Raw genomic sequence first — 55969 nt, 5'->3', positions numbered from 1 at the left:
CGGTTCTGACGGAATGCGTGGAGATCCACACCCGCGACGATGCGGCGGCGCGGCAGGCGCGACGCCTCGGCGCGCCGCCACAGCGCGTGAAGGTCACTGGAATCTTGCGTGCGGGGGCGTTGTCGCTGCCCTATAACCTCAAGGATCGCGAGGAACTGGCGCAGATCCTGCGCGGGCGTCCGCTCTGGCTTGCGGCGATGGTGCAGCGCGAGGAACTGGAGACGGTTCTCGTCGCGCATCGCGAAGTGAGCCGGATCGCGCATCGCGCACTCCTGATCGTGGTGCCGGATGAGGTCGAGGACAGCGCCGCCATGGCCAGGGACATCGACGCGGGGGGCTGGCGGCAGATCGCGTGGTCCAGCGGTGCGCTGCCCGACGAGGCGACACAGGTGATCCTTGCCGATACGCGGGGCGAGATGGGTCTCTGGTATCGGCTTGCGCCGGTGACATTCATGGGCTCGTCGCTGGTGTCGGGCCAGCACGGGCGCGACCCGAACGAGCCGGCGGCGCATGGTTCGGCGATTCTTTATGGTCCGAACGTGGCGCGCTATCTGACACGCTATTCGCGCTATGCCGAGGCGGGCGCGGCGCGGATCGTGCGCGACACGGCGACGCTGGCGGCGGCTGTTCAGGGGCTCTTGCCGCCCGACCGGGCCGCGGCGATGGCGCATGCGGCCTGGGATGTGGCCTCGCGCGGGGCCGAAGTGATGGATCGGGTGGTGGACATGGTGCTTGATCGGCTCGACCGGGAGGAGGCGGCGCGGTGAGGCCACCACGCTTCTGGTTCGCGCAGCCCGGTCTGCGGGCGCATCTGTTGGCTCCGCTGGGATGGTGGCGCGCGCGGGCCATGGCCCGGCGGATGGCGCGACCCGGCTGGCGCGCGCCGGTGCCGGTGATCGCCGTGGACAGCCTTTTGGGGGGGGATGTCCTGCCTGCCGTGCTGGCGCTGGCCGGGCAACTGGAGGGCAGGGGCCTTGCGCCCGTGATCCTGATGCCGGGCAAGGGCGCGGCGCGGCGGGTGCAGGAGGGCAGCCATGGCGCTGCCGATGTCGGCGCGGATGGTCTTCTTGCGGCGGCCTTTGCCCCGACCTGGGTGGCCGGCGATCTGGCGGCGGGGGCGCGGGCCATCGCCGGGGATGGCGCTGCCCCCGGCTGTATCCTGCTGGTGGGCGGGTTCCACGATCCCGCCCTGTTCAAGGCTCTGTCGGTTATTGTGGTCGATGCCGCGCAGGGTTTCGGCAACGGATTCTGCCGCCCCGCCGGACCATTGCAAGAGCCGCTGTCACAAAGCCTGCGGCGGGCTGATCTGCTGCTCTCGGTCGGGCCGCCGGCGCTTCAGTCTCGGTTTGCCGCCGAATGGGGGCGCGGCCTGGGCATGCCGCTGATCATGGGCCGCATGGAGGCGATGCCGACCGGCATGGACTGGTCCGGCCTGCGCGCGCTGGCGCTTTCGGGGGCGGGAGAGCCGGGCCATTTCCTGGCCGCGTTACGCGGCCTTGGCGCAGAGGTCACGCGCGCCGTGACGCTGCCCGAGGACCAGGCGCTGACACCCGCCCTTGTGACGAGGCTCATGCGCGAGGCGGCACTTCGTGGCGCGCAGATTGTCACCACCGAAGCCAGTGCGGTGCTCCTGCCCGTCGCGCTGCGGCGGGAGGTTCTGGTGCTGCCGATGCGCCTTCGGGTTGCGGAGTGGAGCGCGCTTGACGAGGCGCTGACGCGCCTCGGGGCATGACGCGGGCCGGGGCAGGTGCCCGGCCCACCCATCCCCGCGCAGCAGGGATTATTTCGCCAGCTGTTCTTCGATGATCGCCTTGAGATCGGCATAGGCCATGTTGCCGTATTTCTTCTCGTTGATGATCAGCGTGGGGGTGGAGTTCACGTCATGCGCGGTGGCGTTTTCCTGATACCACGCGACCAGGGCCTGTGCCTTGTCGCGGTCATTCAGGCAGGCCTCGATCGCATCCGGCTCGATCCCCGCGAGTTTGCCGATACGGCGCAGGTTGTCTGCGATGGCGGCGGGTTCGCCCTGCGTCCAGTCGCGCTGCTGCTCATAGAGCATGTCCGTGATGCCGAAGAATTTGTCCTCTCCGCCGCAGCGCGCCACCATCGAGGCCCAGAGACCGTAGCGGTCGAAGAACACGTCGCGATAGACGAAGCGCACCTTGCCCTCGTCGATATACTCGGACATGAGCTGCTTGAACGGCCCCTTGTGGAAATTCGCGCAATGCGGGCAGGTGAACGAGGCATATTCGACGATCGTCACCTTTGCGTCCTCGGGGCCGAGCGCCATTTCGGTGATTGTCGTGTCCTGCGCGGCGACGGGCGCGGCAAGCGAGGCGAGCGCCAGCGCGCCGGCGGCGATGAGGTGTTTCATCCGGGTCATCCTTTGTCCTTGGTCGATCTGGTCAATACGTTCTGCGCGAGCCGTTCCAGCGCAGCGCGCAGGCTGTCATCGGTGACGGGGGCGACGATCGCGCCCGCGCGGGCGAGGGTCTCGGGGGTGGGGGGCGGTGTTGCGGTCCGCCGCTTGTGGGTGAAATCCGCCTGTCCGTCGGCAAAGCCGACAGGAGCGGTCTGGGTCAGCCGGATGCGCGCGATGGCGTTATAGCCGTAAACGGCGTTGATCTTCTCGCGCAGTCCCTCTTTCTGCATTTCAAGCATGGGGGCCTGTGCGCCTGTGGTCAAAAGTGTCAGCGTCGCGCCCATGCCCTGCCGCCCGTAGGAGATGTCGATCGGGCGCGCGACGGCGGCGATGGCCTCGCCCGCGATTTCGGGCCAATGGGTCAGAAGGCGCGTCTGCGCGAAACCGCGTGATTCGGACACACGCCTGATGCTCGGCTGCAACAGCGCCGAAGTGCGTTTGAACCCCCTTCGTCCGGTCTGGCGCGTGGCCATGCTTGGCACCCTCCCTCTTGGCGCTAATCTATGGCATGTGGCCGGGGATGAAAGGCCCGATTGCAGTCGAGGAGATAAACTATGCGTCAGACCGCCGATCCGGAGGGGCTGCTTGAGTGGTATGACACCCATGCGCGCGATCTGCCGTGGCGGGTGGGTCCCGGCGCGCGGGCGCGTGGCGTGCGGCCCGATCCCTATCGCGTGTGGCTCTCGGAGGTGATGCTGCAACAGACGACCGTGGCGGCAGTCAAGGCGTATTACGAGCGGTTCACGGCGCTCTGGCCCGATGTGGCGGCGCTGGCGGTGGCGGAGGATGCCGTGGTCATGGGGGAATGGGCCGGACTTGGCTATTATGCGCGGGCGCGCAACTTGCTGAAATGCGCGCGGGTGGTGGCAGGGGCGCATGGCGGGCGCTTTCCCGATACGCGCGAAGGGCTGATGGCCCTGCCGGGGATCGGCGCCTACACGGGTGCTGCGATCGCGGCGATCGCCTTTGATCGGCCCGAGGTGGTGGTTGATGGCAATGTCGAGCGGGTGATGGCGCGGCTGCATGACATCCGAACGCCCTTGCCCCGTGCCAAGCCCGCGCTGATCGAGGCCGCCGCGCGGCTCACGCCCGAGGCGCGGCCCGGTGATTACGCGCAGGCGGTGATGGATCTGGGCGCGACCATCTGCACGCCGCGCTCGCCCGCCTGCGGGATCTGTCCGTGGCGCGGGCCATGCGCTGCGCGGGCGGCGGGGGTGGCCGGGACGCTGCCCGCGCGCCTGCCGAAGACGCCCAAGCCGGTGCGGTTTGGCCATGCCTATGTGGCGCGGCGCGACGATGGGGCGTGGTTGCTGGAGCGGCGCCCCGATGCCGGGCTTCTGGGCGGGATGCTGGGCTGGCCCGGCAGCGATTGGGGCGAGGCCTCCGACCCCGCGCCGCCGGTGGCGGCGGCGTGGCGCGATGTCGGCGTGGAGGCACGCCACACCTTCACCCATTTCCATCTGCGCCTGCGGGTGCATGTGGCCACGGTCGGCCTGGGCGCGGTGCCCGAGCGTGGGACGTTCACACCACATGACGCCTTTCGCCCCGCCGCGTTGCCCACCGTCATGCGAAAGGTATTTGACCTTGCGCAAGGCGCGTTCGAAATTTCGCGCCAAGGATAGCCGAAACCCCGCAAGGAGAGTGCCATGGTCCCCGCCGCTCAGGTTGCGCGCCTGCAAAGCGCCCTGCCGTTCTGGATGTCCTTCCTGCTGGTGCCGGTGGCGGTCCTCGGCGCGTTGCATGGCGGCTGGACCGTGATCCTTTTGCCGGTGATGACGTGGTATTTCTTTTCCATCCTCGACGCCTTTCTCGGGACTTATACCGAGAACGGCGATCCGGAGACGCGCGAGGATCAGCTTTTCTGGTATCGCGCGATCACGCTGCTTTGGGCACCGGTGCAGTTCGCGCTGCTTTACTGGATGATCTGGTATGTGACCGGGCCGGGTGACGCGCATCTGAACCCGCTGGAAACCATCGTGTTGTTTTTCGGGGTGGGGGTGATCACCGGCACGGTGGGGATCAATTACAGCCATGAATTGATGCACCAGAAAGACCGGGGCGAGCGGTTTCTGGGCGATGTGCTGCTGGCGATGGTGCTTTACTCGCATTTCCGGTCCGAGCATCTGCAGGTGCATCACCGCCATGTCGGCACGCCGCGCGACCCGGTGACGGCGCGCTATAACGAGGGGTTCCATCGGTTCTTTCCGCGCGTTGTGCGGGACTGCTGGCACTCGGCGTTCAGGGCCGAGCGCGAGATGCTGGCGCGCAAGGGGCGGCCTTGGCATGACCTCAAGAACCCGTTCTGGCGCTACTGGGCGCTTCAGGGCTACATGATCGTGCTGGCGGGGCTGATCGGCGGCTGGGTCGGGCTGGGGCTGTTTTTCTGGCAGGCCATCGTTGCCATCTGGCAGTTGGAACTTGTCAATTACATCGAGCATTACGGCCTGACGCGCAAACATCTGGGCGAGGGCAAGTATGAGCATGTCAAGCCGCGCCATAGCTGGAATGCGGCGCATCGGGCGTCAAACTGGTTGCTGATCAATCTGCAACGGCATTCGGACCATCATCACAAGCCCGACCGCCGCTTTCCGCTGTTGCAGAACCATGATGAGGCAGTGGCCCCGCAACTTCCCTATGGTTATCCGATCATGACCATGGCGGCGATGGTGCCGCCCCTGTGGCGGCGGGTGATGAACCCGCGCGTGCGGCGCTGGCGGGCGATGTATTACCCTGAGATCAGTGATTGGCGGCCCTACAACACGGCCACGAACCCGATGCCAAGATAAGAAAAAACCCCCGCGCGCCGTGGCGTGCGGGGGCGGGTGATGTCAGGCCGGGAGATTGCCGGTCTCAGCTGTCCTTGCGATGCTTGACCGGGGCCCAGAGGCGCTTGTTCGTCAGATAGAGCAGCACCGACAGCACGGTAAGGAAGATCACGCCTGTCAGGCCCGCCTGCTTGCGTGCCATCATCTTGGGTTCCGCGGCCCACATCAGGAAGGCGGCGACATCCTCGGACTGCTGTTCCAGCGTGGCCTCGGTGCCGTCGTCATATTCGACATCGTCGCCCCAGAGGGGCTGGCCCATGGCGATCCAGCTTCCCGGCACGGTCGGGTGGCCCTGCTCGTCCCTGCACTCTTCGGGATAGCCGCCGGCGGTAAAGGCGACGTTGTAGGCGCCATCGAAATCGTCCGGCGCGCAATCGGGCGCGTCATGATAGCCGACCATCAGCGAATAGATGTACTCCGCCCCGCCCATGCCCTTGAAGAACTGGGCCAAACCGGTGCCGTAGGGGCCATGAAAGCCCGCGCGTTTCTTGGCCATGAGCGACAGGTCCGGCGCGGTCTCAAGCTGCGAGCCGGGGAAGTGATCCGTCGGCGTGGCTGCGCGGAAATCGTCGAGATCGGCGTCATAGATCTCGAACTGCTGTGAAAAGGCAAAGACCTGATCCTCGGGGAGGTGCGGCCCGCCCTCGTCGCCAAGCGTGCGCAGGGGCACATATTGCATCCCGTGGCAGGCCGCGCAGACCTGGGTATAGACCTTGAGGCCGCGCTGAAGCTGGATCTCATCGAACTTGCCGAACGGGCCCTCGAAGGAAAAGGCGACATCCTCGATGATGCCTTCGCCTCCGGCGGCAAGCGCCCCCCCTGCCGAGATCGACAGGGCCGCAAGCGCCGCAATGCCTGTTTTCTTGAACATTGTCGTCAGTCCTTTCTTACTCGGCGGGCGTCTGGGCTTGGCCGTAATGCGCCTCGAAATCCTCTTCGATGGTCTCGGGCTGCGCCTCGGGCTTCTCGATCACGCCCAGAAGCGGCAGGATCACGAGGAAATAGCCGAACCAGTAGGCCGAACCGATGAGGGCGATATAGGGATAGATACCCTCGGCCGGCATTGCGCCAACCCAGGTCAGCACCACGAAGTTGACCGCGAAGAGCCAGAACCACCACTTGAACATCGGGCGATACCGGCCCGAGCGCACCGAGGAGGTGTCAAGCCAGGGTGCCAGTGCCATCACGATGATCGCGCCGAACATGGCGATCACGCCGAAGAACTTGGCGTCGATGATTCCGCCGGTGATCCAGCTTGTGAACATCACCACCCACACATCGCCGGTAAAGGCGCGCAGGATCGCGTAGAAGGGCAGGAAATACCATTCCGGCACGATGTGAGCGGGGGTCACAAGGGCATCGGCCTCGATATAGTTGTCAGGATGGCCAAGGTAGTTGGGCATGAAGCCCACCACCGCGAAGAACACCACCATGATCACGGCAAGCGCGAACAGATCCTTGATCACGAAATAGGGCCAGAACGGCACGGTGTCCTTTTCCGCTTCGGCCTTGGAGTTGCGGCGCACGTCAACCCCGGTGGGGTTGTTGTTGCCGGTGGTGTGGAAGGCCCAGATATGCAGCGCCACCAGTGCCGCGATCACGAAGGGCAGCAGGTAGTGCAGCGAGAAGAAACGGTTGAGCGTGGCATTGTCCACCGCCGGTCCGCCCAGAAGCCAGGTCTGGATGGCATCGCCGACGAAGGGGATCGCGCCGAAAAGGCCGGTGATCACCGTGGCCCCCCAGAATGACATCTGACCCCAGGGCAGCACGTAGCCCATGAAGGCCGTGCCCATCATCAGCACATAGATCAGCATTCCGATAATCCACGTCACCTCGCGCGGGGCCTTGTAAGAGCCATAATAGAGACCGCGGAAGATGTGCAGATAGACGGCGACAAAGAACAGCGACGCGCCGTTCATGTGCAGGTAGCGGATGAAATGGCCACCGTTCACGTTGCGCATGATGTGCTCGACCGAGGCGAAGGCCAGGTCCACATGCGGGGTGTAGTGCATTGCGAGGATGATGCCGGTGACGATCTGAAGCGCAAGGCAGAAGGTCAGGACGATCCCCCAGATCCACATCCAGTTGAGGTTCTTGGGGGTGGGAATCATCAGCGTGTCATAGAGAAGCCCGACGATGGGAAGGCGCGAGTGGAGCCATTTTGCCCCGCCGCTCGTCGGCTCGTAATGGTCGTGCGGAATACCGGACATGCGCGCGTCTCCTTATCCGAGCTGAATCGTGGTGTCGTCGAGGAACTGCGCTACCGGAATCCAGAGATTCTCGGGCGCGGGTCCGCGGCGGATGCGGCCCGACGTGTCGTAATGCGACCCGTGGCAGGGGCAGAACCAGCCGCCGAAATCGCCCGCGCCATCCCCGATGGGCACGCAGCCCAGATGGGTGCAGACGCCGATCATAACCAGCCATTCGCCCGCCTCGTCAAGCGTGCGGTTCTGATCGGAGGCGTCCAGCGACGGGTCGTTGTGGTTCTGCGCGTTGCGGTCGGGCAGTTGCGACAGATCGACCGCGCGGGCGGCCTCGATCTCGCGCTCGGTGCGGCGGCGGATGAACACCGGCTTACCAAGGAACTTGACGCTGAGCTGTGTGCCCGGCTGCACATCCGACACGTCCACGCGGATCGAACTGAGCGCCTGAACGTCGGCCGAGGGGTTCATCTGGTTCACAAGCGGCCAGATGGCCGCGCCAGCGGTGACCGCACCCGCCCCTGCGGTGGCGTAGTAGAGGAAATCCCTCCGGGTGCCTTCGTGATCTTCTGCGTGGGACACGAGGTTTGCTCCATGTTGTCAGTGCCGATATGCCGATAACGGCGTATGTCGCGCCGGAGACGGATCTCCGACGATAATGCGCGTCTATCTAGCCGGGGATTGCCAAGCCGTCCAGCCTGCAATCCCTCATGGACCATGCAAAGCGCGCTTGTGTCGCGCCCGTATCAGGCGGCGGGGGCGGTCGCGGTCATGCTGTCGCGCGCGGCAAAGCCGTCGTACCATGCGGCGAGCGCCGGGCGCCCCTGCCGCCAGCCGCGCGCGTCGTGGCGGAAATCGAGATAACCGAGCGCGCAGGCCACCGCGATCTGGCCCATATCAAGCGGCCCGGAAAGGTGGCTCATCCAGCGCTGCTCGAGCGCGTCGAGCGCGCGCGCGATCTTGGCCCATTGCGCCTCGACCCATGCCTCCGAGCGCGCGCCCTCGGGGCGCAACCGCGTCTCATAGACCATGAGCACGCCCGATTCCATGATCCCGTCGGCGGTCGCCTCCAGCGTCAGCACTTCCCACAGTTGCGCTTCTGGATAAAGTCCCGCGCCCGCCTTTGCGTCGAGATAGCGGCAGATCACCCGGCTGTCATAGATCGCAGGGCCATCGTTGCGCATCAGCGCGGGGATCTTGCCCAGCGGATTGGCGGCCATCGCCTCGGGCGCGGTGGCAAGCGCGGTGGTGGCCACAGGGATCTCTGTTACCTGATCGGCAAGGCCGGTTTCGTGCAAGAGCACGCGCACCTTGCGGACGAAAGGCGAGAGGGGAGAGGAAATGAGTTGCATTGGCCGGGGCTCCTGTCTGGCGTTGCGCAGACGCTAGGCGCGGGCAGGGCGGGTGTAAAGCGGGCTTAGCCGGGCGGGTCGCGCATCAGTGCGGCCAGCGCTGCGCGGTCGGAGCGGAGCCCGTCGCGCTCCATGTGCCCGGCGGCGCGCAGACGCACCGCATCCTCCTTGTTCTGGTTGAGCTTCCATGTGCCCGCGATTTCCTCGATTTCGAGAACGCAGGGCACAATCTGGCGCATCATTCGCTCCATCGCCCCGGACGTCATCTTGTCCGAATGCCATTCGGGCTTGGGCAGGAGCCGCGCCTCGAAATGCGCCGATTCCCGGTTTGCAAGGTCGCGGAGCCGCTCTTGCGGCAGCGGATGCAGCGCGCCCACCAGATGCACGGCGACATAGTTCCACGTCGGCACCTGATCGACCACGCCATACCAGTCGGGCGAGACATAGCCATGCGGCCCGACGAGCGCGAGCCGCGCGCGCAAGGGCGCGGAGAGCAGCCGGGCGATGGGGTTGGAGCGCACGAGGTGCAATTCGGCGCGGGTGCCGTCCTCGTCGAGAAGGAAGGGAATATGGCTCAGAAGCGGGCCGTCTGGGCCGCAGACGGCCAGCACGCCAAAGCCTTCTTCGCGGGCGAAGGCGAGGTTGCGCGCGGTTTCTGTCTGGCGATAGACGGGGTTCGGGTGCATCGTTCAGGCCGCCAGAAGCTGCGACGCGGTGTGACCGGTGACTGTGGCCGGGATGATCGCGCCCTCGGGGCGGTCGCTGTCGAAAAGCACTTCGGTGAATTGCTCGGTGCGGCCCATGCGGGGGGTTTCCATCAACACGGCGTGTATGCGCCCCTGCTGCGCCGCCAGATGCGCCGCGACCCGCGCGGCCCCAGCCGCGCGCAGCCGCGCCGCACGTTCCCTGATCGCAAGCCCGTGCACCTGCGGCATCTTTGCTGCGGGGGTGCCGGGCCGGGGCGAGTAGGGAAAGACGTGCAGCCATGTCAACTGGCACTCCTCCACCAGCCGCAGCGAATTGGCGAAATGCGCCTCGGTCTCGGTGGGAAAACCCGCGATGATGTCCGCCCCAAAGGTCATGTCGGGGCGCAGGCGCAACACCTCCTCGGCAAAGCGAATCGCGTCGTCGCGCAAATGCCGCCGCTTCATCCGTTTGAGAATGAGGTCATCGCCATGTTGCAGGCTCAGGTGCAGATGCGGCATCAGGCGCGGCTCGGTGGCGATGGCGAGCATCAGGTTGCCGTCGGCCTCGATCGAATCGATCGAGGAGATGCGCAGACGCGGCAGATCGGGCACCAGCCGCAAAAGGCGCATGACCAGATCGCCCAGACGTGGCGCGCCGGGCAGGTCCGCACCCCAGCTTGTCAGGTCTACGCCGGTCAGGACCACCTCGTTATATCCCCTGTCCACCAGCCGCTTGACCTGATCCACCACGACGCCCGCGGGGACCGAGCGCGAATTGCCCCGGCCATAGGGGATGATGCAGAAGGTGCAGCGGTGATCGCAGCCGTTCTGCACCTGGACATAGGCGCGGCTGCGGGTGCCGAACCCGTCGATCAGGTGCCCCGCCGTTTCGGTCACCGACATGATGTCATCGACCTGCACGCGCTCGGTCTGCCCGATGAAATCGGCGGCAAGGCGGGCCCATGTTGTGCCCTGCATCTTCTCGGTATTGCCGATGACCGCATCGACCTCTTCCATGGCGGCAAAGGTCTCTGGTTCGGTCTGTGCCGCGCAACCGGTGACGATGAGGCGCGCCTGCGGGTTCTCGCGGCGCAGGCGGCGGATTTCCTGCCGCGCCTTGCGCACGGCCTCGGATGTCACGGCGCAAGTATTGACCACCACCGCGTCCGAAAGCCCCGCCTCGGCGGCAAGCGCCTTCATCGCCTCGGTCTCGTAGGTGTTGAGGCGACAGCCAAGCGTGGTGAACCTGGGCGCGCTCATGCGTTTGTCCTCAGAAAATCGGGCGTCAGCACGCCGCTGGCCACATGCGCCGTCTCGCCGGTCATCCAGACGCCATCTTCGCGCCACGCCACTTCCAGAGTGCCACCATCAAGCGTGATCTTGACCCGCCGCCCCGTAAGGCCCCGCCGCGCGGCAGCCACCGCCGTGGCGCAGGAGGAGGACCCGGAGGCGAGCGTCACGCCCACGCCCCGTTCCCACACCCGCATCCGGAGGTGATCAGGGGCGATCAAGCTGGCCACCTGCACATTGGTGCGCTCGGGGAAAAGCGTGTGGCGTTCGATGCGCGGGCCGATTTCCCCCAGCGCCACCGCCTCGGCATCAGCCACGAAAAAGGTGCAATGCGGGTTGCCCATGCCGGTCGCCACCGGGGTTCCATCGATGGGCAGCGACGCCGTGTCCATCGCCCGGGCGAGCGGAATATCGCGCCAGTCAAGCTGCGGCTGCCCCATGTTGACCGAGGTCAGGCCGCCGCCCGCATCGACCGCCTGCAAGGTGCCGCGCGCGGTGGTAAGCCGGAGCGCCGCCTTGCCCGTTTCCGCCATCAGGTGCCGCGCGATGCAGCGCGTGGCATTGCCGCAGGCCGCCGATTCAGAGCCGTCGGCGTTGTAGAAGGTGAGATGCGCGTCGGCCCGCTCGGCCCCGGATATCACCGCAAGTTGATCGAAGCCGATCCCGCGATGGCGGTCGGCAATGGCGCGGATGAGCGCTATGGAGAGCGCGGGCGCACGCACACGCCCGTCCAGCACGACAAAGTCGTTGCCCAGCCCGTGCATCTTCATGAAGGGCAAACCGGTATCCGCGCGCATATCCATCGCTCGCGCATATACGCCCGCGTCGCAAGGAATTCCAGCTTCCTCGGCAGAAGCCGCGTTTTCGGGGTTGACCCCCCGCACGTCCCTTTCTAGATAGCGCGCCTAGTGGGCCGTTAGCTCAGTTGGTAGAGCAACTGACTTTTAATCAGTGGGTCGCAGGTTCGAATCCTGCACGGCTCACCACTAAATATCTTGAAAACAAGAGGTTAGGGGTGGCGCAACGCTAAGCCTTTCCCTCCTGTTTTGTCCTTGTCACCGAATTTGTAACCAAGTTGCGCAGTCAGAAAAGAGGCCAGGCGAATCCCGCCCGGCCCTTGTTGAACTGGTGAAGGTGTCACTCGCGCTTGGCAAACTCTATCGCCTCATTCAACGCCCATGGTTGTTTAATCTTGGCTTCGATCATCGGCGGCAGCGCATTGCGCCCGGGCAATCCTCCGGCCTGTCTACGGCGTGGTGCAGGGCGTCCAGCCCTTTAAACATGCTGTTTCGCATGAATCCTGATAGTTGCTCAGTGCTTGACGCCCTCGGCCTCACCGTCTTCGACAGCAGTTTCGTCGAGCATCATCTCGGCCGTCTTGCCGCCGTGCCCCACCCATTCGAGAACGTGAGCCTGGTCAACCTCGAACAAACGGTCTTGCGTAGCCGCAATCAGAACAAACATACTTTCAGTCTCGGGCGAGTGGGGCAGCCTTGCAGCCTCCGCCATCTGCTCGACGGCGCGCAGCATTGCGCGCGCCTCATCCAGTCTCTCTGAGGTTCTTTCGTGATTTCGGCGGACGTGGTTAGGAATGTTGGTTATTGTCTCGATTTCCTTTTGTGGTACCACATTACTGGTGCAACGCTGCATTAAAAGTGCAAGGTAAAATTATGACGCCCGAACAATGTCGTGCCGCCCGTGCAATGGTGGCCATGTCCCAAGGTGATCTCGCAAGCGCCACGGGCGTTGCAAAGCGCACCATTGCGGGCTTTGAAATGGGGCAGAGTTCTCCTTATGCGCGCACCATCGCCGCGCTCCGCGACGCTCTTGAGTCTGCAGGGGTCGAGTTCATCGCAGAGAATGGAGGCGGCGCAGGCGTCCGGTTGCGCAAGAATACCTGAGCATCACCAGGGCGTCGAGAATCGACACCGGTCTTGTCAGCTTGATCTTTATCCACTTGGTTCGACTTACGATCACCACCACACCCCTTCTCCGGGTGTTAGGGCAACTTAGACCGCCGTCTCACGACTACTGCGCCAAACTGCTCCTTGCCCTCTTTCGCTCCGACGTTCTCGCGACCTACAACGGGCTTATGCCGCTGCGGCCGGAGACTGGTAGACGCCGCCCCGGGCCATCAAGGCCCAGACGATCCGCGCCATCTTGTTGGCCAACGCCACCCGCACCAGCATTGGTGGCTTGCGGGACAGCATCCCGCCCAGCCAGGTGCCCGGTCGGGCGCTTGCATGGACATGGCGTTTGATTATGACGCTGTTGGCGCCGATGATCAGCAAGCGCCGCAGGGATCGCTCGCCCATCTTCGTTGTCGCTCCAAGTCGCTGCTTGCCCCCGGTTGAATGCTGTCGGGGCGTAAGGCCGAGCCAAGCTGCAAAATCCTGCGCCTTGCGGAAATTCTCGGGTGGCGGCGCAAGGGTCACGATGGCCGTGACGATCAGCGGACCGATCCCCGGCACCGTCATCAGACGTCGCGCTACTTCATTCTCCTTGGCTCGACGGGTGATCTCGGTATCGAGCTTGCCGATCTCGGCCTCCAACTGCGCCAGCGTCGCGACCAGAACCTTGAGCGTAGGAATGGCATCGGCAGGCAGACCGCATTCCGGGTCTTCCACGATTGCAATCAGCTTCGATGCATTCGCTGCCCCCTGCGGCACGATCTGCCCGAACTCGTTCAGATGGCCGCGCAGGGCATTGATGGCCTGGGTCCGCTGCCGGATCAGAAGCTCACGCACCCGAAACACCATCGCCGCACCCCGCGTCTCTTCGCTCTTCACCGGAACGAAGCGCATCGTCGGGCGCGTCGCCGCTTCGCAAATCGCCTCGGCATCGGCCGCATCGTTTTTCTGACGCTTTACGAAGGGCTTGACCTAGGCTGGCGGGATGAGTCGCACATCATGGCCCAGAATGCCCGTCAGCGGGGGGCATTCGGCGGTCGCCTTGCCAAGTGCAGCATAGGCCTTCCAGACATCGGGATATTCCTCGGCGAGTTCTCCGGCGGCGCCAGGCATGAATTTGGTCATCTGTCTGTCCTTCAGGTTGAAAAGTCATCAATCAGCGGGTTGGGTTTTGCGAAGTGTTCGAGATCGCCCTGATTGCCGATGGTGATGCGGGTGCCGGTCACGGTCACGCCATAGGGCTGCAGGCCCTTGAAGGCGCGGCTGAGGTTTTCAGGTGTCATCCCCAGCACCGAGGCGAGGCGGCGCTTCTCGAAATCAAGCTCGAAGACCGTCTCGCCGCCAGCGTGCCTTTGTTGTCTGAGCAGGTAGTTGGCGAGCCGCTCGAGCGAGGTTCTGAGCTTGAGGTCCTTCTGGGACTTGATGACGGAACGATAGCATTGCGCAAGCTCCGTGACGATGGCGCGGGCAAAGTCGCTGTCGGCGTCGAAGATCGCGCGCACATCCTGACTGGGGATCAGCGCGATCCGGCTTTTTTCCAGCGTGCGGGCAGACATAAGATAGGGCGCGTCCTTGATGGTCGCGGCCAGAATGAAGGTCGAAATGGGGCGGACCGTCGCCATGCTGGTATCCCGCCCGTTCCAGCTGGAAAAAAGATCGACCGAGCCGGAAATCACGACATGAAAAAAATCGCTCGGCTCTCCTTCGGTGATCAATTCGATCTGGGCGGGGAAATTCTGCACATAGGCGCCGCGCATCAAGGACGTGAAATTCTCCTCTGCCATCTGCGAGAAGAGATTCAGCCTTCGAATATCGCGGTATTCTGAATCGGGCATGTCATCCCCCCTGATTTCATGCGCTTAACAAATATCATAAAATCAATTGATGAAAGTCAATCTTTCAGTTGACCTGCGCCGCAGTAGCCTTGATCTGTCACAGATCAGTGGGTGACATATTTCCGTAAGCCATTTATTTCGTTATTCTTTTTGAGGTTTTATGATCTAGATCAAGTCATGTGCGCCGCTCTGGCCTCAGGTCTGGCTTTGGACCCCACGCAAGGGGGGACAGCGCCATTCATGCCGGAGACCCGCCATGCAGACCCACGCCACAGCCACACGCGCCGATCAGACACGCGCCCTGAGCCTGAGCACAATCGCCTTCACCGCCTGTTTCGCGGTCTGGACGATCTTTTCCATCATCGGTGTCGCCATCAAGGCCGAGCTTGGCCTGAACGACACCCAGTTCGGCCTGCTGGTCGCGACGCCGATCCTGACCGGTTCCATCACCCGCCTGTTCCTGGGCGTCTGGACCGAGAAATACGGCGGGCGGCTGGTATTTTCCAGCCAGATGATCCTGACTGCGCTGGCCACATGGGCGCTGACGCTTGCGGACAGCTACATCATGTATCTCATCGCGGCGCTTGGCATCGGGCTGGCCGGCGGGTCGTTCATCATCGGCGTTGCTTATGTGAGCCGCTGGTATGACGCGGGCCAGCAGGGCACGGCGCTTGGCATATTCGGCGCGGGCAATATGGGCGCGGCCGTCACCAAGTTCGTGGCCCCCTTCGTGATGGTCGCCTATGGATGGCACGGGGTCGCCTACGTCTGGGCGGCCGGGCTTGCCATCATTGGCGTGCTGTTCTTCCTCTTGGCCAAGGATGATCCCGAGCTTGTGGAACGCCGCCGGACCGGCACCAAGGCGCCCTCCCTCGCGCAGCAGTTCGCGCCGCTCAAGAACCTGCAGGTCTGGCGTTTCTCGCTCTACTACTTCTTCGTCTTCGGGGCCTTTGTCGCGCTGGCGCTGTGGATGCCGCATTACCTGATCGACGTTTATGGCATCGATGTGCGGTTCGCAGGCATGGCCGCGGCGTCGTTCAGCCTCTCGGCCTCGCTGTTTCGGGCCTATGGCGGGGTCTTGTCGGACAAGTTCGGCGCGCGCTCGGTCATGTACTGGACCTTTGGCTTCAGCATGATCTTCCTCTTCATGCTGTCCTATCCGCCGACCGACTACATCATCCGGGGCAAGGACGGCCCGATCGCCTTTTCCACACAGATGGGCCTGTGGCCGTTTATCACCGTGCTCTTCGCGCTCGGCTTCTTCATGAGCCTGGGCAAGGCCGCTGTCTTCAAGCACATCCCGGTCTACTACCCGAGCCACGTCGGCGCGGTTGGCGGTCTGGTCGGTATGATCGGCGGTCTTGGCGGGTTCGTCCTGCCCATCGCCTTTGGCGCGCTGCTGGATATCACGGGCATCTACACCTCGTGCTTTGCCCTGCTGTTCGTGCTGGTCGCCATCGCGCTGATCTGGATGCACCTGTCGATCCGGGCGATGGAACGGGCCGCCCATGGCGAGGTGCTCGACCGGCTGCCGCAACTGCCCGAGATGCAGAATATCCACCACCCCGAACGCACCGCCATGCCGCGCGTGCTTGAGGACTGGCGGCCCGAGGACGCACAGTTCTGGGCGGAAAAAGGCAGGGCGGTGGCGCGCCGCAACCTGTGGATTTCGATCCCGGCGCTGCTGCTGGCCTTCTCGGTCTGGATGGTCTGGTCTGTTGTCGTGGCGCGCCTGCCCGCCATCGGCTTCGACTTTGCGCCGGGACAGCTGTTCTGGCTGGCGGCCCTGCCGGGGCTGTCTGGTGCCACGCTGCGGATATTCTACAGTTTCATGGTGCCGATCTTTGGTGGGCGGTTGTGGACAACGCTCTCGACCGCCTCGCTGCTGTTGCCCGCGATGGGCATCGGCTATGCGGTGCAAAACCCTGATACGCCTTACCTGATCTTCCTCGTTCTGGCGCTGCTGTGCGGGTTCGGCGGCGGCAACTTCGCCTCCAGCATGGCCAATATCGGGTATTTTTTCCCCAAGGCGGAAAAGGGCAACGCGCTGGCGCTGAATGCGGGGCTTGGCAACCTCGGCGTGTCGGTCATGCAGTTCGTCGTGCCCATCGTCATCACCGCGGGCGTCTTCGGCGCGCTGGGTGGTCAGCCGGTGACCATGTCGGACGGCGGCCAACTGTGGATGCAGAATGCCGGTTTCGTCTGGGTGCCCTTTATCCTTGCGGCGACCGTGGCAGCGTGGCTGGGCATGAACGATATCGCCGATGCGCGGGCCAGCTTCGCCGATCAGGCGGTGATTTTCTCGCGCAAGCAGAACTGGTTGATGTGCGTCCTTTATACCGGCACCTTCGGCAGCTTCATCGGCTATTCCGCGGGCTTCCCGCTGCTGACAAGGCTGGCCTTCCCCGACGTGAACGCGCTGAACTATGTGTTCCTCGGGCCGCTGGTCGGCGCGCTCAGCCGTGCCGGGACTGGCTGGGTCTCGGATAAGTTCGGCGGTGGTCGCGTGACCTTATGGACCTTCGCCTTGATGATCGTGGCCACCTTCGGCGTGATCATGTTCCTCGGGCTCGGCTCCTTCATCGGGTTCTTCGCCTGCTTCATGGCGCTCTTCTTCCTGACCGGTGTCGGCAACGCGTCAACCTTCCAGATGATCCCGGTGATCATGGGCCGCGAAGTGCCGCGCCTGATGCCGCATCTGAGCGTCGAGGATCGCAAGCGGCAGATCGGCATGGAATCCGGGGCGATCGTGGCCTTCACCTCGGCCATCGCGGCCTATGGCGCGTTCTTCATCCCCAAGGCTTACGGCACATCTATCGCGATGACCGGGTCCGCCGTTGGGGCGCTGTGGGGTTTCCTGATCTTCTACGTGATCTGCGTTGCCATCACCTGGGTCGTTTACACCCGCCCCGGTGGCCTGCTGCATGACATCGAACATGGCCGGGTGCCGCAAGGTGCCGCCGCCCAACCCGCCCAATGACCCAACCGATTTTCCGGGCGGCGCAGGTCGCCGCCCGGACCCAGACACCCGAAAGGACAGCCCAATGAGCCATCTGCTCGACAAACTGAACTTCTTCCAGAGCAAGGAACTGGAGCAATTTTCCGACGGTTGGGGTCAGACCACCCGCGAGAACCGCGACTGGGAAGACACCTACAGAAACCGCTGGCGGCATGACAAGATCGTGCGTTCGACCCACGGGGTGAACTGCACCGGGTCGTGTTCCTGGAAGATCTACGTCAAATCCGGCATCGTGACCTGGGAAACCCAGCAGACCGACTATCCGCGCACCCGCGCAGGCCTGCCCAACCATGAGCCGCGGGGTTGCGCGCGGGGTGCGTCCTACAGTTGGTATCTTTATTCCGCAAATCGCGTAAAGAATCCGCTGATCCGCGGCGCGCTGATGCGCGCCTGGCGCAAGATGCGGCAGGACATGACGCCGGTCGCCGCCTGGGCCGCGATCCAGAATGATTCGATCCTGCGCGCCTCCTACACCAAGACGCGCGGCAAGGGCGGTTTCGTGCGCGCCACATGGGACGAGGCGACCGAGATCGTCGCCGCCGCCAATGCCCATACCGCCAAGACCTACGGCCCGGACCGGGTGTTCGGCTTCTCGCCGATCCCGGCCATGTCGATGGTCAGCTATGCCGCCGGTTCGCGGTATCTGTCGCTGCTGGGCGGCACCTGCATGTCGTTCTACGACTGGTATTGCGATCTGCCGCCCGCGTCCCCCCAGACCTGGGGCGAACAGACCGACGTGCCGGAATCGGCCGACTGGTACAATGCGGGCTTCCTGATGCTCTGGGGGTCGAACGTGCCTCAGACCCGGACGCCCGATGCCCATTTCTATACCGAGGTCCGCTATCGCGGCACCAAATCCGCCGTGGTCAGCCCCGACTATTCCGAGGCCGCCAAGTTCGGCGACATCTGGCTGAACCCGCAGGCGGGCACCGATGCGGCGCTGGCGATGGCCATGGGGCATGTGATCCTGCGCGAATTCCATCTGGATCGGCAGGCCGAGTATTTCGAGGACTACGCCCGCAAATACACCGACATGCCGATGCTGGTCCGGCTGGAAGACCGCGACGGCCAGCTTGTCCCGGGCCGGATGCTGCGGGCCGAGGATTTCGCGGGCAAGCTGGGCGAGACCAACAACCCCGACTGGAAGACCGTGGCCTATGATGAGGCATCGGGCCAGATCGTTGCCCCCAACGGCTCTATCGGGTTCCGTTGGGGTGAGGAAGGCAAGTGGAACCTTGAGCAACGCGCCAAGGGAACGGATGCCCAACTGCGCCTGAGCCAGATCATGGATGGCGACCATGATGAGATTGTGGGCGTCGATTTCCCCTATTTCGGCGGTGCGGCCACAGGCGATTTCGTCAAATGCGACCACCCCGAGGTTCTGACCCGCAACATCCCTGCCCGGCGCGTTACCTTGGCCGACGGGTCGGAAGCCCTCGTCGCCACCGTGTTCGACCTGTTCTGCGCCAACTACGGGCTGGATCGGGGTCTTGGCGGCAAATGGGTGTCCAAGGATTTCAACGACGACAGCCCCTATACCCCCGCATGGGCCGAAAAGATCACCGGCGTTGACCGGGAAAAGATCATCGCCGTGGCGCGGGAGTTCGCAGGAAACGCCGAAAAGACCCATGGCAAGTCCATGGTCATCCTCGGGGCCGGTCTGAACCACTGGTACCACATGGACATGAACTACCGTGGCATCATCAACATGCTGGTGATGTGCGGCTGCATCGGCCAGGAGGGCGGCGGCTGGTCGCATTATGTGGGGCAAGAGAAATTGCGCCCGCAGACCGGCTGGGCACCCTTGGCCTTCGCGCTCGACTGGAACCGTCCGCCCCGGCACATGAACTCCACCTCGTGCTGGTATGCCCACACCGATCAGTGGCGCTACGAGACGCTGCGTGCGGGCGAGATCCTGTCGCCAACGGCCCCTGAGGGCGACTGGGACATTTCCCTGATCGACTACAACATCCGTGCCGAACGCATGGGCTGGCTGCCTTCGGCCCCGCAGCTGAAGACCAACCCGCTGGAGGTGTCCAAGGCGGCAAAGGCTGCCGGCAAGGACATCAAGGATTATGTCGCTGAGCAACTGAAATCCGGCGATCTGGAAATGTCCTGTCAGGACCCTGACGCCCCGGAAAACTGGCCGCGCAACCTGTTTGTCTGGCGCTCGAACCTGTTGGGGTCGTCGGGCAAGGGGCATGAATACTTCCTCAAGCACCTGCTTGGCACCGATCACGGCGTCATGGGCAAGGATCTGGGCGACGAAGGCGGCGTCATGCCGAAAGAGGCCGTCTGGCATGACGAGGCGCCCAAGGGCAAACTCGACCTGCTGGTGACCATCGACTTTCGCATGTCCACCACCTGCGTCTATTCTGACATCGTGCTGCCGACCGCCAGCTGGTATGAAAAGGACGATCTGAACACGTCCGACATGCACCCGTTCATCCACCCGCTTCAGGCGGCGGTGGACCCGGCCTATGAGAGCAAGTCCGACTGGGAAATCTTCAAGTCGATCGCCCGGAAGTTCTCGGAGGTCGCACCCGAGGTGCTGGGGGTCGAGACCGACATCGTCCAGCTTCCGCTGCTGCACGACACCCCCGGTGAGCTTGCTCAGGCGCATGTGAAGGACTGGAAGAAGGGCGAATGTGACCTGATCCCCGGCAAGACCGCGCCGAACTATATCGCGGTCGAGCGGGATTATCCGAACCTTTACAAGAAGTTCACGTCCGTAGGCCCGCTGCTGGAAAAACTCGGCAACGGCGGCAAGGGGATCACCTGGGACACATCGGTCGAGGTCGGCCATCTGCGCGATCTGAGCGGGGTGGTGCAGGACGAGGGCGTATCAAAGGGTCACGCTAAGCTGGAAACCGCCATCGACGCGGCGGAAATGATCCTGATGCTCGCCCCCGAGACCAACGGCGAAGTCGCGGTCAAGGCGTGGGAAGAACTGGAAAAGCCCACAGGCCGCCACCACGCGCATCTGGCCGAGGGCGCGCATCACACCAAAATCCGTTTCCGCGATATCGCGGCGCAACCACGCAAGATCATCTCGTCGCCCACATGGTCGGGGATTGAGAGCGAGGAGGTCTGCTACAACGCGGGCTACACCAACGTGCATGAGTTGATCCCGTGGCGCACGCTGACAGGTCGCCAGCAGCTCTATCAGGACCACCTTTGGATGCGCGCCTTCGGCGAAGGCTTTGTCAGCTACCGCCCGCCTGTGGACCTCAAGACCATCACCAAGGCCGTGAACAACGACGCGGCCGAGGGCAGCCCGCATGTCGTGCTGAACTTCATCACGCCCCACCAGAAATGGGGCATTCACAGCACCTATTCCGACAACCTGCTGATGCTGACGCTGAACAGGGGTGGCCCGGTGGTCTGGATGTCCGAGATCGACGCCCAGAAGGCGGGCCTTGTCGATAACGACTGGGTCGAGGCCTACAACATCAACGGCGCGCTGACGGCGCGGGTGGTGGTCAGCCAGCGGATCAAGCAGGGCACCCTGTTCATGTATCACGCCCAGGAAAAGATCGTGAACACGCCCGGCTCGGAGAAGACCGGCCATCGCGGTGGCATCCACAATTCGGTGACGCGCGCTACGCTGAAACCCACCCACATGATCGGCGGCTATGCGCAGCTTTCCTATGGTTTCAACTATTACGGCACCGTGGGCAGCAACCGCGACGAATTCGTCATCGTGCGGAAAATGAAGAAAATCGACTGGCTGGATCAGCCCGCAACCCGGAAAGTGGAGGCAGCGGAATGAAAGTTCGTGCGCAAATCGGCAAGGTCCTGAACCTCGACAAATGCATCGGGTGTCACACCTGTTCCGTCACCTGCAAGAACGTGTGGACGACGCGCGAAGGCGTTGAATACGCATGGTTCAACAACGTCGAGACCAAACCCGGCACCGGCTATCCGACCGACTGGGAAAACCAGAAGCGCTGGAACGGGGGCTGGACCCGCTCGGCCAGCGGCAAGCTGCATCCCAAGCAGGGATCGAAATGGCGGATCCTGGCGAACATCTTTGCCAACCCCTCGATGCCGGAAATCGACGACTATTACGAGCCGTTTGATTTCGACTATGACCACCTGAAATCCGCCCCCGACATGGATCATTTCCCCACCGCGCGCCCCCGGTCCAAGATCACCGGCGAGCGGATGGAAAAGATCGAAAAGGGCCCGAACTGGGAGGAAATCCTGGGCGGGGAATTCTCGAAACGCTCGGCCGACTACAACTTCGAGAATGTGCAGAAGGCGATCTATGGAGAGTATGAAAATACCTTCATGATGTATCTGCCGCGCCTGTGCGAGCATTGCCTGAACCCCACCTGTTCGGCCTCCTGCCCCTCGGGCGCGATCTACAAGCGCGAGGAGGACGGCATCGTCCTGATTGATCAGGAAAAATGCCGCGGTTGGCGGATGTGCATCTCGGGCTGCCCCTACAAGAAGATCTACTACAACTGGGAGAGCGGCAAATCCGAGAAATGCACCTTTTGCTATCCGCGCATCGAGAGCGGTCAACCGACGGTCTGTTCTGAAACCTGTGTGGGCCGCATCCGCTATCTGGGCGTGATCCTGTATGACGCCGACAAGATCGAAGCGGCGGCCAGTGCCGAACGCGAGACCGATCTTTACGGCGCGCAGCTTGATGTGTTCCTCGACCCCAACGACGCGCAGGTGATCGAAGCGGCCCGCCGTGACGGCGTGCCCGAGGACTGGATCGAGGCGGCCAAGGTCAGCCCGATCTGGAAGATGGCGATGGACTGGAAGGTCGCCTTCCCGCTGCATCCCGAATACCGGACCCTGCCGATGGTCTGGTACATCCCGCCGCTGTCGCCGATTCAGAACGCGGCGCAAGCGGGCCAGATCGCGATGAGCGACCAGATGCCCGACGTGCGGTCCCTGCGCATCCCGGTCAAGTATCTGGCCAACATGCTGACGGCGGGCGACGAAGAGCCGATCATTCACGCCCTCGAACGCATGTCCGCGATGCGGCTCTATATGCGGGCGCTCAGCGTGGATGGCGTGCGGGATGAGGCGATTGCCGCTCGTGTCGGCATGTCCGGCCGGATGATCGAGGACATGTACAAGATCATGGCCATCGCCGATTACGAGGACCGTTTCGCGATCCCCACGGCGCACCGCGAACAAAACGAGGCAGGCGCCGACATCCGCGGCGGCTGCGGGTTCACCGACGGCAATGGCTGTTCTACCGGCGAGACGGGCAAGACCAGCCTGTTCGGCGGCAAGAAGAAGTCCTTTGCCCTTCCGCTGGAGTCGTTCTGATGATGGATCGCACACTCAAGGCGCTGTCGCTGACGCTCAGCTATCCGAGCGTCGAACTGCAAGACGCGATGCCCGAGATCGGCGCCATTTTTGGCGCCGACCCCCGCATTGCCCCAGATACGCGGGCAGCGTTGCAAAAGCTGGCTGATGACATCGGACAGAGCGATCTGTTCGATGTTCAGGAGAGCTACGTCATGCTCTTCGACCGCTCGCGCACGTTGTCGCTGAACCTGTTCGAACATGTCCACGGCGAAAGCCGGGATCGGGGTGGCGCGATGGTCAGCCTGATCGAGACCTACCGCGAGGGCGGGTTCGAACCCGCCACCACGGAACTGCCCGACCACTTGCCGGTGCTGCTGGAATTCCTGTCGACGCGTCCCTTCGCCGAAGCACAGGAAACCTTGGCGGACGCGGCCCATATCCTCGACGCGCTTACCACCCGTTTGGCACGGCGCGAGAGCGGGTATGGTGCTGCGTTCGCCGCTTTGTCACAGTTGGCCGGTGCGCAATCCGACGCCGACGCCGTGGCGGGCATGCTGGCGCAACCCGATGACGACCCCACCGACCTCGAGGCACTCGACGCTGTCTGGGAGGAAACCGAGGTCACCTTTGGCCCCGATCCGAACGCGGGCTGCCCGCAGGTCCGCGACATGCTGGCGTGCATGGACAAACCAGCTTTCAACGCGACCCCCGCCCCCACCAACCTGAACAGGAGCGCATGACATGTTCGGCAATTTCGATATCAACTTCATGCTGTTTGGCGTCATGCCCTATGTCGCGCTGACGGTGTTCCTTGTGGGTTCCATCGCGCGATACGAACGCGATCCCTTTACCTGGAAAAGTTCGTCCAGCCAGCTCTTGCGCCGCAAGCAGCTGATCTGGGGATCCATCCTGTTCCATGTTGGCATCCTGACGGTGTTCTTCGGCCACCTTGTCGGGCTGTTCACCCCAGTCTGGGTGCTGGATGCCATCGGTATGCCCTATGGGCTGAAGCAGTGGATGGCGGTCCTGATCGGTGGGCCTGCGGGTATTGCCGCGCTGATCGGCTCGACGATGCTGATCCACCGGCGGCTGGCCGATCCGCGCATCCGCGTGACATCGACCTTCCCCGATATCCTGATCATGGGCCTGATCTGGCTCCAGCTGGCCATCGGCCTGCTGACCATAACCCAGACCCTTCAGCACATGGACGGGTCGGAAATGGTCCGGTTCATGACCTGGTCGCAAAGCGTCGTGACCTGGAACATCAACGCCTGGGTCACCGTGGTTGACGTGCATTGGCTTTACAAGCTGCATATCTTCCTCGGGCTGATCATCACGATCCTGTTCCCCTTCACGCGGCTCGTGCACATCTGGTCGGGGTTTGCCGCCCCCTTCCGCTACCTGCTGACGCGACCGGGCTACCAGATCGTGCGCTCGCGCCGCACCCGTCCGCTGGAGGAACGCCGCCGCGCCTATGACGCGCGGCAGGGCAAGACCGGCCCCAAAATCACCACACCGGCGGAGTGAGCACCATGAACATGGCCCTGTTTCCCGATGTCGTCGTGAATGGCGAAACAATCCCGCAGGCCTCCATCGCCGCCGAGGCCCAGAACCACGAGGCCCCCAAGGACAAGCCCGGCATCGCCTGGCGCAAGGCAGCGCAGGCGCTCGCAATCCGCGCCCTGCTGCTGCAGGAGGCAAGGGCACATGGGCTTGTGCCCGATCCGATGGAACTGGCCCCTGGGCGCTTCGAGACCGAGGAGGAGGCCCTGATCCGCGCCCTTCTTGACGAAGCGCTGAGCATCGCGCCCGTGACGGAAGACGCGGTTCGCGCTGAATGGGCAAAGGACCCTGACCGCTACCGGTCCGCACCGCTGTGGGATGTCTCGCATATCCTGTGCGCCTGCGACCCGCGCGACGAGGCCGAGCGCGCCATGGCCGAGGCACGGGCCACGGCCATGCTCGCGCGACTTGACGGGGACGCCAAGAAGTTCGCCGCCGCCGCCCGTGAAAGCGATTGCGGCTCCAAGGCATCGGGCGGCCATCTGGGCCAGCTGGGACCGGGCGACACTGTGCCAGAGTTCGAGGCGGCACTTCGCGGCCTGACCGAGGGCACCATCAGCGCGGCACCTGTGCTGTCGCGGCACGGGTGGCACATCATCCGCCTGAACGCCACCGCACCGGGGCAGGTTCTGCCCTATGAGACCGTCCGCCCAAAGATCGCGCAGGCGCTGGAAAAGGCGGCCTGGGCGAGGGCATCACGGGACTTCGTTGAAACTCTGGCCCAAAGCGCAAAGCTCACCGGCGCCAGCCTTGCGCCGATCTGAACCCTGCGAAAGGACGCGTCATGCACCCGTCAGAACCAGCGCTGCGTGGGAGCGGTGATACACCGACAAGCCCGAGCCTGCTTGCAAATCCTCTGGATTTCATCAGCGAGGACCACCTGCGCGAACGCCAGATCTGCGCGGTCATCGACGGGCTGGCCACAGTGGACGCCCTCGATCGCCGATCGGCCACTGCGGTGCTGCGTTTTCTGAACGAAGAGTTGAATGTTCATCTGCGCGACGAGGCAGAGGATCTGTTCCCGCTTCTTGCCCGGCGCTGTTTGCCCGAGGATGCGATCGAGGGCGCGATCGCCCGGATCAAGGCCGATCAGGACGAGGCGATGCGTCTGCTGCCCGAGTTGCGTGCGATGCTGGCCGGTTGCCTCGATAGTGAGGTGAGCCTCACAGCCGAGGAGCGCGCAGTGCTGTCCAGGTTTGCGGCGCATGTGCGCCGCCACCTGGTGGCCGAAAACGCCATCCTCTTGCCGATTGCCCGCGCCCGATTGACCCGGGCCGATCTTCGGACCTTGTCAAAACACATGCGCATGCGGCGCGGCCTGCCCGATCTTTTGGAGACGACCGATGCTGAATGATCTGCTGGCCCGCAACGAGGCGTGGTCGCAACAACGACACGCCGAGGAACCGGATTACTTCACCCGCCTTGCCGCCCTTCAGGCACCAGAGTTCTTCTGGATCGGCTGTTCGGACAGCCGGGTGCCGGCCAATGTGGTCGCGGGCCTCGATCCGGGCGAAGTCTTCGTCCATCGCAACGTCGCCAACATCATCCATTCCTCGGATATGAACCTGCTGTCGGCGCTGGAGTTCGCAGTCGATGCGCTGCATGTGCGCGAGATCATCGTGTGCGGCCATTATGGTTGCGGCGGGGTCAAGGCCGCGACCGAGGATCTGCCCCATGGTCTTGCCGATCACTGGCTGGAGCCGGTCCGACGCCTTGCACGCGCCTATGCCGTCGATCTGGGGCGCGAGCCTGACCTAGAGGCGCGGCGCGACCGGCTGGCCGAATGGAATGTGGTCGAAGGTGTGCGGCGCGTCTGCGAAACGCCGATCTTGCAGCGGGCCTGGGCTCGTGGCGCCGGCGTTCGCGTGCATGGCCTGATCTACGGTCTCAAGGACGGACGCCTGCGCGACCTCGATTGCAGCATCGGGCCGGGGCATTTCCAGACCGCCCATTCGACTGAGGAGGCAGCACAATGACACTGCATCAGGCCACCCTGTCACCGGGCTGCGGCTGTGACCGACAGGAGATGCTCCATGCGCTGATCAGCATCGACGAGGCCCTTGCCCGGATTGCGGCGCATGCGTCGCCGGTCGGTCGAACCGAGGCCGTGCAGGTGGGCAGCGCCCTTGGCCGCACTCTGGCCCTGCCAGTCCGGTCCCGGTCCATGGCACCGGCTTTCGACAATGCGGCGATGGATGGCTATGCAATCGCGACATCGGCCCTGACGGGCCCCGGTCCGTGGGTGCTGCCGGTTGTTGCCCGCATACCTGCCGGGCAGGAGACAACGACATCGGTTGCAGGGGTCGTGGCGGCCCGCATCTTTACGGGCGCGCCGATCCCGGGCGGCGCGGACGCTGTCGTGATGCAGGAGGATGTGCTGCGCGACGGCGATGTCATCCACCTGTCGCGCCGTCCTCAACCGGGCCTCAACATCCGCCGCGCGGGCAGCGATCTGGCCAGGGGCGTGACCGTTCTGGACATGGGCCAGAGGCTTGGCCCGAAAGAGATTGCCGTCTGCGCCGCGGCCGGCGCAGGCATCGTTCATGTCCGGCGCAGGCTGCGCGTGGCCCTCTTGGTTACCGGCGACGAGGTCCGTTGCACCGGGGGGGTGCGCGAGGCCGCCCGGATCTGGGACGTGAACACCCCGATGCTGACGGCAAGCCTTGCAGCTGCGGGCGTCGGCCTCGTCGTCTCGGCCCATGGTGCCGATGATCTGGCGGGCCTTGTCCGCCAATTGGGCGACATGGCAGCGCAGGCCGATCTTGTCATCACCACGGGCGGCATCTCGGTGGGCGAAGAAGATCATGTGAAGCCCGCCTTCATGGCACTCGGTAGCGAAACCCTTTTCAGCGGCGTCGCGATCAAACCGGGCAAGCCGGTGTCGGTCGGTCGTATCGGGAAAGCGTATTGGCTTGGTCTGCCCGGCAATCCGGTGTCTGCCTTCGTCACCTGGCAGGTGTTCGGAATGGCGTTTGTCCGCGCCCTGACCGGCGAGGAGACCGGTGCCCCGATCCGGCGGCACGTCGTGACCGCAAGCGAAATCCGCCGCAAGCCCGGACGTTGCGAACTCCGACCCGCGACGATTGCCGGGTTCGACGCCCATGGCCGCGAGATCATCCGTTTTGACGATGCCACCCATTCGGCCCGTGTCGGGCTGCTTTCCCTCGCGGACGGGCTGATGTTTCTACCCGCCGATGCCGAATGCCTGCCAGCCGGTGCGCTGGTCGAATTCCAACCTTTCTGCCAATCCTGAAGGAGCCCGGCCATGAAACTTGCCTATACGATGGCGCCGGGACGCGGCGATACGGATCTGGTGCTTGAGCGGCTGGCCGCGGATCTCGCGGCGCTGATGGCGTGGGTCGAGTGCGTGACCACGAAGGTTGACGAGGTGCCGCTGTTGCGCGGATAAAATCCACTTATCCCGGCTGTTCAGATTTCCGCAGCCAGCTCTCTCGTCCAATCCTGACGACACCGACCCCTATGCCTGGGCACGCGCGGTGCCGAAGGTCAGCCCGATCATCCATATCAAGCAATCGATGAGGGATAAGTCAGGGCATCGCCCCTTCACGGCAGAATTCAACGCAAAGGGTGCGATACAGCCGGAGCCCCTCTTGCGGGCCTTCGCGGAAGGCGGCGCGATGAACAACGAAATCTGCCTCGAGCTGTCATTCAAGGAACGCGACCCAAATGACCGCCAAGTGATCCCGCAGATTGCCGAAAGCGTGGCCTTCTGGGCACCGCATATCGACAGCGGCGCGCAGGATCTGAATGTCTGAGCGGTGCTTCAGGATGCCCACTTGCCTTTTGCAGCAATTCCCGTCATCTGACGCCAGTTCTCAGGGCGGGGCGGAATTCCCCACCGGCGGTGACAGCCCGCGAGCGCCTCTCGGCACCGTCCGGAAGGGTACAGCAGACACCGGTGAAATTCCGGGGCCGACGGTCAAAGTCCGGATGGAAGAGAACCAGCCGTCGAACCCTTGGGTCCGCACGGCTGGAATCGCCTTGGGACCACTTTTGAATTGCAAAGGATGGTTCCATGACTGAAAAAATGAACATCGCCTTCATCAAGGCCCGCTGGCATGCCGAAATCGTCGATCAGGCGCTGGTCGGTTTCGAACAACGCCTCGCCGGATCCGGCACGACGGCAGAGATCGCCATCTTCGATGTGCCCGGTGCCTACGAGATGCCGCTGCTGGCGCAAAAGCTGGGCCGGAGCGGCACATTCGATGCCATCGTCTGTGCCGCGCTGGTCGTGGATGGTGGGATCTACCGGCATGATTTCGTCGCACAGGCCGTTGTCGATGGACTGATGCGCACGCAGTTGGATACCGGTGTGCCAACATTCTCGGTGTCGCTTACACCGCATCACTTTCAGCCGACGCCCGAGCATGTCGGCTTCTTCCGCGACCATTTTGTCAGGAAGGGCGAAGAAGCCGCGGACGCGGTGTTGATGGTCGCAGCCCTGGAAGCCCGAGTGCCGTCAATATTCAGATCATCGAGCCGCCCGATGATGGGCGAGACATAGCTCGCCCCCGCCTTCGCTGCCAGAAGTGCCTGATTGGCAGAGAAACACAGCGTCACATTCGTCTTGATGCCTTTTGCGGTGAAATGCCGACAGGCCTTCAGCCCGTCCAGCGTCAACGGCAGCTTGATCACGACATTGCCCGCGATCTGCGCAAGGTGTTCGCCCTCGGCGACCATGCCGTCGAATTCCATCGCCGCGACCTCAGCAGGCACCGGGCCGTCGACCACTGCGCAGTTTTCTGCGATCACGTCCTTGAAGTCGTGGCCGATTTGGCAATCAGCGACGGGTTCGTGGTTGCGCCGTCAAGCAGACCATAGTCGTTCAGCCCCGTGATTTCCGCGATGATGGCAGTATCGACAAAGAATTTCATGGCATTCATCTCCCTTCGCGTCGTTCAGTAAATCGTTGCCATATCCGCCAGGTCCCGCGCCCGGATGAGGCGAGCCTGACCGGCGGTCCCGAAGGCTTCGAACTTGCGGATGCATTCGGCCTTCATGCTGTCCATCGCCGGTTTCAGGTATTTGCGCGGATCGAATTCGGACGGGGTGCTGACCAATGTCTTACGGATCGCCGATGTGGCGGCCAGCCGCAGGTCGGCTTGATGTCGCCGCCATATTCATTGATCAGCAGGCGCAATTCCTCGGGCACCGAAGATGCCCCATGCATCACAAGATGCCTGTTCGGCAGCCGCTTGTGGATCGCCTCGATCACGGCCATGGCCAGCACATCCCCGTCGGGCCGGCGGATGAACTTGTAGGCCCCGTGGCTTGTGCCCATCGCAACCGCCAGCGCATCGACGCCGGTTTCCGTGACAAAACGCTCGGCTTCTTCAGGGTCCGTCAAAAGCTGGTCATGGCGCAGCTTCCCGGTCGCGCCATGCCCGTCTTCCTGATCCCCCATCCCGGTCTCCAGCGAGTCCAGAACCCCCAACTCGCCCTCGACCGACACACCGGCAGCATGGGCCATTTCGACGACGGCGCGGGTGATGCGAACATTGTAGTCGAAATCCGCAGGGGTGGACCCATCCTTTTTCAGCGAGCCATCCATCATGATCGAGGTAAACCCGTCCTTTGCAGCCTTGGCGGCGATGTCCTGATTTGGCGACATCTTTGAGCATGTGGTCCTCCTGCATTGGCGGGATGTTAGCCCAATCCCGATATAATCACAAAAAAAATCACATAATAACATTATTGAAGATTTATTTGTGATTTGAGATGTTGCAAAACAGGAGGACAGAGCGTGAAGCGGGACGACAGACAGCAGGCAATCATGGATGTGCTGGTGGCCGAGGGCGAAGTCGAACTTGACGCGCTGTCGGAACGCTTTGCGGTGTCCCGCATGACCATTCATCGCGATCTGGACGATCTCGAAGCGGCGGGGCTTTTGCGTAAGATCAGGGGCGGTGCCACGATCCGCTCGGGCACCCAATTCGAAAGCGATTTCCGGTTTCGCGCACGTCAGGACAGCGCCGCCAAGGCGGCGATGGCGCAGGCGGCCCTGCGGCTGATCGAACCGGGGATGAGCGTGATGATCAATGACGGCTCCATGGCCGCGACCCTCGGGCAGATGCTGGTGGCCAAGCGACCCCTGACCGTGATCACCAACAACGCGGCCGTGATCGACGCGCTGCGCGACGAGGTGGGCATCAGGCTGATTGCGCTTGGCGGGGTGTATTTCGCCAAGTTCAACGCCTATCTTGGCAAAATCACCGAGGATGCGCTGGCGCAGCTGCGCGCGGATATCTCCTTCATCTCGTCGCCGGCCGTGTCCGGGCTTGAAGTGTTCCACATGGACGATGACGTGGTGCGCGCGAAACGGGCCATGATCGATCAGGGGGCAATTTGCGTCCTGCTTGTCAACCACACCCGGTTTGGCCGGGCGGCGCTGCACCGCCTCGGGCATTTGTCCGAATTCGATCACATCATCACCGACACATCCCCGCGCCCCGAGAACGTGACCGCATTCCACAAGGCAGGGCTGACCCTGACCATAGCCGACACAGAAGAGGCAGACGCATGACCAAGCCAGCATACTGGATCGGAACCAGTTGGAAGATGAACAAGACGCTTGCAGAGGCCCCTCGGTTTGCGGCGGCGCTGTCTGCCGTCGATGACGCGCGTGACCCGCGCATTCAGCGCTTCGTGATCCCGCCCTTCACCGCCATGCGAGAGGTGAAACAGATCCTTGCCGACAACTCTGTCAAGGTGGGCGCGCAGAACATGCATTGGGCCGATCAGGGCGCATGGACAGGCGAGGTCTCGCCCGTCATGCTGAAGAACTGCGATCTTGATCTGGTGGAGCTTGGCCATTCCGAACGCCGCGAACATTTCGGCGAGACCGACGAAACCGTCGGCCTGAAGACCGCAGCGGCAGTGCGTCACGGCCTGATCCCGCTGATCTGCATCGGCAAAACCCTGGCGGAGCGCAAGGCTGGCCGCGCGCAAGAGGTGCTGGACCTGCAGGTGCGCGGCGCTCTTGGCAAGCTGGACGCCGACCAGAAAGGCGCGGAGATCCTCTTGGCCTATGAGCCGGTCTGGGCCATCGGCGAAAACGGCATCCCGGCAACATCCGACTACGCAGACGCGCGTCAGGCCGAGATTATCGCCACTGCCCGCGACGTGCTGGGTCGCCCGGTGCCCTGCCTTTACGGCGGCTCGGTCAATCCGGGCAATTGCGAAGACCTCATCACATGCCCACATATCGACGGGCTGTTCATCGGGCGCTCGGCCTGGGATGTCGACGGATATCTCGACATTCTGGCCAAATGCGCCGCAACTCTCTGAAACCGAAAGGAAACGACATGAAAATTGCAATCGCAGGCGACAGCGCGGGCGCGCCACTGGCACAGGCCGTCGCGGAACATCTGAAGGACAAGCACGACGTGTCCGACATCTCGCACAACCCCGACGCGCCAGAGCAATTCTATGCCCATATGGCCGACCGGGTATGCTCGGCCGTGCTGGCGGGCGAATATGACCGCGCGATCCTGTTTTGCGGCACTGGGATCGGCGTGGCGCTTTCGGCCAACAAGGTGCCGGGTATTCGCGCGGCGCAATGCCACGACACCTATTCGGCAGGCAAGGCAGCCACATCGAACAACGCCCATGTCATCACGATGGGGGCGCGCGTGATCGGACCCGAGCTTGCCAAGGACATCGCAGATGCCTTCCTGTCCGCGTCCTTCGACCCTGATGGCCGCTCTGCCGGGAACGTGCGCGCAATCGACGAGGTCGACGCCAAATACAACAAAGTGTGACGGTCCGACGCGGCGACCAGTCGCAACCGCGCGTCGAGATCCGAAGCCCCGCCCGTTCTGTTCCGGCCCCGACACCGAAAGGCATGAAGATTCGACCATGGACAGACTCCTTGCAATCGACAGCGGCCTGACCGTCACCAAGGCCGCGATCTTCGATCTTGAAGGCAACCAGATCGCGGTCTGTCGCCGGAACGTGCCACAAAGAGAGGTGTATGAGCGCCGACCCTCGGAGAGGCTCGGTCTCTCGGTCAGGCTGCCACGGCGGGCAGCGTGATGGTGGGATTGTCGGTCACGCGGGCGAGTGTTTCAAGCGACATGTATCGCCGCGCGACGGTCCATTCGTCGTTGGTCTCCAGCATCAGCGCGCCAACGAGGCGGATGATGGCGTCGTCGTTCGGAAAGATCCCGATGACGTCGGCTCGCCGCTTGATCTCGCGGTTCACCCGTTCGAGTGGGTTCGTGGACGCGATCTGGGCCCAGTGCTCGCGTGGGAAGTCCATGTAGGCGAGGACGTCGTCGCGGGAGGCGTCCATGAAGGTGCCGAGCTTTTCGACCTTCTCGCGCAATGCGTCGGCGACGGTCTCCCACTGGGCCTCGGCGTCGGCCTCTGAAGGCCCTGTTGCGACGCCCAGAACCTCGCGCTTGCCGTCCTCGTTCACCGCCACGGCCACTATCACGGCACGGCTGACAATCCGACCGCTCTCACGGACCTTGAGGTAGGTGGCATCGAGCCAGAGATAGGGCCAGGCGCCTTCCAGCGGCCGGGACAGGAACGCGTTCACGCGCTCGTCGATCTCGGCGCAGAGCCGGCTGACCTGGCTCTTGGACATGCCGCCCGCCCCCCCCATGGCCTTCACCAGATCGTCCACCGAGCGGGTCGAAACCCCGTGGACGTAAGCCTCCTGGATCACCGCCACGAGTGCCGTCTCGGCGGTGCGACGTGGTTCGAGGAAGCTCGGGAAGTAGCTGCTCTTGCGCAGTTTCGGGATCTCGAGCGCAATCCTTCCCGCGCGGGTATCCCAGTCGCGGTCGCGGTATCCGTTGCGCTGAACCTCCCGCATCGGCGTGCGTGCGCCCTTGGCCGCGCCTGTCCGCGCCTCCACCTCGGCCTTCATGATCCGCTCGGCCGCGAAGGCCAACATCTCGCGCACGAGGTCGCCGTCAGCCTGCTTCTCCACCAACTCGATCAGCGTCATTCTGTCGTCCGTCATCGTCGTCATCTCCGTTTCAGGTTCCAGGTCTCACAACCCAGACCTTTTCCGAAGATTGGCGATGACCGCCAGCGTCACCCACGGCCGCGCGCTGCGCTACGCCGGAGGCTCCGCGCGCGGCCTCCCACACCATCTCCGGGGACACTGCCCAGCCGTTTGCCGTTGAGGAAAAGAGAACGGATGATGCAGCGATTCCGATCGCCTGGGAGATTACAGCGCTTCGTGCCCATGCACTCCGCAACCCGCAATTCCTTCTCCGTCCCCGCCCGCCGCCGCGCAGCCCTCATGATCCGTTACCACCGACTGGAAGCATTCGAGGCATGGAAAATCGCGGCCAATGTCGCTTGATGTGAGATCGGCACGCCAACCTGAAGACTGGTTGAGTTAATGTGACAACACCGCTGAGACATGTGGGCGTGACGCGCAACTCCAAAACACCGCATCGACCCTTGATGAGGTCGCAGAAAAATATAATATATTAATAATACAGATACTTATAGTAATAAAATAGCATTTTTAAAATCGATGTTGACAGATGATATAAGGCTAGCGCATCGTAACATCAAAGAGCGAGTCTGGGGTGGAACTCTGATGCAGCCACTTTTGGAAGTGCGCGGGCTGACCAAGTCTTTCGGTGGCGTAGCGGCGCTTTCGGATGGCCATTTCACCCTGCACCCTGGCAGGGTCCACGCGCTGTGTGGCGGCAATGGGGCGGGCAAATCGACCTTCCTGACAATTGTGATGGGTATCCAGTCGCGCGACAGTGGCACCATTCGCGTCAGGGGACGCGAGGTCTCCTTCAGCCGCCCATCCGAAGCCCTTGCCGCAGGTGTGTCAATCATCGAGCAGGAGCTCAGCCCCGTCCCGGCCATGAGTGTCGCCGAAAATATTTATCTGGGTCGCGAACCTACCGGGCTGTTCGGGCGCGTGGATTTCAACGGCATGAATGCCAATGCCCAAGACTTGCTCGACAGTTTGCATTTTCGCATTTCCGCCCGCAGCCTGATGATGGACCTGACCGTCGCGGAGTTACAGCTTGTCGAGATCGCCAAGGCGCTGTCCTACAACGCCGAAATCATCATCATGGACGAGCCGACATCTGCGCTTGGCGAGGCGCAGGCGGACGAGTTGTTCGCCGCCATCGTCCGACTGAAAGAACAGGGCAAAGGAATCGTGTATGTCAGCCACCGTTTGTCCGAGATTTTTAATATCGCCGATGAGTACACCGTGTTTCGTGACGGACGTTTCGTGGGCGAGGGTGCGATTGGCGATGTCACGCGCGACAGTCTGATCGAAATGATCGTCGGTCGCCCCCTGACTGAGGAATTTGCCAAGACTAACAGCCCCACCATCGAGATAGTGTTACAGGTGGCGGGCCTGAACGCGCAGAATTCGGTCAAGGACGTGTCCTTCGCACTGCACCGCGGCGAAATCCTCGCGCTTTACGGCCTGATGGGGTCCGGGCGCAGCGAGATTCTCGAGCGCCTGTTCGGCCTGTCTCCTGATCTGGGAGGCGAGATAACCTTGCATGGCAAGCGCGTCACCTTGTCCAGCCCAAGCGAAGCCATCCGGCACGGGCTGGCCTTTGTAACCGAAGATCGCAAAGTGTCGGGCCTGAACCTGATGGCTGATCTGCGCGACAATATCTGCATGGCGCGGCTGAACGAACTGTCAACCTTGGGCATCATGCGCAGGACGCGCGAGGCCAGCGCAGCGCAGCGCATGATCGACGCTTTCGGCATCAAGACCCCCAACGATAAGCTTGTCGTCTCCGGTTTGTCCGGGGGCAACCAGCAAAAGGTGGTTCTGGGCAAATGGTTCCTTACCGAACCCGGCATCCTGCTGCTGGATGAACCCACGCGCGGTGTCGATGTCGGCGCAAAGCGCGAGATTTACCGCGTCATGTCTGACTTCGCAGCCGCAGGTGGTGCAGTCATCATGATCAGTTCGGAAACCGACGAAGTTCTGGGCATGGCTGACCGCGTCATCGTGATGCGGGACGGACGGATCAGCGGCGAAGTGGCGCGCGATGCGCTATCGGCGAATTCACTGCTGCATCTGGCGGCATAAGCCAAGGCAGTTCGGGCAAAAGGATACAAGATGACAGCCAAGACACACAGGCAGGATTTCAAGGCAATCGCAGCGGATTACGGCCAGCGCTACGGCATTCTGATCGCGCTGGCGCTGGTCTGTGTCGCCCTGTCAGTGGCGTCTGAGTTTTTCCTGACACAGCGAAATATCATTAATGTGTTGAGGCAGGCATCGATCAACGGGATTCTGGCGATCGGCATGACGTTTGTGATCCTGACCCGCGGCATTGACCTGTCGGTGGGATCGGTCGTGGCGCTGGCCGGGGTGGTCTCTGCGTCATTTGCGACAACTTCGGCCACTGCGGGGATCGCGGGCGCGCCTTACGGATTCTATATTGCGCTCAGTATCGGCATTCTCGTGGGCATGGCGGCAGGCTGGGTCAACGGGGTTCTGGTGGCCTATTTCAATGTGCCTGCATTTGTGACCACGCTGGGCATGCTGTCTGCCGCGCGCGGGCTGACGCTGCTTTACACCGGCGGGCGCCCTGTGCCCTCGCTGACGCCTGACTACCGCTATGTCGGAACCGGCGATGTGTTCGGCATCCCCATGCCCATCATCCTGTTCGCAGTGGTGTTCATTGCAGCCTTCCTTGTACTGTCCTCGACCCGGTTCGGACGGCATGTCTATGCGGCTGGCGGCAACCCCCATGCGGCACGGGTGTCGGGCATCAATGTCAAACGTGTGCGGATGATGGTCTACGTGATCTCTGGCGCATTGGCGGGGCTGGCAGGGATGATCCTTGCCGCACGCACCGGCTCTGCGCTGCCGCAGGCTGGCATTGCCTATGAACTGGACGCCATCGCCGCAGTGGTGATCGGCGGCACCTCACTTTCAGGTGGTGTTGGTCAGGTGACGGGAACATTGATCGGCGCGCTGCTGATTTCGGTTGTGAATAACGGGTTGGACCTGATGGGTGTGGAATCCTACTACCAACAGGTCATCAAGGGCATGCTGATCGTGGCAGCCGTGATGCTGGATCAGGCGCGCCACAGGCACGCCTGATCGCCAACCCCTACAAGGATCTGCCCGCCTTCGGCTGATGATGAAGGCGATAAGATGAAATGTGCCATATCCAAGGGAGGACACGCACGATGACGAAATTTTTCAAGACCATGACACTGGCCGCCGCCTTCATGGGCAGCACCGCCGCAATCGCACAGGATGTGCCGCGCATCGGGGCCGCCGTTTACGGCCTGAATGCCGAGTTCATGCAGCTTTGGGCAGCGGCACTGGAACAGCACCCCGCTGTTGTCGAAGGCAAGGTGAATGTCACCATCTTCGACGGGCGCTATGACGCACTTGTCCAGCAGGAACAGTTCGAGACCATGATCACGCAAGGCTTCGATGCGATCATCTTCGTGCCGATCGACATCGAAGCGGGCGCCACCGCCGTGGAGGCCGCACATGATGCGGGCATCCCGGTTGTGGGGTCGAACACCCGCGTGAACAGCGATCTTCTGCTGTCCTATGTTGGGTCGAATGACGTGCAGTCGGGCTACATGGAAGCACGCTATGTGCTGGACCAGATCGGCTGCGAAGGCGGTGTCGTGATCATCGAAGGCCCCATCGGCCAGTCGGCGCAGATCGAGCGTCTGGAAGGAAACATGCAGGCGCTGGCCGAATGTCCCGATGTGACTGTGCTGGAACAGCAGACCGCCAACTGGTCGCGTGCTGAAGCCCAGACCCTGATGGAAAACTGGCTTACCCGCCATGGTGACAACATCAAGGGCGTGATTGGCCAGAATGACGAAATGGCCCTTGGCGCGATCGAGGCGATCCGTGGCGCGGGGCTGGATGTCAACGACTTTGCCATCGCGGGCATTGACGGTGTCACCGACGCGCTGATGGCCGTGAAGAATGGCGACATGGCCTCAATCCTGCAAGATGGCGCGGCGCAAGCGCAGGGTGCATTGGATGTGGCCATCGCGGCTGTGATGGATGGCTACGAGCCGATGTCCCCCATCTGGGAGCAGTATGCCGACATGCCGTGGAACGGTGGTACTGATGCGGAATACAATGTGCCCTGGACGCCAGTAACGGCTGAAAATGTCGACGCGCTGCTGGAAATGCGCCAGTAATCAGCGCTGTGCAGACCAAGCTGGCTTCGCCCGGTGGCAGATACGCCGCCGCCGGGCTAAGCCCCCGCAAGATTATAAAGGAACAGGACATGTCGGAAGGCCCGGACACAATCGATTTTGATTTCCCGCTGCGTGGCAAGACGGCACTTGTCACCGGCGCGGCGTCGGGCATAGGCGCGGCCATTGCGGATGCGCTGGCTGCCAAGGGCGTGCGCGTCGCAGTTGTCGATCTGAATCAAGACGCGGCGGCGGCGAAAGCTGACGCACTGCCAGATGCACTGGCCGTAGCGTGCAATGTCGCTGACCCCGCCTCTGTCTCAAAAGCCGTAGCGCAGGTGCAATCGGCCTTTGGGCGCATCGACGTTCTGGTCAACAGCGCGGGCATTGTCGATCTGGCCCCGGCACAAGACCTGACGCTTTCGGCATGGCAACGCACGCTCGATGTCAATCTGACCGGCAGTTTTCTCGTTGCGCAGGAAGTGGGCCGCGTGATGATCGCCCAAGGGTCAGGACGGATCATCAACCTTGCCTCGCAAGCAGGCAGTGTGGCGATCGACCAGCATGTCGCCTACTGCGCCTCAAAATTCGGCGTGATCGGGCTGACCAAGACACTGGCGCTGGAATGGGGTCCGCATGGCGTGACCGTCAATTCTATCTCGCCCACTGTGGTGCTGACAGAACTGGGCAAGGCCGCATGGGCCGGGCCAAAAGGGGACGCCATGAAAGCACAAATTCCGTCGGGCCGCTTCGCCGAACCTTGTGAAATCGCCGCGGCGGCGGTGTTTCTCGCCTCGGACGGTGCCGCCATGATAAACGGCGCCGACCTGATCGTGGATGGCGGATTTACCGTCAAATAAGGACCAGAGCATGCAACGCTTTTTCAACAACCCCGATGATATTGTCGATGAAACCGTCGCTGGTTTTGTTCGTGCGCACCGCAATATGGTCAGGCAAGCCCCCGACAATCCGCGCGTGGTGCTATCCAACTGGGCGGGAACGCCGGGGCGCGTGGGGGTCGTGACCGGCGGCGGGTCGGGGCATGAACCCGCCTTTATCGGCTATGCCGGGCGTAACATGGTGGATGCCGTAGCGGTGGGCGAATTGTTCTCATCGCCCACAGCCAAGACGTTTCATGACGCGATCCGCGCGGCCGATGGCGGGGCCGGTGTGGCGGTACTGTATGGCAATTACGCAGGCGACAACATGAACGTCAAAATGGCGCGCAAGATGGCCGCCAGGGATGGCGTCACTGTCGAAACCGTGGTCGCCAATGACGATGTCTGCTCGGCACCGCTGGACGAGCGCGAAAAGCGCCGTGGCGTGGCGGGCGAGATTTTCATGTGGAAAATCGGTGCGGCCAAGGCATCACAGGGCGCGGACCTTGCGGGCGTGATCGCGGCGGCCCAAAAGGCGATCGACAATTGCCGCTCGGTGGGTGTGGGGCTTGGGCCATGCACCCTGCCCACCGTGGGCCACCCGAATTTTGAAATTGAGCCGGGCAAGATGGAAGTGGGCATCGGCCACCACGGCGAACCGGGCGCGCGCATTGAGGATTTGGGTCGTGCGAATGACGTGGCCGATGACATGGTCAAAATCGTCCTCAATGACCTTAACCTCCCCACAGGATCCGAAGTAGCGGTGCTTGTTTCTGGCCTTGGAGCCACGCCCATCAACGAGCTTTATGTTCTCTATGACCGTATCGAACAGCAGATCGAAGCGCGCGGGTTGAAAGTCTGGCGATCCTATGTGGGCAACTATTTCACCTCGCTTGACATGGTGGGCGCGACCCTGACCGTTATGGCGCTGGATGAAGAGCTGAAATCGGCTCTCGATGTCGCCTGCGCCTGCCCCGGACTGCAAGAAGGACAGTAACATGACAAGTATTCCCAACGCCGGCGCGGCCCAGATCCTGCGCGCGATTTCCGCAACCATCGTCGAGAACAAGGCCTGGCTGTCCGAAATCGACGGCAAGATCGGCGATGGTGACCACGGCGTGAACATGGCCAAGGGCTTCGGCCGCGCAGCAGAGCGCACCGCCCCGGATGCATCGCTGACCGAAGCCTTGCAAACCCTGTCCGATGTGCTGATGGCCGAAATCGGCGGCTCGATGGGGCCACTTTACGGCATGATGTTTTCCGACATGGCCGATGCTCTTGGCGATACTGACCGGATCGATGCGGCGTGTTTCGCCACGATGCTGCGTGCCGGTCTGGACGGGGTGCAGGAAATCGGCTCGGCGAAAAAGGGCGACAAGACGCTTCTGGACACGCTGATTCCGGCCGTCGAAACCTTTGAAGGACAACTCGCCAAGGGTGGCAGTTTCGCAGATGCGCTGGCGGCCATGCACAAGGCCGCGCAGGACGGACGCGACAGCACGCTGGACATGGTGGCGCGGATCGGACGTTCTGCCCGGCTGGGCGAGCGGTCGCGCGGGGTGCTCGATGCCGGGGCCAGCTCTTGTGCGCTGATCCTGTCGGGCTTTGCAGACGAGATCACCACGCGGCTGGAAAACGCTTGAAACCGCGCACGGAAAGCCGCAACCATCAGGCATGGCACAGTTAGACAAGCAGTTCATCGCAGATGTCTTTCACCTGGCGACCGCCCGGCTGGAAGACAGCCGCCAGATGCTGTGCCGTCTTGATGGCGAAATCGGCGATGGAGATCACGGCAGCTCGATGGCCAATGGCTTTGCGGCAATAGACCGAGTTCTGCGCAGCCGCCCGGATGCCGAACCGCCCGAAATGCTGCGCCTTGCCGCACAGGCTTTTCTGGCAGAGGTCGGCGCGACCGTCGGCCCGCTCTATGCATCGGCCTTTCTGGAAGTCGCGGCGCTGCTTGATGCGAAAAGCCCTCTGCCGATGTGCGAGCTGGGCGCGGTCTTGTCCGCATTCGCGACCGGGATAGCGCAACGTGGCAAGGCGCAACCGGGTGACAAGACCATGCTGGATGTGTGGTTGCCCGCCGCACAGTCGGCGCAACGTGCCGCGCGCGATGACCTGTCTTTGGCGCGCATGGCGGCCCTGATCCGAAGCGCCGCCGACACTGCGCGCGATGAAACCGCAGCGCTGATGTCCACACGCGGACGGGCCGCGCGCTTGCAGGAACGCAGCATCGGCCACCTGGACCCCGGCGCGGTGTCCAGCGCCGTGATCATCGGGGCGATTTGCGACATTGTCGCGGAGCGCGCAGCCTGATGTCGGGGATTCGTCGTCGCCCTTCACCGCGCGACAGCGCCCCGGCCCGCCCGCCTATCCGTTTCGGCGATGACCCGCTTTTGTGGGCAAGCTGGCTGTATTATCAGGAAGGCATGACCCAAGGCGAAATCGCCGAGGAAATGGGCGCATCCCGGCCTACAGTGAACGCCTATCTGGCAGACGCGCGCGCACGCGGTATCGTCAACATCGCCATTTCATCCGAGCATATGCGCTCTGTTACATTGGCGCGCGCACTTGAAGACCAGTTCGGGCTGGAAAGCTGCCTTGTTGTGCCCTCGCACGGGGGCGCGCGCTCGCTGATCGACAGGGTAGGCCATGCGGCGGCAGGCATTCTGCCCATGATGGTGCATTCCGGCGACACGCTGGCCATCACATGGGGGCGCACGATGCTGTCCATGGCACAGGCGGCGCGGTTGGACGGATTGCGCGATGTCACTGTTGTGCAGGCTACAGGCGGCACGACCGCGAAGATTCCCTATTCCCCTGAATCCTGCGCCACACGTCTGGCCGACAATATCGGCGCGCGCTGTGTGCCGATTTCGGCCCCTGCCGTCGTCTCATCTGCGCAGGCCCGCGACATGCTTGTTCAGGAACCAGTAATCGCCGAGCAGTTGAACTTCTTGTCACGGCTGGACCGGGTGGTGTTTGGCGTATCTTCCCTGCGCCCCAATTCGACAATCCACAGCAGCGGCTTTTTCGACAGCGCGTTGCAACAGCACGATTTCTACGTCTCGGCAGTGGGGTCGCTGGCCGGACAATTCATGGATGCGCAGGGCGCACCTGTCACGGGGCCGCTGTCAGACAGGTTTATCGGGTTGTCGCTGGATGACCTGCGCCGCGTGCCGTCGCGGATGCTGGTGGCCGCAGGGGTAGATAAGGTGCAACCTATTCTGGCCAGTCTGCGCGGCGGTTATGTCACAACGCTTGTGATCGATTCCGACACGGCCGCCGGAATTCTGCGCACGCTGGATGTGCGGCTGTCACGCTATATCAGTTCCTCGCGCGACAGGCCCGAGACCAACCCGGACGAAGCCGCAGGTTCCCCAAGCCGCAATTTGGTTAAAAAGTTCCTGAACGATCCGCGCGACGTGGTGAATGAGGCCATGGAAGGCGCTTTGACTGCGTTCCCCGGCCATATCATGGCGATCGACGACTCGGTCCGCGCAATCGGCGCGCGCACCCTCCGCCCGCAAGGCAAGGTCGGAGTCGTGATCGGCGGTGGTGCTGGGCATGAACCGGCCTTTCTGGGCTTTGTCGGGCAAGGGCTGGCAGATGCCGTGGCCGTGGGCAATGTCTTTGCCAGTCCGCCGCCCGACCGGATTCTGACCTGCACGCGCTTTGCCGATCAGGGGGCGGGTGTGCTGTATATCTATGGCAACTATACCGGCGATGTGATGAATTTCGACATGGCGTCTGATCTGGCCGCCGCCGAAGGCATCAACGTGCGCACCATCCGCACCACGGATGACGTGGCCTCCAGCGGGTTCGAGGATCGTGATGCACGGCGCGGCACCGCCGGAAACGTGTTCGTGTTCAAGGTCGCCGGGGCCGCCAGCGCCCGGATGGAGCTGTTGGCCGAAGTCGAACGCTTGGCGCGCAAGGCCAATGCCGCATGCCACACTATCGGTGTCGCGCTGGAACCGTGTTCGATGCCCGAAACCCGCCGGCCCAGTTTCGTTCTGGGCGCGCAGGATCTGGAATTCGGGGTCGGCGTGCATGGGGAACCGGGGGTGCAGCGACAGAAACTGCTGGCTGCCGACAGGATCGTGGACGATGTCTGCGACCAGCTTTTCACCGCCATGAACCTCTGTGCCGATCAACGTGTCGCCATTCTGATCAATTCGCTGGGCGGCACCCCGATGATCGAATTGATGGTGTTGAACCGCCGCTTGCAGCAACGCCTGAGCGCCTGCGGTGCGCAAGCGCATATGACCCTGATGGGGCATTACTGCACATCGCTGGATATGGTCGGCGCGTCGATCACACTCATGGCGCTGGACGAAGAACTGGTCACGCTGCTGGATGCCCCGTGCGACGGGTTCGCATGGACGCGGGCTTGAAGAAACCCGTGACACCGCAGTTAGCTTTCGCAGACTATTGCTTGTCTTTGTCACCGTATGCGGCTGGATCGAATATCCAGAACAGTTGATAGAGGCACCACGCACCCAGCGCGCCCGACAAGATGCCGAACATTGGGCTGCCAAAGGCGAATTCAACCACTGCCCATACAAAGCAGATCGCCGTGACCACGACGCGCCGCCAGAGCGGACGGAAAAATGGGTGTCTTATATCCATCAAAGCCAATGTCAGCGCGCCTTAGAGGTTGATCGAAAATGAGTTGAGTGAATTCAGCAGGTTGTGATTCTGTTCGGTTGCGAAGCTGAACGGAGATCACGATGGCCTGGACTGAATTATTTTTAAACTGACTTTTAATCAGTGGGTCGCAGGTTCGAATCCTGCACGGCTCACCACTGTCATGCATGATCAGAAGAATATTCCTCGCTTTTTGGGGATCGCATACCGTGCGGCGTGGGGTCATATGCCTTGGGGCGGGGCGGATTCGTGCGCCAGGAGCGCGGCAAGGCCGCTGCGGTAATCTGGGTAAAGCAGCCTGATACCCAGATCTTCCTTTATCCGCCGGTTCGAGACCCGCTTTGATTCGGCGTAGAAGCTGCGCGCCATGGGGCTGAGGTTGGCCGCGTCATGGGGCACCGCCTCGGGGACGGGCAGGCCGAGCAGATGCGCGGCATGGGCGATCACGTCTTCGGGCGGGGCCGGGTCGTCATCGCAGACATTATAGATGGCGCCGGGCCGGGGCCGGGCGATGGAGGCGGCGAGCACCTGCGCGATGTCGTCCACATGGATGCGGCTGAACACCTGGCCGGGCTTGACGATGCGTCGCGCCGTGCCCTGGCGCACCTTCTCGAACGGGCCGCGGCCGGGGCCGTAGATGCCCGCAAGGCGAAAGATGTGCAGCGGCAGGCCAGGCAGGGCCTGCCATGCGGCCTCGGCGGCCACGCGCGACTGGCCGCGTTTCGTGGAGGGGGTGAGTGGCGTGTCCTCATCCACCCAGCCGCCCTGATGGTCGCCATAGACACCGGTGGTCGAGAGATAGCCCGCCCAGTCGAGGCGTGGGGCGAGATCGGCGATTGCGTCACGGTGGCAGGCAAGAACCGGATCGCCCGCGGTGTCGGGGCCGGCGGAGATCAGCACATGCGAGGTCTCGGCGAAAGCGGTCGAGAGGTCATCGCCCCAGAGCACCGGCTCGACGCCCTCGGCGGCAAGGCGCATGGCCTTGTCGGAGTCGCGCGTCGTGCCGATCACGCGCCAGCCCTGCGGCAGCAGGAGCCGCGCCAGTGCCTGCGCCGAATAGCCATGCCCGAAGGAGAGAAGCACCTTGCCCATGCCCCTTCATGCCGGGCCGGGCCGGGCTTGGCAAGCATCCGCCTGCGCGGCGCACCGGGCTGGACCGTGCGGCGTTCCGGCGGCATTGTCCCGACAGCGCAGATTTCAGAGAGTAGCCATGTCCCGCCTCAGCCGCCGCGCCGCCCTTGGTCTTTGTGTCGCCGCCGCCGCCTGTGCGCGCGCACCAGAGGTCAGCCGCGCCGCCCCGTCAGAGCCGCCGCTCTATCCTAACGAGACACCCGAGTTGCGTCGCCTGATCAATCGATACGCCGATCACTATCAGGTGCCGCGCAGCCTTGTGCACCGACTGGCGATTCGCGAGAGCACGCATCGCCCCGGGGCGCGCAACGGTCCCTATTACGGCCTGTTGCAGATCCTGCCGCAGACTGCGCGCTCCATGGGCCATGACGGACCTCCCGAGGCACTGCTCGATGCCGAGACCAACCTGAAATACGGCGTCAAATACCTGCGCGGAGCCTGGCTGGTGGCCGACGGTGACCCGGATGCCGCAATCATGTGGTATGCGCGCGGCTATTATTACGAGGCTAAGCGCAAGGGTCTGCTGGTCGAGACCGGCCTGCGCGCAGCCTGATCCCGCGTTATCGCCGGCCGTAGTAAAGCCCCACCACATGCTCGGCCTCGGCGAAGAACAGCCAGCGCGAGGTGGCAATGCCTGCCAAGTGGCTCAGCACCGCCACCGCGGCGAGCGCATGGTTGAAGGGCAAGGCGAGAAGCGCCACCGGGATGGCATAGCCAAGCGCAAGCGCGATCACCCGCAGGCGGGCGGCATGTTTGCGCCCAACCTCGTGGACCATCTCTCGCAACAGGTAATTGGTGCCGGTATGTGGCGGCGCAAAGCTGCGCACGGCGCCGATGCGCCCCAGCCCGGTCGCGCTTGCCATGTCGGTCGCGCTGTCGGCAAGCGCACGATCGCCCTGCCGCCACCAAAGCACCTGCACCAGCCCCGCGAGCGCCAGAAGCGCCATCGTCGCTGTGACCTGACCCGCCAGCAGCGCCCCGCCACCAAGCGCAATCGAGACAAACAAAACCGGCGTGAGCGGGTTTTTCCAGCGCGGCACGGTGCCGAGTTGGGCATAGATCATCGAGGTGGTGAAGACCGTGCCGAGGCAGAGCGCCGCCCCGAGCCAGCCAAGCGGCGCGAGCCGCGTGCCAAAAAACACCAGCCCCGCGCCATAGGCCGCCATGCTAAGGAGGGCGGCCACCGCGCAGACCCCTTCGCGTGAGAGCCAGCTTGAGCGCCACTGGCTGAACGCTTTCCAAGCGCGCTCGGGGTGGCCGAGATGGAAGGTCGAGGCCATCAGACCGCCCGCCGCCAGCGCAAAGCCGATGGCGAAGAAGGTGAAGGCCGCCCAGCCGGTGATGGCAGGCAGGCCTAGGCCGAGCCAGAAGAGCAGGCCGAAGCCCGCGCCCGACAGCGTGGTGAAGGCGATGACGGAAGCGGCGGGATGCATGTCAGAACCTCTCCAGGGTGCGGTCGAGCCAGCCGAGGAAACCCTTTGGCTCCTCCGCCACTGGGGCAAGCAGGGGGGCGAGCACGTCCACCTCGTCGAGCCGGTCGCGCGGACGCGGCGGCAGGTATTTGTTCACCGGCTTCGTGCCCTGTTCGGGCATGAGATCCATGCCGCCGCGCTCGGCCACCAGTTTCGAGACATCGCTCTCGGGGTCGCCCAGATCGCCGAAATGCCGCGCCCCCGCCGGGCAGGTGCGCACGCAGGCGGGCACGCGGTCCACCTCGGGGAGGTTCTCGTTATAGATGCGATCGACGCAGAGGGTGCATTTCTTCATCACCCCTTCGGCCGCGTCCATCTCGCGCGCGCCGTAGGGACAGGCCCAGGCGCAGAGGCCGCAGCCGATGCAATCGCTCTCGTTGACCAGAACGATCCCATCCTCGACCCGTTTGTAGCTGGCCCCCGTCGGGCAGACGGTGACGCAGGGCGCATCCTCGCAATGCAGGCAGGACTTGGGGAAATGCACAAGCTGCGCGGTGCCTTGCGCGGGCTGCACCTCGTAGCTGTGGATGCGGTTGAGGAATGTGCCCGAGGGGGCGGCGCCGTAGGGCTGCTGATCGCTGAGCGGTGCGCCGTAATTCTCGGTGTTCCAGCCCTTGCAGGCGGTCACGCAGGCATGACAGCCGACGCAGGTGTCAAGGTCGATCACGAGGCCCAGCTTGCGGGTGGTGGTTTTGGGAAGGGTTGTCATGGTCAGCCCTCTTGAGCGGGGAGGGGGCAGGACTGGGGCGCTGCCCGTCGCCATTGTCTCTCGGACCAATGGCGCGACAATGGCGACCCCGGAGTATTTCTGGAACAGTGAAGTCTCATGCGCCGACCTTCCACTCCAGGTGATCCGGGCCTTGGCCCACCGGCGATTTGATCGGGGGATAGGCCGGTTGCGATTCGTCGGGCGGCGGGGCTTTCTCGATCTTCACCCGCAGGTCGAACCACGCCGCCTGCCCGGTGATCGGATCGGAGTTGGACCATCTCAGACCATCCCCCCTGGGCGGTAAAAGCTCGTGGATGAGGTGATTGAGCAGAAAGCCGCGCGTGGCCTCGGGGGCATCCTCGGAGAGCGCCCAGGCCCCCTTGCGCTTGCCGATGGCGTTCCAGGTCCAGACCGTGTGTTCGTTGAGCGCGGCCATATGCGCCACCGGCACGGTGATCATGCCATGGGGCGAGGTGACGCGCGCCCAGTCGCCCTCGGTGAACCCGTGCTCTTGCCAGAGTTTGCTGGGCAGGTAGAGCGGGTTATGCCCGTGGATCTGGCGCAGCCACGCGTTTTGCGTGCCCCAGGAATGATACATCGCCATCGGGCGTTGCGTAAGCGCGTGGATGGGGAACTCCTCGGTGTCGCTGGCCGCGTCCTCGAAGGGCGGATACCAGATCGGCAGCGGGTCCATGGTGGCCTTGATCCGGTCGCGCAGGTGGTCGGGCGGCTGGCGGGCACCATGACCCTCGGCCGCCAATTGGAATTTTCGCATGGTTTCAACATAGAGGTCAAAGACATAGGGCTGTGGCGTGTCAAACAGGCCGATGCCCACGGCCCAGTCCTGATAGGCCATGTTCCAGGGTTTGTAATACTGCGCCGCCTCGGGAATGTGGCTGACGAAGAAGCCGCCGTTCTCGATATAACGGTCAAGCTGCGCGGGATTGGGCGCGCCGCGCCCCGTATCAGAGCCGTCGCCGCGAAAGCCCATGAGCGGGCCGATGCCGGGCTTGCGCTGATGGTTGACCATGTAATCGGCGTAATCGGTGTAGGTCGGGGTGCCATCCGCCCCGGTGAAACCGGGCAGTTTCAGCTTGTTCGCCAATTGGATGAGCACCGTCTGAAAGCCGCGCGCACCTGCGTGGCCGGGGCGGTCAGGCGCGACCACCGGCCAGCGGATCGCGTCCGCCGCTGCATCCGCCTCGCAGATGGGACGATCCAGCAGCGAGATGCAGTCATGGCGTTCCAGATAGGTCGTGTCGGGCAGGATCAGGTCGGCATAGGCGACCATTTCGGAACTGTAGGCGTCCGAATAGATGATGCGCGGGATGACATAGTCGCCGGTCTCGTCCCGGTCGGTCAGCATCTCCATCACGCCGCGCGTGTTCATCGAGGAATTCCACGCCATGTTCGCCATATAGAGGAACAGCGTGTCGATCCTGTAGGGATCGCCCGCATGCGCATTGGAGATGACCATGTGCATGAGGCCATGCGACGACATCGGGTTTTCCCAGGTGAACGCCTTGTCAATGCGCGCGGGGCTGCCGTCGGGTTTGAGGGCCAGATCGCCGGGCCCGCGCACAAAGCCCAGATGCGGGCCGTCAAGCGGGCAATCGGGTTGGGCGTGGCAATGGGGCGTGGGATGGGCCGAAACCGGCTTGGGGTAGGGCGGCTTGAAGCGGAATCCGCCGGGCACCTCGACCGTGCCGAGCAGGATTTGCAGCACATGCAGGGCGCGGGCCGTCTGAAAGCCGTTGGAATGGGCCGAGATGCCGCGCATGGCGTGAAAGCTGACGGGGCGGCCCACCATGGTCTGATGCGTCTCGCCGCGGAAATCGGTCCATTCACGATCCAGCGTGATTGCCTCGTCAAAGGCGACGCGCGCGATCTCGGCGGCGATGCGGCGGATCTTGTCAGGCGCGATGCCGCAGCGGTCCGCCACCGCCTCGGGGGCGTATTGCGGGTCAAGGTAACGCTCGGCCATCAGGTGCATGACGGGGCGATGCGTGATGCCGTCCACCTCATGCGTGGCCGAAAGGTCGGGGTGGATGCCGGGTGTGTCAAAGGCGGCAGGCCGCCCGGTCTTGCGGTCGATGACCAGCGGCTTGCCGCCCTCGTCGCGCAGGAAAAGCCCGTGCTCGGGTGCGGCGGGATCGGCATTCACCAGCACCGGCGCATTGGTGTAGCGCGCCAGATAGTCGAGGTCGATCTTGCCTGCGCGCATCAGCTCATGGATCAGCGACAGGATGAAAAGCCCGTCCGTGCCCGGCGTGATCCCCACCCAATCATCGGCCACGGCGTTATAGCCGGTGCGGATCGGGTTCACCCCGATCACCCGCGCGCCGCGTGCCTTGATCCGGCCTATCCCCATCTTGATCGGGTTGCTGTCATGGTCTTCGGCTACGCCGAAGAGGATGAACAATTTGGTCAGATCCCAATCCGGCTGGCCGAATTCCCAGAACGCCCCGCCCATCGTGTAGATGCCCGCCGCCGCCATGTTGACCGAGCAGAACCCGCCATGCGCGGCATAGTTGGGCGTGCCGAAATTCTGCGCCCAGAAGCTGGTGAAAGACTGCGATTGATCGCGCCCGGTAAAGAAGGCGAGCTTTGACGGGTCGGTCTTGCGGATCGGTTCCAGCCAGTCGCAGGCGATTTGCAACGCCTCATCCCAGGAGATTTCCTGAAACTCGCCAGAGCCGCGCGGCCCGACCCGCTTCATGGGCGCGCGCAGGCGCGAGGGGGCGTTGTGCTGCATGATGCCCGCCGACCCCTTGGCGCAGAGCACGCCCTTGTTCACCGGGTGGTCGCGGTTGCCCTCGATATAGGCCACTTTGCCCGCCTTCATGTGCACATTGATGCCGCAACGGCAGGCGCACATGTAGCAGGTGGTCTTGCGCACCTCATCCGAGACGGGGGGCGAGGTGTCTATCCGGGGCTGGTGTGTCATGGGCGCGCGTTCCTCCTTGGGCGGGAGATTAGGACAGGATTTCGAACCTTGCGACCCGTATTCTGATATATTCCTGTTTTCCGAACATATGTTTTGAAAATTCGAAACTGGCGGGATCCGCGTTCCATCAGCGGGCGTCGAGCAGGGCAAGGGCATCTGCCGCGATCCGGGATTCCTCGGCGGCCGGGACGATCCATATGGCGAGGGCGGTGCCTGCCGCATGAAGCCGCGCCGCCCCCGCCGCATTGGCCGCGGGGTCAAGCCGCGCGCCAAGCCAGCCAAGCCCCTCGACGATCCGCGCGCGCACCGGGGCCGCGTTCTCGCCGATGCCGCCGGTGAAGGCGAGCGCGTCCACGCCCCCCATGGCGGCGATGAGCGATCCCGCCTGCCGCACCGCCCAGTAGCAGAAATGCTCAATGGCAAAGCGGCTCTTGGCGGTGTCCGTTTCCATCAGCGTGCGCATGTCCGAGAGTCCGCCTGACAGACCCTTTAATCCGCTGTCGTGGTTGAGCAGATGGCGCGTGGCCGCGATGCCGTCCTCCTCGGCCAGCCGCAGCACCGCGTTGCCGTCGATCTCGCCCGCGCGGGTGCCCATGGTCAGCCCGCTCAGTGGCGAATAGCCCATGGTCGTGGCGACCGAGCGCCCGTCGCGGATCGCGCAGAGCGAGGCCCCGTTGCCCAGGTGCAGAGCCAGAAGGCGCGCGGGAAGGGCCGCGCCGGAAAGGCGCGGCAGCGACTCGGTCAGTGCGGCGAAGGAGATACCGTGAAAGCCGTAACGCCGGATGCCGCGCGCGGTGATCCGCGACGGCAGGGCGTAGCGGGTGGCCACCTCTGGGTTGGTGGCGTGAAAGGCGGTGTCGAAACTTGCGGTTTGCGGGAGATCGGGCGCGAGCCGTGCCAGTGTCTCGATGGCGGCAAGGCTGTGCGGGTTGTGCAGGGGCGCGAGCGGGATGGCGGCGCGGATCGTGGTTAGCGTCTCGGGCGTGATGCGCGCGGGCGCGGTAATCGCGCCGCCATGCACCACGCGGTGCGCCGCCGCGCGCAAGGTGCCGAGCGGCAGGCCCTCGGCGGAGAGCGCCGCCAGCAAGGCCGGGAGCGCGGTGGCATGGTCCGGCAGCGGCATTTCCCACCGCTGCGCGCCAAGACGCAGCCTCCCGGTCCCGCCGATCCCCTCGGCCAGCCCCGAGAGCCGCACCGCGCCACCCTCGAACACCGCCAGCTTGATCGAGGAGGAGCCGGCGTTGACAACGAGGACCGGCCCGCCCGTCATCGCCTAGACCTGCTGCGTGCGCATGTCGGCGGGGTCGATGCCCGCGACCGCCACCGGTTTTTTCATCGCGTCGCGGCGGAACGGCTCGCCCAGTTCCTGATTGATCAGCGCCTCGATGAGGGTGGTCTTGCCGTGCTCCATCTGATCGCGGATCGCGGTCGCCAGCGCCTCGGTCAACTCTTCCATGGTGCGCGCCACCACGCCTTTCAGGCCACAGGCGCGGGCGATGCCAGCATAGCTTACCTGTTCGTCCAGTTCGGTGCCGATGAAATTGTCATCATACCACAGCGTCGAGTTCCGCTTTTCCGCGCCCCATTGGTAGTTGCGGAACACCACCTGCGTAATGGCGGGCCATTCCTCGCGGCCGATGGCGGTCAGTTCCGTGACCGCGATGCCAAAGGCCCCGTCGCCCGCAAAGCCCACCACAGGCACCTCGGGACAGGCGATCTTCGCGCCTATGATGGCGGGCAGGCCGTAACCGCAGGGGCCGAACAGGCCGGGGGCAAGGTATTTGCGCCCCGCCTCGAAGGACGGGTAGGCGTTGCCGATGGCGCAGTTATTGCCGATATCGGACGAAATGATTGCCTCTTTCGGCAGCGCCGCCTGAATTGCCCGCCAAGCCATGCGGGGGCTCATCCAGTCGGGTTTTGCGCCGCGCGCGCGCGCGTTCCAGGTGGTGCCAGGGTCGTCCTCTTCGTGATCCATCGAGGAAAGCTGCTGTGCCCAGGCGGATTTGCGCTGTGCGATCTCCGCGCGGCGTTCATCTCGGCCCGCGTCGCCCGCGCTGTCGGAAAGCCGGGCAAGGATCGCCTCGGCCACCTGTTTCGCATCGCCCACGATGCCCACCGAGACCGGCTTGGTCAGGCCGATCCGGTCGGGGTTGAGATCGACCTGAATGATCTTTGCCCCCTTGGGCCAATAATCGATGCCATAGCCCGGCAGGGTTGAGAACGGGTTGAGGCGGGTGCCCAGGGCAAGCACCACATCGGCCTTGGAAATGAGCTCCATCCCCGCCTTCGACCCGTTATAGCCCAAAGGCCCGGCAAAGAGCGGGTGCGAGCCGGGGAAGGCGTCATTGTGCTGATAGCCCACGCAGACCGGCGCATCGAGCCGCTCGGCAAGCGCGCGCGAGGCGTCGATGCCGCCCGCGAGCACCACGCCCGCGCCGTTGAGGATGACCGGGAATTTCGCCTCGCTCAGAAGCTGTGCCGCCTCGGCGATGGCCGCCGCGCCGCCCGAAGGCCGCTCGAACGCCACCACGGCGGGCAACTCGATATCGACAACCTGTGTCCAGACATCGCGCGGAATGTTGATCTGCGCCGGGGCGGAGGCGCGTTTCGCCCTAAGGATCACACGGTTGAGCACCTCGACCACGCGCGAGGGATCGCGCACCTCCTCCTGATAGGCGACGCAATCGGCAAACAGGTTCATCTGTTCCATTTCCTGAAACCCGCCCTGACCGATGGTCTTGTTGGCGGCCTGTGGCGTCACCAGCAAAAGCGGCGTGTGGTTCCAGTAGGCGGTTTTGGCGGGCGTCACGAAATTGGTGATGCCGGGGCCGTTCTGCGCGATCATCATGCTCATGCGGCCCGATGCCCGGGTATAGCCATCGGCCATCATTCCGCCCGAGCCCTCATGCGCGCAGTCCCAAAAGGTGATTCCCGCCTTGGGAAACAGGTCTGAAATCGGCATGAAGGCTGAACCGATGATCCCGAAGGCATGCTGGATTCCGTGCCGTTGCAGGGTTTTGACAAAGGCTTCCTCGGTGGTCATCTTCATGGGCGTGTCCTTGGGAATTGGGCTGATGCTGGGGCGGATGTTAGCCGCGCCGCCGAGGTGGAGTTAGGGCCAGTGTGCCCGCGTGTTTCAGGCCAGTTCGCGCGCCAGCCGCGTGATGCCCTCGGCGATACGCTCTTCCGGGATCGAGGAATAGGCGAGTCGATAGAAATTGCGCGGGCGCGTCTGCCCATGAAAGAACGGCGCGCCTGGCTCGATCAGAACGCCTTGCGCGCGCAGGGCGCGCTCCAGAACGGCGGTATCCACGCTTTCCGGCCCCTGCATCCAGATCGACGATCCGCCGAACACGCCCCGTCCGGCGATCTCCAGCCCTTCGCGCGTCAGCGCCGCCTCCATCACCTCGCGTCGCCGGGCAAGGACACGCGACATACGCCGGATCAGGCTGTCATAATGACCGAGCGACAGGAAATAGGCCGCCGTGCGCTGCATCAGGCCAGGCGGGTGGCGCAGGACCGAGGCGCGCAGGGCGCGCGCCTCGCGGATGAAGGCGCGCGACCCCACCAGATAGCCCAGACGCAACCCCGGAAAGATCGACTTGGAGAACGAGCCGACATAGATCACCCGCCCGTCGGTATCGAGCGATTTGAGCGCGGGCAGCGGCGGGTGCAGGAAGGACATCTCGAACTCGTAATCGTCCTCGACAATCAGTGCCTCGCGCGCGGCGGCCGCATCCAGCAGGGCACGGCGACGCGAAAGCGGCATGGTCGCATTGGTGGGTGCCTGATGGCTTGGCGTGGTAAAGATCACGTCGGCGCGCGCGGGCAGCGCCTCGGGCGGCAGTCCGTCGCGGTCCACATCCACCGGCACCAGCGCGCAGCGCGATTGCGTAAGGATGTCGCGCAGCGCGTGGTAGCACGGGTTCTCGATCACCGCCACGCGGCGCTGTGTCAGCAGCACCTGCGCCGCGAGCCAGAGCGCGTTCTGCGCCCCCATGGTCACGAGGATCTCGGATGGCTGCGCGAGGATGCCGCGCCGCGGCAGGGTGTGGCGGGCGATGAATTCGACCAGTTTGGGGTCGTCGCGGTCGTAGTGATCGGCGCTCAGCGCGTGAAAATCCTTCTGGCCCAAGGCCCGAAGCGCGCATTGCCGCCAGTTGGCATGATCGAAAATCGCCGGATCGCTCTGCCCGTAGATGAACGGATAGGGGTGGCGCGCCCAGTCGAGCGGCTTTTCCGGCGTATCTCCCTCGCTATAGCGTCGCCCGATCGCACGCGCCCAGTCCACCGCATCGTTGCGCGGCGCGGGGGCGTCGAAGGCGGGCGGCTCCGGCGCGTTGTCGGAAACGTAATAGCCCGAACGGTCGCGCGATTCGAGATAGTCATTGGCCTGCAACTCGGTCAGAGCCAGTGTGACGGTGATCCGGCTCACCCCCAGATGCGCGGCGAGTTTGCGCGACGAGGGCAGCTTTTCGCCCTTGCGGAACCGCCCCGACAGGATGCCCTCGGCGATCATCTGCCTTATGCGCGCCTGAAGCGTGCCCTCGCCCTCGGGCACCAGAAAGAAGGTTTCGACCGGAATCGCCATGGGGTGAGGATAGGTTGGACATAACACGCGCGCAATCTGGTATGATCAGGATGCAACGCGCGACCGGCTTGCCTGCACGCGCAAGACCGATCATCGTGGCCCGTGACTCAAACATGGGAGGGTGCGATGATCGCGATCATATTCGAGGTGGAACCGGCGGCGGGACAAAAGGAGCCCTATCTGGAGATGGCGGCGAAGATGCGCGCGCTTGTCGAGGAGGTGGAGGGCTTCATCAGCGTGGAACGGTTCCAGAGCCTGACCAATCCCGGCAAGCTCTTGTCGCTGTCGTTCTGGGAGGATGAGGCGGCGGTGGCGCGCTGGCGGCAGCTTCACGCGCATCGCACGGCGCAGAAGGCCGGACGCGAGGTTATGTTCGACGATTACCGTCTGCGTGTGGTCAGCGTGATCCGCGATTATGGCAAGTTCGACCGCACCGACGCCCCCGAGGACAGCCGCGCGGCGCATGGCGGCTGATCGGGCAGACGCACGGCGACAAGCGCGGCTGTCCTCGGGGGGATGGGGTATCGACAGGTGAACAAAGATGGAACAACATTCCGCGCGCGCAACTCTTTTCCACACGCGCCGCAAATGGGGCTGGTCTCGGGCGGGGGGCTTGACTAGGTAATCCGTCGAATTGCTGTCAAAGGGAGAATGCCGCACATGGCGAAGATCACCTATATCGAGCATAACGGCACGCGCCACGAGGTTGATGTCGCCAATGGCCTGACCGTGATGGAGGGCGCGCGCGACAACAACATTCCCGGCATCGAGGCCGATTGTGGTGGGGCCTGCGCCTGCTCGACCTGCCATGTCTATGTGGCTCCTGAATGGGTCGAGAAATTGCCACCCCGCGAGGACATGGAAGAGGACATGCTTGATTTTGCCTACGAGCCAGACCCGAAACGCTCGCGTCTGACCTGCCAGATCAAGGTGAGTGATGCGCTTGACGGGCTGGTGGTGCAGATGCCCGAACGCCAGATCTGAACCGATGCGCGCTCTCGTCGCATTGCTGGCCATGCTCCTAGCGGGCACCGCCCTGGCCGAAGAACCCTGGGTGATGGCCGAGGGGCCGGGGATCGCAGCGGCGCGCTTCGAGGTGCCCGATAACAGCTATCCTCACCGGATCATGGGCCGCATTCCCGAACGCCGTGTTCTCGCGGTGCGCGACACGCAGGGGCGCGAGCACCGGTTTGACCTGCGCGAAGGGCCAAACCCCTCGCATGTCTTCGAGGATATCGCGCCGCGCCTTGTCGATGCTGACGGCAATGGCGACATCGACGCCGTGGTGGTCGAGGCCAGCCCGCGAGCGGGCGCGCATCTGGCGATCTACAGCCTGCGGCACGGCGCGCTGGAAAAGGTGGCGGCGACGCCGCCCATCGGCACGCCGTTTCGCTGGCTGGCCCCGGCGGCGATTGCCGATCTCAACGGCGACGGCATCATCGACATCGCCTATGTCGAGACGCCGCATCTGGGCAAGACGCTCCGCGTCTGGTCCTGGGCCGCCGGTGGCCTGACCGAGATCGCGCAATTGCGCGGCGTCACCAACCACCGGATCGGCGACGAGGTGATCTTTGGCGGCCTGCGCGATTGCGGCCAGGGCCCCGAGATCGTGCTGGCCGATGCCGGGTTCCGTCGCGTTGTGGCGGTCGCGTTCGAGGGCGAGGCCCTTGCCGCGCGCCCGCTGCCGATCGAGGCCAGCCCCGCAGGCTTTGACACGGCGCTGGCCTGCCGCTGATCTTCTTCTGGCTGAAAATATCCTGGGGGTGTGGGGGTGAAACCCCATAGGCGCTAACTTAAGGGTTGGCGTTTGGAGCCTTGCGTGATTCAACATCGGGATGAGGCATGAGATTTCTTCCGATGGTGAATGGTCCGGGCTTCTTGCGCGGATCGGGTCCGTTGACGCCCTGGATGCGTCGGCGGGGGCGTTTGGGGCGCTGACACGGCGGCGTGGGGTTCGCGACGGTGCGAGCCTGTTGCGGCTGGGTCTTGGCTATGGTCCGGGGGGCATGTCCCTGCGTGAGGTCTCCGCCTGGGCACGGATGCAGGGCAT

The 55969-nt window shown here is 63.7% G+C and carries 52 protein-coding genes, 2 tRNA genes, 5 pseudogenes and 1 riboswitch (1 of these 60 cut by a window edge); of the genes and pseudogenes, 37 read left to right on the top strand and 22 right to left on the bottom strand.

Annotation, left to right across the window (positions count from 1 at the left end; all coding sequences use genetic code 11):
- Both KAK09_RS19020 and KAK09_RS12820 read left to right on the top strand, forming a co-directional pair.
- Positions 1 to 767 carry the 3' portion of a 3-deoxy-D-manno-octulosonic acid transferase gene (locus KAK09_RS19020; protein ID WP_210879337.1) on the top strand. It extends 454 nt beyond the left edge of the window, so only the last 767 of its 1221 coding nucleotides appear in the window; its start codon lies off the left edge, out of view; its stop codon occupies positions 765 to 767.
- The gene (locus KAK09_RS12820) at positions 764 to 1732 is read left to right on the top strand and encodes a tetraacyldisaccharide 4'-kinase (RefSeq protein WP_210879336.1); all 969 of its coding nucleotides are present in this window, start codon (positions 764 to 766) and stop codon (positions 1730 to 1732) included. The genes KAK09_RS19020 and KAK09_RS12820 overlap by 4 nt, the downstream gene beginning before the upstream one ends.
- Before the next feature lie 48 nt (positions 1733 to 1780).
- On the opposite strand, the gene KAK09_RS12815 is transcribed toward KAK09_RS12820, so the two are convergent.
- Entirely contained in the window at positions 1781 to 2374 is a 594-nt protein-coding gene (locus KAK09_RS12815) for a DsbA family protein (protein ID WP_210879335.1), read from the bottom strand.
- A gap of 5 nt (positions 2375 to 2379) precedes the next feature.
- Positions 2380 to 2895: a DUF721 domain-containing protein gene (locus KAK09_RS12810; protein WP_210879334.1), complete on the bottom strand. Its 516-nt coding sequence runs from the start codon at positions 2893 to 2895 to the stop codon at positions 2380 to 2382.
- Positions 2896 to 2976: 81 nt separating this feature from the next.
- Here KAK09_RS12810 and KAK09_RS12805 point away from each other — a divergent pair, with 81 nt between their 5' ends.
- Together KAK09_RS12805 and KAK09_RS12800 are read left to right on the top strand one after the other, a co-directional pair.
- Complete coding sequence (locus KAK09_RS12805) at positions 2977 to 4044, top strand: A/G-specific adenine glycosylase (protein ID WP_210879333.1); 1068 nt, start codon at positions 2977 to 2979, stop codon at positions 4042 to 4044.
- Between the two features lie 24 nt (positions 4045 to 4068).
- On the top strand, positions 4069 to 5208 hold the full coding sequence (locus tag KAK09_RS12800) for an alkane 1-monooxygenase (RefSeq protein ID WP_210879332.1): 1140 nt from the start codon (positions 4069 to 4071) through the stop codon (positions 5206 to 5208).
- A 64-nt stretch (positions 5209 to 5272) separates the two neighbouring features.
- On the opposite strand, the gene KAK09_RS12795 is transcribed toward KAK09_RS12800, so the two are convergent.
- The 7 genes from KAK09_RS12795 to dapF all read right to left on the bottom strand — a co-directional run bounded on the left by KAK09_RS12795 (position 5273) and on the right by dapF (position 11579).
- Complete coding sequence (locus KAK09_RS12795) at positions 5273 to 6118, bottom strand: cytochrome c1 (RefSeq protein WP_210879331.1); 846 nt, start codon at positions 6116 to 6118, stop codon at positions 5273 to 5275.
- Positions 6119 to 6134: 16 nt separating this feature from the next.
- Positions 6135 to 7457, bottom strand: coding sequence for a cytochrome b (gene petB / locus KAK09_RS12790; RefSeq protein WP_210879330.1), 1323 nt, complete (start codon positions 7455 to 7457; stop codon positions 6135 to 6137).
- Positions 7458 to 7469: 12 nt separating this feature from the next.
- Positions 7470 to 8030 carry a ubiquinol-cytochrome c reductase iron-sulfur subunit gene (gene petA / locus KAK09_RS12785; RefSeq protein ID WP_210879329.1) on the bottom strand — a complete coding sequence of 187 codons (561 nt, stop codon included), beginning with the start codon at positions 8028 to 8030 and terminating at the stop codon, positions 7470 to 7472.
- Positions 8031 to 8194: 164 nt separating this feature from the next.
- Complete coding sequence (locus tag KAK09_RS12780) at positions 8195 to 8800, bottom strand: glutathione S-transferase (protein WP_210879328.1); 606 nt, start codon at positions 8798 to 8800, stop codon at positions 8195 to 8197.
- Between the two features lie 65 nt (positions 8801 to 8865).
- Positions 8866 to 9486, bottom strand: a complete 621-nt coding sequence (locus KAK09_RS12775) for an FMN-binding negative transcriptional regulator (protein ID WP_210879327.1) — start codon at positions 9484 to 9486, stop codon at positions 8866 to 8868.
- A gap of 3 nt (positions 9487 to 9489) precedes the next feature.
- Positions 9490 to 10746 carry a tRNA (N(6)-L-threonylcarbamoyladenosine(37)-C(2))-methylthiotransferase MtaB gene (mtaB, locus tag KAK09_RS12770; RefSeq protein ID WP_210879326.1) on the bottom strand — a complete coding sequence of 419 codons (1257 nt, stop codon included), beginning with the start codon at positions 10744 to 10746 and terminating at the stop codon, positions 9490 to 9492.
- A complete protein-coding gene (gene dapF, locus KAK09_RS12765; RefSeq protein WP_210879325.1) occupies positions 10743 to 11579 on the bottom strand; it encodes a diaminopimelate epimerase in 837 nt (278 codons plus the stop codon). The genes mtaB and dapF overlap by 4 nt, the downstream gene beginning before the upstream one ends.
- Before the next feature lie 107 nt (positions 11580 to 11686).
- Between dapF and KAK09_RS12760 the strand changes: the two genes are divergently transcribed.
- A tRNA-Lys gene (locus KAK09_RS12760) sits at positions 11687 to 11762 on the top strand.
- Positions 11763 to 12087: 325 nt separating this feature from the next.
- Here KAK09_RS12760 and KAK09_RS12755 read toward each other — a convergent pair.
- Positions 12088 to 12306 (bottom strand): hypothetical protein, encoded by a 219-nt coding sequence (locus KAK09_RS12755; RefSeq protein WP_210879324.1) that lies wholly within the window; start codon positions 12304 to 12306, stop codon positions 12088 to 12090.
- A gap of 71 nt (positions 12307 to 12377) precedes the next feature.
- Between KAK09_RS12755 and KAK09_RS12750 the strand changes: the two genes are divergently transcribed.
- Complete coding sequence (locus KAK09_RS12750) at positions 12378 to 12677, top strand: helix-turn-helix domain-containing protein (protein WP_247651242.1); 300 nt, start codon at positions 12378 to 12380, stop codon at positions 12675 to 12677.
- 189 nt (positions 12678 to 12866) lie between these two features.
- Here KAK09_RS12750 and KAK09_RS12745 read toward each other — a convergent pair.
- Both KAK09_RS12745 and KAK09_RS12740 read right to left on the bottom strand, forming a co-directional pair.
- Positions 12867 to 13700, bottom strand: a pseudogene (locus KAK09_RS12745) (IS110 family RNA-guided transposase); the annotation flags it as partial.
- A gap of 122 nt (positions 13701 to 13822) precedes the next feature.
- On the bottom strand, positions 13823 to 14521 hold the full coding sequence (locus tag KAK09_RS12740; protein WP_210879323.1) for a cyclic nucleotide-binding domain-containing protein: 699 nt from the start codon (positions 14519 to 14521) through the stop codon (positions 13823 to 13825).
- Positions 14522 to 14777: 256 nt separating this feature from the next.
- Between KAK09_RS12740 and KAK09_RS12735 the strand changes: the two genes are divergently transcribed.
- The 12 genes from KAK09_RS12735 (at position 14778) to KAK09_RS12680 (ending at position 28905) form a co-directional block, all read left to right on the top strand.
- Complete coding sequence (locus KAK09_RS12735; RefSeq protein WP_210879322.1) at positions 14778 to 17501, top strand: nitrate/nitrite transporter; 2724 nt, start codon at positions 14778 to 14780, stop codon at positions 17499 to 17501.
- Positions 17502 to 17565: 64 nt separating this feature from the next.
- Positions 17566 to 21312, top strand: coding sequence for a nitrate reductase subunit alpha (locus tag KAK09_RS12730; protein ID WP_210879321.1), 3747 nt, complete (start codon positions 17566 to 17568; stop codon positions 21310 to 21312).
- A complete protein-coding gene (gene narH, locus KAK09_RS12725) occupies positions 21309 to 22835 on the top strand; it encodes a nitrate reductase subunit beta (RefSeq protein ID WP_210879320.1) in 1527 nt (508 codons plus the stop codon). The genes KAK09_RS12730 and narH overlap by 4 nt, the downstream gene beginning before the upstream one ends.
- 2 nt (positions 22836 to 22837) lie before the next feature.
- A complete protein-coding gene (narJ, locus tag KAK09_RS12720; protein ID WP_210879363.1) occupies positions 22838 to 23557 on the top strand; it encodes a nitrate reductase molybdenum cofactor assembly chaperone in 720 nt (239 codons plus the stop codon).
- Between the two features lies 1 nt (position 23558).
- Positions 23559 to 24344 (top strand): respiratory nitrate reductase subunit gamma, encoded by a 786-nt coding sequence (gene narI / locus KAK09_RS12715; protein ID WP_210879319.1) that lies wholly within the window; start codon positions 23559 to 23561, stop codon positions 24342 to 24344.
- A 5-nt stretch (positions 24345 to 24349) separates the two neighbouring features.
- On the top strand, positions 24350 to 25144 hold the full coding sequence (locus KAK09_RS12710; RefSeq protein ID WP_210879318.1) for a peptidylprolyl isomerase: 795 nt from the start codon (positions 24350 to 24352) through the stop codon (positions 25142 to 25144).
- A 20-nt stretch (positions 25145 to 25164) separates the two neighbouring features.
- Positions 25165 to 25734 carry a hemerythrin domain-containing protein gene (locus KAK09_RS12705; protein WP_210879317.1) on the top strand — a complete coding sequence of 190 codons (570 nt, stop codon included), beginning with the start codon at positions 25165 to 25167 and terminating at the stop codon, positions 25732 to 25734.
- Complete coding sequence (locus KAK09_RS12700) at positions 25724 to 26356, top strand: carbonic anhydrase (RefSeq protein WP_210879316.1); 633 nt, start codon at positions 25724 to 25726, stop codon at positions 26354 to 26356. Before KAK09_RS12705 ends, KAK09_RS12700 begins: the two co-directional genes overlap by 11 nt.
- Positions 26353 to 27633 (top strand): molybdopterin molybdotransferase MoeA, encoded by a 1281-nt coding sequence (locus KAK09_RS12695; RefSeq protein ID WP_210879315.1) that lies wholly within the window; start codon positions 26353 to 26355, stop codon positions 27631 to 27633. Before KAK09_RS12700 ends, KAK09_RS12695 begins: the two co-directional genes overlap by 4 nt.
- A gap of 12 nt (positions 27634 to 27645) precedes the next feature.
- Positions 27646 to 27789, top strand: a complete 144-nt coding sequence (locus tag KAK09_RS12690; RefSeq protein WP_210879314.1) for a hypothetical protein — start codon at positions 27646 to 27648, stop codon at positions 27787 to 27789.
- A gap of 88 nt (positions 27790 to 27877) precedes the next feature.
- Positions 27878 to 28156, top strand: coding sequence for a hypothetical protein (locus tag KAK09_RS12685; protein WP_247651241.1), 279 nt, complete (start codon positions 27878 to 27880; stop codon positions 28154 to 28156).
- Positions 28157 to 28208: 52 nt separating this feature from the next.
- Positions 28209 to 28347: riboswitch (FMN riboswitch) on the top strand.
- Positions 28348 to 28416: 69 nt separating this feature from the next.
- On the top strand, positions 28417 to 28905 hold the full coding sequence (locus KAK09_RS12680) for a 6,7-dimethyl-8-ribityllumazine synthase (protein WP_210879313.1): 489 nt from the start codon (positions 28417 to 28419) through the stop codon (positions 28903 to 28905).
- On the opposite strand, the pseudogene KAK09_RS12675 reads toward KAK09_RS12680, so the two are convergent.
- Positions 28857 to 29275, bottom strand: a pseudogene (locus KAK09_RS12675) (transaldolase family protein); the annotation flags it as partial. The gene KAK09_RS12680 and the pseudogene KAK09_RS12675 sit on opposite strands and share 49 nt — an antisense overlap.
- A gap of 24 nt (positions 29276 to 29299) precedes the next feature.
- A pseudogene (locus tag KAK09_RS12670) lies at positions 29300 to 30003 on the bottom strand (class II fructose-bisphosphate aldolase); the annotation flags it as partial.
- A gap of 141 nt (positions 30004 to 30144) precedes the next feature.
- Here KAK09_RS12670 and KAK09_RS12665 point away from each other — a divergent pair.
- The 4 genes from KAK09_RS12665 to KAK09_RS12650 all read left to right on the top strand — a co-directional run bounded on the left by KAK09_RS12665 (position 30145) and on the right by KAK09_RS12650 (position 32435).
- Complete coding sequence (locus KAK09_RS12665; protein ID WP_210879312.1) at positions 30145 to 30924, top strand: DeoR/GlpR family DNA-binding transcription regulator; 780 nt, start codon at positions 30145 to 30147, stop codon at positions 30922 to 30924.
- Positions 30921 to 31688 (top strand): triose-phosphate isomerase, encoded by a 768-nt coding sequence (locus KAK09_RS12660; RefSeq protein WP_210879311.1) that lies wholly within the window; start codon positions 30921 to 30923, stop codon positions 31686 to 31688. The genes KAK09_RS12665 and KAK09_RS12660 overlap by 4 nt, the downstream gene beginning before the upstream one ends.
- 17 nt (positions 31689 to 31705) lie before the next feature.
- Positions 31706 to 32161 carry a D-erythrulose-4-phosphate isomerase gene (gene derI, locus KAK09_RS12655; RefSeq protein ID WP_210879310.1) on the top strand — a complete coding sequence of 152 codons (456 nt, stop codon included), beginning with the start codon at positions 31706 to 31708 and terminating at the stop codon, positions 32159 to 32161.
- A 97-nt stretch (positions 32162 to 32258) separates the two neighbouring features.
- Positions 32259 to 32435 (top strand): hypothetical protein, encoded by a 177-nt coding sequence (locus tag KAK09_RS12650; RefSeq protein ID WP_210879309.1) that lies wholly within the window; start codon positions 32259 to 32261, stop codon positions 32433 to 32435.
- On the opposite strand, the gene KAK09_RS12645 is transcribed toward KAK09_RS12650, so the two are convergent.
- On the bottom strand, positions 32410 to 33372 hold the full coding sequence (locus tag KAK09_RS12645; protein WP_210879362.1) for an IS256 family transposase: 963 nt from the start codon (positions 33370 to 33372) through the stop codon (positions 32410 to 32412). The genes KAK09_RS12650 and KAK09_RS12645 overlap by 26 nt on opposite strands.
- A 150-nt stretch (positions 33373 to 33522) precedes the next feature.
- Between KAK09_RS12645 and KAK09_RS19125 the strand changes: the two are divergent.
- From KAK09_RS19125 to KAK09_RS12600, 10 genes and pseudogenes are all read left to right on the top strand, one after another.
- Positions 33523 to 33720 (top strand): annotated as a pseudogene (locus tag KAK09_RS19125) (IS6 family transposase); the annotation flags it as partial.
- Positions 33721 to 33963: 243 nt separating this feature from the next.
- Positions 33964 to 35442 (top strand): sugar ABC transporter ATP-binding protein, encoded by a 1479-nt coding sequence (locus KAK09_RS12640; protein WP_247651239.1) that lies wholly within the window; start codon positions 33964 to 33966, stop codon positions 35440 to 35442.
- Between the two features lie 30 nt (positions 35443 to 35472).
- A complete protein-coding gene (locus tag KAK09_RS12635; protein WP_210879308.1) occupies positions 35473 to 36465 on the top strand; it encodes an ABC transporter permease in 993 nt (330 codons plus the stop codon).
- Between the two features lie 89 nt (positions 36466 to 36554).
- Positions 36555 to 37541 (top strand): substrate-binding domain-containing protein, encoded by a 987-nt coding sequence (locus KAK09_RS12630; protein WP_210879307.1) that lies wholly within the window; start codon positions 36555 to 36557, stop codon positions 37539 to 37541.
- A gap of 89 nt (positions 37542 to 37630) precedes the next feature.
- Positions 37631 to 38398, top strand: a complete 768-nt coding sequence (locus KAK09_RS12625; protein WP_210879306.1) for a GolD/DthD family dehydrogenase — start codon at positions 37631 to 37633, stop codon at positions 38396 to 38398.
- 10 nt (positions 38399 to 38408) lie between these two features.
- On the top strand, positions 38409 to 39413 hold the full coding sequence (locus KAK09_RS12620) for a dihydroxyacetone kinase subunit DhaK (RefSeq protein WP_210879305.1): 1005 nt from the start codon (positions 38409 to 38411) through the stop codon (positions 39411 to 39413).
- Position 39414: 1 nt separating this feature from the next.
- Positions 39415 to 40059 carry a dihydroxyacetone kinase subunit DhaL gene (gene dhaL, locus KAK09_RS12615; RefSeq protein WP_210879304.1) on the top strand — a complete coding sequence of 215 codons (645 nt, stop codon included), beginning with the start codon at positions 39415 to 39417 and terminating at the stop codon, positions 40057 to 40059.
- A 31-nt stretch (positions 40060 to 40090) separates the two neighbouring features.
- Positions 40091 to 40735 (top strand): dihydroxyacetone kinase subunit DhaL, encoded by a 645-nt coding sequence (gene dhaL, locus KAK09_RS12610; RefSeq protein WP_210879303.1) that lies wholly within the window; start codon positions 40091 to 40093, stop codon positions 40733 to 40735.
- 113 nt (positions 40736 to 40848) lie between these two features.
- Positions 40849 to 42816, top strand: a complete 1968-nt coding sequence (locus tag KAK09_RS12605) for a bifunctional sugar-binding transcriptional regulator/dihydroxyacetone kinase subunit DhaK (protein ID WP_247651237.1) — start codon at positions 40849 to 40851, stop codon at positions 42814 to 42816.
- Positions 42817 to 43143: 327 nt separating this feature from the next.
- Positions 43144 to 43227, top strand: a tRNA-Ser gene (locus tag KAK09_RS12600).
- Between the two features lie 64 nt (positions 43228 to 43291).
- Here the strand turns inward: KAK09_RS12600 and KAK09_RS12595 are convergent.
- Positions 43292 to 44161, bottom strand: coding sequence for an SDR family oxidoreductase (locus KAK09_RS12595; protein ID WP_210879301.1), 870 nt, complete (start codon positions 44159 to 44161; stop codon positions 43292 to 43294).
- A gap of 118 nt (positions 44162 to 44279) precedes the next feature.
- Here KAK09_RS12595 and KAK09_RS12590 point away from each other — a divergent pair, with 118 nt between their 5' ends.
- Positions 44280 to 44753 (top strand): transglycosylase SLT domain-containing protein, encoded by a 474-nt coding sequence (locus KAK09_RS12590; RefSeq protein ID WP_210879300.1) that lies wholly within the window; start codon positions 44280 to 44282, stop codon positions 44751 to 44753.
- Between the two features lie 7 nt (positions 44754 to 44760).
- On the opposite strand, the gene KAK09_RS12585 is transcribed toward KAK09_RS12590, so the two are convergent.
- From KAK09_RS12585 to pdxR, 6 genes are all read right to left on the bottom strand, one after another.
- On the bottom strand, positions 44761 to 45633 hold the full coding sequence (locus tag KAK09_RS12585; protein WP_210879299.1) for a dimethyl sulfoxide reductase anchor subunit family protein: 873 nt from the start codon (positions 45631 to 45633) through the stop codon (positions 44761 to 44763).
- A gap of 1 nt (position 45634) precedes the next feature.
- Positions 45635 to 46381 carry a 4Fe-4S dicluster domain-containing protein gene (locus KAK09_RS12580; protein WP_210879298.1) on the bottom strand — a complete coding sequence of 249 codons (747 nt, stop codon included), beginning with the start codon at positions 46379 to 46381 and terminating at the stop codon, positions 45635 to 45637.
- Positions 46382 to 46496: 115 nt separating this feature from the next.
- On the bottom strand, positions 46497 to 49328 hold the full coding sequence (locus KAK09_RS12575) for a molybdopterin oxidoreductase family protein (RefSeq protein ID WP_210879297.1): 2832 nt from the start codon (positions 49326 to 49328) through the stop codon (positions 46497 to 46499).
- Between the two features lie 127 nt (positions 49329 to 49455).
- Positions 49456 to 50598, bottom strand: coding sequence for an acetate/propionate family kinase (locus tag KAK09_RS12570; RefSeq protein WP_210879296.1), 1143 nt, complete (start codon positions 50596 to 50598; stop codon positions 49456 to 49458).
- A 3-nt stretch (positions 50599 to 50601) separates the two neighbouring features.
- Positions 50602 to 52377: a sulfoacetaldehyde acetyltransferase gene (gene xsc / locus KAK09_RS12565; protein WP_210879295.1), complete on the bottom strand. Its 1776-nt coding sequence runs from the start codon at positions 52375 to 52377 to the stop codon at positions 50602 to 50604.
- An 87-nt stretch (positions 52378 to 52464) separates the two neighbouring features.
- Positions 52465 to 53919 carry a MocR-like pyridoxine biosynthesis transcription factor PdxR gene (gene pdxR / locus KAK09_RS12560; RefSeq protein WP_210879294.1) on the bottom strand — a complete coding sequence of 485 codons (1455 nt, stop codon included), beginning with the start codon at positions 53917 to 53919 and terminating at the stop codon, positions 52465 to 52467.
- A gap of 126 nt (positions 53920 to 54045) precedes the next feature.
- Between pdxR and KAK09_RS12555 the strand changes: the two genes are divergently transcribed.
- From KAK09_RS12555 to KAK09_RS12540, 4 genes and pseudogenes are all read left to right on the top strand, one after another.
- On the top strand, positions 54046 to 54393 hold the full coding sequence (locus tag KAK09_RS12555) for an antibiotic biosynthesis monooxygenase family protein (RefSeq protein ID WP_210879293.1): 348 nt from the start codon (positions 54046 to 54048) through the stop codon (positions 54391 to 54393).
- 186 nt (positions 54394 to 54579) lie between these two features.
- Complete coding sequence (locus KAK09_RS12550; RefSeq protein WP_210879292.1) at positions 54580 to 54903, top strand: 2Fe-2S iron-sulfur cluster-binding protein; 324 nt, start codon at positions 54580 to 54582, stop codon at positions 54901 to 54903.
- A 4-nt stretch (positions 54904 to 54907) separates the two neighbouring features.
- Positions 54908 to 55654, top strand: coding sequence for an FG-GAP repeat domain-containing protein (locus tag KAK09_RS12545; protein WP_210879291.1), 747 nt, complete (start codon positions 54908 to 54910; stop codon positions 55652 to 55654).
- 100 nt (positions 55655 to 55754) lie between these two features.
- Positions 55755 to 55969: pseudogene (locus KAK09_RS12540) on the top strand (hypothetical protein); the annotation flags it as partial.

The sequence above is a fragment of the Roseovarius autotrophicus genome (genome assembly GCF_018069895.1).
Lineage (GTDB): Bacteria > Pseudomonadota > Alphaproteobacteria > Rhodobacterales > Rhodobacteraceae > Roseovarius > Roseovarius autotrophicus.
This window is presented reverse-complemented; position numbering and strand designations above follow the sequence as displayed.

What these genes read in the sequence shown, in the direction of transcription:
- KAK09_RS12815 (WP_210879335.1), bottom strand. Translation starts at nt 2,374, where the DNA reads ATGAAACACCTCATCGCCGCCGGCGCGCTGGCGCTCGCCTCGCTTGCC.
- KAK09_RS12810 (WP_210879334.1), bottom strand. Translation starts at nt 2,895, where the DNA reads ATGGCCACGCGCCAGACCGGACGAAGGGGGTTCAAACGCACTTCGGCG.
- KAK09_RS12805 (WP_210879333.1), top strand. Translation starts at nt 2,977, where the DNA reads ATGCGTCAGACCGCCGATCCGGAGGGGCTGCTTGAGTGGTATGACACC.
- KAK09_RS12800 (WP_210879332.1), top strand. Translation starts at nt 4,069, where the DNA reads ATGGTCCCCGCCGCTCAGGTTGCGCGCCTGCAAAGCGCCCTGCCGTTC.
- KAK09_RS12795 (WP_210879331.1), bottom strand. Translation starts at nt 6,118, where the DNA reads ATGTTCAAGAAAACAGGCATTGCGGCGCTTGCGGCCCTGTCGATCTCG.
- petB (WP_210879330.1), bottom strand. Translation starts at nt 7,457, where the DNA reads ATGTCCGGTATTCCGCACGACCATTACGAGCCGACGAGCGGCGGGGCA.
- KAK09_RS12780 (WP_210879328.1), bottom strand. Translation starts at nt 8,800, where the DNA reads ATGCAACTCATTTCCTCTCCCCTCTCGCCTTTCGTCCGCAAGGTGCGC.
- KAK09_RS12775 (WP_210879327.1), bottom strand. Translation starts at nt 9,486, where the DNA reads ATGCACCCGAACCCCGTCTATCGCCAGACAGAAACCGCGCGCAACCTC.
- mtaB (WP_210879326.1), bottom strand. Translation starts at nt 10,746, where the DNA reads ATGAGCGCGCCCAGGTTCACCACGCTTGGCTGTCGCCTCAACACCTAC.
- dapF (WP_210879325.1), bottom strand. Translation starts at nt 11,579, where the DNA reads ATGGATATGCGCGCGGATACCGGTTTGCCCTTCATGAAGATGCACGGG.
- KAK09_RS12755 (WP_210879324.1), bottom strand. Translation starts at nt 12,306, where the DNA reads ATGCTGCGCGCCGTCGAGCAGATGGCGGAGGCTGCAAGGCTGCCCCAC.
- KAK09_RS12740 (WP_210879323.1), bottom strand. Translation starts at nt 14,521, where the DNA reads ATGCCCGATTCAGAATACCGCGATATTCGAAGGCTGAATCTCTTCTCG.
- KAK09_RS12735 (WP_210879322.1), top strand. Translation starts at nt 14,778, where the DNA reads ATGCAGACCCACGCCACAGCCACACGCGCCGATCAGACACGCGCCCTG.
- KAK09_RS12730 (WP_210879321.1), top strand. Translation starts at nt 17,566, where the DNA reads ATGAGCCATCTGCTCGACAAACTGAACTTCTTCCAGAGCAAGGAACTG.
- narH (WP_210879320.1), top strand. Translation starts at nt 21,309, where the DNA reads ATGAAAGTTCGTGCGCAAATCGGCAAGGTCCTGAACCTCGACAAATGC.
- narJ (WP_210879363.1), top strand. Translation starts at nt 22,838, where the DNA reads ATGGATCGCACACTCAAGGCGCTGTCGCTGACGCTCAGCTATCCGAGC.
- narI (WP_210879319.1), top strand. Translation starts at nt 23,559, where the DNA reads ATGTTCGGCAATTTCGATATCAACTTCATGCTGTTTGGCGTCATGCCC.
- KAK09_RS12710 (WP_210879318.1), top strand. Translation starts at nt 24,350, where the DNA reads ATGAACATGGCCCTGTTTCCCGATGTCGTCGTGAATGGCGAAACAATC.
- KAK09_RS12705 (WP_210879317.1), top strand. Translation starts at nt 25,165, where the DNA reads ATGCACCCGTCAGAACCAGCGCTGCGTGGGAGCGGTGATACACCGACA.
- KAK09_RS12700 (WP_210879316.1), top strand. Translation starts at nt 25,724, where the DNA reads ATGCTGAATGATCTGCTGGCCCGCAACGAGGCGTGGTCGCAACAACGA.
- KAK09_RS12695 (WP_210879315.1), top strand. Translation starts at nt 26,353, where the DNA reads ATGACACTGCATCAGGCCACCCTGTCACCGGGCTGCGGCTGTGACCGA.
- KAK09_RS12690 (WP_210879314.1), top strand. Translation starts at nt 27,646, where the DNA reads ATGAAACTTGCCTATACGATGGCGCCGGGACGCGGCGATACGGATCTG.
- KAK09_RS12680 (WP_210879313.1), top strand. Translation starts at nt 28,417, where the DNA reads ATGACTGAAAAAATGAACATCGCCTTCATCAAGGCCCGCTGGCATGCC.
- KAK09_RS12660 (WP_210879311.1), top strand. Translation starts at nt 30,921, where the DNA reads ATGACCAAGCCAGCATACTGGATCGGAACCAGTTGGAAGATGAACAAG.
- derI (WP_210879310.1), top strand. Translation starts at nt 31,706, where the DNA reads ATGAAAATTGCAATCGCAGGCGACAGCGCGGGCGCGCCACTGGCACAG.
- KAK09_RS12650 (WP_210879309.1), top strand. Translation starts at nt 32,259, where the DNA reads ATGGACAGACTCCTTGCAATCGACAGCGGCCTGACCGTCACCAAGGCC.
- KAK09_RS12645 (WP_210879362.1), bottom strand. Translation starts at nt 33,372, where the DNA reads ATGACGGACGACAGAATGACGCTGATCGAGTTGGTGGAGAAGCAGGCT.
- KAK09_RS12640 (WP_247651239.1), top strand. Translation starts at nt 33,964, where the DNA reads ATGCAGCCACTTTTGGAAGTGCGCGGGCTGACCAAGTCTTTCGGTGGC.
- KAK09_RS12635 (WP_210879308.1), top strand. Translation starts at nt 35,473, where the DNA reads ATGACAGCCAAGACACACAGGCAGGATTTCAAGGCAATCGCAGCGGAT.
- KAK09_RS12630 (WP_210879307.1), top strand. Translation starts at nt 36,555, where the DNA reads ATGACGAAATTTTTCAAGACCATGACACTGGCCGCCGCCTTCATGGGC.
- KAK09_RS12625 (WP_210879306.1), top strand. Translation starts at nt 37,631, where the DNA reads ATGTCGGAAGGCCCGGACACAATCGATTTTGATTTCCCGCTGCGTGGC.
- KAK09_RS12620 (WP_210879305.1), top strand. Translation starts at nt 38,409, where the DNA reads ATGCAACGCTTTTTCAACAACCCCGATGATATTGTCGATGAAACCGTC.
- dhaL (WP_210879304.1), top strand. Translation starts at nt 39,415, where the DNA reads ATGACAAGTATTCCCAACGCCGGCGCGGCCCAGATCCTGCGCGCGATT.
- dhaL (WP_210879303.1), top strand. Translation starts at nt 40,091, where the DNA reads ATGGCACAGTTAGACAAGCAGTTCATCGCAGATGTCTTTCACCTGGCG.
- KAK09_RS12605 (WP_247651237.1), top strand. Translation starts at nt 40,849, where the DNA reads ATGACCCAAGGCGAAATCGCCGAGGAAATGGGCGCATCCCGGCCTACA.
- KAK09_RS12595 (WP_210879301.1), bottom strand. Translation starts at nt 44,161, where the DNA reads ATGGGCAAGGTGCTTCTCTCCTTCGGGCATGGCTATTCGGCGCAGGCA.
- KAK09_RS12590 (WP_210879300.1), top strand. Translation starts at nt 44,280, where the DNA reads ATGTCCCGCCTCAGCCGCCGCGCCGCCCTTGGTCTTTGTGTCGCCGCC.
- KAK09_RS12585 (WP_210879299.1), bottom strand. Translation starts at nt 45,633, where the DNA reads ATGCATCCCGCCGCTTCCGTCATCGCCTTCACCACGCTGTCGGGCGCG.
- KAK09_RS12580 (WP_210879298.1), bottom strand. Translation starts at nt 46,381, where the DNA reads ATGACAACCCTTCCCAAAACCACCACCCGCAAGCTGGGCCTCGTGATC.
- KAK09_RS12575 (WP_210879297.1), bottom strand. Translation starts at nt 49,328, where the DNA reads ATGACACACCAGCCCCGGATAGACACCTCGCCCCCCGTCTCGGATGAG.
- KAK09_RS12570 (WP_210879296.1), bottom strand. Translation starts at nt 50,598, where the DNA reads ATGACGGGCGGGCCGGTCCTCGTTGTCAACGCCGGCTCCTCCTCGATC.
- xsc (WP_210879295.1), bottom strand. Translation starts at nt 52,377, where the DNA reads ATGAAGATGACCACCGAGGAAGCCTTTGTCAAAACCCTGCAACGGCAC.
- pdxR (WP_210879294.1), bottom strand. Translation starts at nt 53,919, where the DNA reads ATGGCGATTCCGGTCGAAACCTTCTTTCTGGTGCCCGAGGGCGAGGGC.
- KAK09_RS12555 (WP_210879293.1), top strand. Translation starts at nt 54,046, where the DNA reads ATGATCGCGATCATATTCGAGGTGGAACCGGCGGCGGGACAAAAGGAG.
- KAK09_RS12550 (WP_210879292.1), top strand. Translation starts at nt 54,580, where the DNA reads ATGGCGAAGATCACCTATATCGAGCATAACGGCACGCGCCACGAGGTT.
- KAK09_RS12545 (WP_210879291.1), top strand. Translation starts at nt 54,908, where the DNA reads ATGCGCGCTCTCGTCGCATTGCTGGCCATGCTCCTAGCGGGCACCGCC.